Here is a 42,175-nt window from a genome sequence, read left to right on the forward strand (position 1 = left end):
GACGAGCGGGCGCTCAGACGATTGCGCGGAATGCCCCCAGGAGGATGACAGTGAGCAGGAGCAGCGCGATGATTGCGAAGCGACCCGTCCTCCGGGGCCGGGCCGCTCTCGGCTGAGCACCGTCGGGCACTGGTTCGCCATCCATGTACGTCACCGTCAAGTAGAGGATCTCGGCGTCTTTGACGACGATCACTTCTCCCTCGTAGGCCTCGAGTTGTCCCCCAGGCGGACGGATGCTGATGGCGCCGATCAGGGTGAGTGCCTTTGGCATGCCTTCTTCGCCGACATTGCCGTAGGTGTCCACGTAGCCCTGGACCCAGGTGCCCTCCTTCAGACGGACCCCCACGAAGTTGCGTGCCTCGGGCTTTCTGTTGAAGACATAGCCCCAGGAGTCCCGATTCGGGTCCTCCGTGCGGCGGGTGGAGATGAGTTCGTCGGCCCGCTTGCTCCCCAACCACCAGGCGCCGCAGGCGGCCACGCTCAGAAGGACGAAGCCCACGATCACGAACGCTTCGAAGCGCTCGCGGGCATACAGCGCGGGATCATCGAGGAATCGAACGACCTCCGTGTGAACCGATGGCGACAGCAGCGACGCGATCGCGACGACGAAGCCGAACGACGCCGCGATCGCGGTACTGACGAAGATGGCCGTGGCCGTCTCGCGAAAGGTGGACTGCTTGATGCGGGGGCGGTGGCGTTCGCGACTGATGGCGAACATGACACCCGGAAGGATGAGGAGCACGTAGAACGCGACGCCGACGAGGTCTGTGGGCACGCGTCATCTCCAGACTCCGAGTGATAAAATCGCGCCACAAGGTCGTTGGAGGATGCCATGGCGAACTACTCGGGTAACGCGCACTATACGACGATGCAGAGTCACGCGATCGAGCACGCCCAGCAGCCTGTGAACAATCGTGTCGAGCCGACGGTTCGTCCGGCCAACCAGTTTCCGAAGCCGCCGAGCGACTCGCCGTCACGGGCATCGCGCTGATCGCGCTTTCGTCACTTCAGAGAGCCTTGCTGCTGACGCAGCGAGGCTCTCTTGTTCGTGTGGTGAGGTGTCAGCGAATCCCTATCGACGAGCTTTAGCGTCCGGGCTATGTCGCTGCTCGCCCCACGACGCCCCCGTCCCGCCCCCTTGGGTGTCACCGTGGCCGTGCGCATCGCCGCGGCCTTGTCGTTCGTCTACGGGCTGGGGTGCATCGCCCTCGGATCGTGGTTGAGCGTCGCGCTCGCGACCGGGCGCGGGATGGGCGCCGACACCCACGAATACCTCGTGTTCCGCGGGGTGACGACGACGATCGTCTTCTCGTTCCTGGCGGGCGCGGTGTTCGTGACCGAGGCGTTCCTCGTGCTGCGTGGTGCCCGGGGTATCGGGGTCATGGTCGTCGCGGGGATCGTCGCGTTCGGCGGAGTGGTCGGGGAGGTGATCGAGGCGGTCACGGGCGGAGACCCCGGGTCCCTCGCGATCGGCGCGGGCGTCATCGGCGCGGCGGCCCTGCCCGCGGTGTTGCTCCTCCTTCCCCGTGCACCCCGGTCGGCGCCGCCCGCCGCCCCGGAACCCGCGCCCGGCGTCACACCGTCGCCGCAGCCATGAGGACGACGGATGCCGCCATGGCACCGATCTGGGCACGGTCCAGCCGTGTCGGCATCCGTCGCATCGTTTCGAGGGACAGTGCAACGTAGGCCGCCGCTACACCGACGAGCACGGGGGCCAGGGCGAGTCCGTGGGCATGGCTGGAGGGGCTCGTGTGCGAGACCATACCGAGCTGCAGCGCCCCCATGACGACCATTCCGAGAGTCGTATGGACGGTCATCAGCGCGGGCACGCGCGGCGTGCGGCGCTGCCGCGGACGCCGCCGCACCGCGAGCGCGACGGCACCGATGAGCAGCAGCACGGTCCACCACACCGTAGCGACCACGCCGAACACCGCGGCATCCAGCATCGCGAGCAGCATCAGCACGGATGCCGCGACCTCGGGCGGCCGCACCCGCGCGCGATCGGCTGCCAGACAGCAGGCGCCGACCGCGGCGGGGGCGACCGCCCAGGCGTGGAGGATCTCGCTCATCGGTTCAACAGTGGTGCGCGTCGCCGTGCCCGTCGTGACCGTGCGTGCTGTGGTCATGACCGTGCGCGCCGACCGCCTCATCCGCGTGCGGGCCGTGGCCGTGCCCGTCGGCATGCGCCGTCGGCGCGCAATGCGTGTTCGCCGGCGCGGGGACGTTCAGGACGGGATTGCGCTCGAAGAAGTTGTACGGCTTCAGTGTGAACTTCGCGTAGTCCATCGGCATGACGGGCCAGTCCTCGTTGCGCGGGAAGTGCGTGAGTCCGAATGTGTGCCAGAGCACCACGTCTTCGCCGACGAGCGGTTCGTCGCCCGCGATGAAGGCCGGGATGCCGGCACCACCCGGGTGCTGATTGACGAAGTCGCCCGCGGCGTATCGCTCATCGGGGTCGTACTTCGTCACGAACAGGTTCTTCGTGGCGAACGCCGCGCGCGCGGCGATCGAAGAGGCGTCATCGGCCAGCAGCACCGGAGTCTCGGTCGGGAACAGCATGTACGACGTCGCCTGTCCGCGCTCCGTCGTCTTCTCGGTCGAGGCGATCTGCCACACGCGGTTCACGGCGCCGTCGGCGACGCGGCCCGACACCTTCTCCGACGTGATCGGCGTCACCTTCTTCGTGAAGGCGTTCCCGGCGGGGTTCTCGGCCGAGATGGGCACGCGCACCGCGTCGATCTCGTTCACGACGTTCGCGACCCCGTCGACGGTCATGTCGAGCCGCGCCGAGAACAGGTGCTGATGGTACGGCGCCCCGAGGCCCGGCGCGACCTCCGAGGCGTACGGGTAGCCCTCGCCCGGGTAGGCGGAGGTGAACAGGATGCCGGTGAGCTTCGCCTCGCACTCGATCGTGCCGTCGAGGTACAGGTACCAGTAGAAGCCGTAGTCGTAGTTGCCGACGGTGGTGAAGAACGAGATGACCAGCCGCCGTGAGCGGCGCACCTCGCTGGCGCCGGTGAAGATGTCGGTGTGCTTCCAGAGGGTGCCGAAGTCCTCCTCGTGCATGCACACGGCGTTGCGGATGGTGCGCGGCATCCCGTTCTCGTCCGACAGCACGGCGTCGACGTAGGTGATGTCGCCGACGCAGTCGCAACCGAGCTCGAGCTCGTTCGTGTACCGGCCGAAGAGGTACTCGCCGGTGTCGAAGTAGTTCTGCCAGAACCGGTTGGGCGCGGGGTCGGCGTAGGGCACGACCATCTCGCTGATCGAGCCGCGGTACATCACGGGGCGCCCGGCGAACGAGAGCTGACGCAGGATGAGCCCCTCGCGGGTGTCGAAGCCGATGCGCAGGTCCCATTCGCCCCACGTCACGTGCTCCTCGTCGACGGTGAAGCTCGCGCCCTCGGGCTGGGTGATCACGATGGGCTTGAGCCCCTCGAGGGGCGGGCCCTGCAGCTCGGGATCGTCGAAGTTGCCGTGCGTCTCGGGCACCGTGAAGCCGGGGGTGTCGACGATCTCGATGATCCGGCGGTCGGCGACGTCGATGTAGGCGGTGAGGCCGTCGACGGGGTGCGCCCACGGGTGGTCGGCGGGGTGGTCCTGACGGAACGCGAAGGTGCGCAGCACGCGGCGCCCGACCTCGTTCTCGTAGCCGTAGTGGCCGGCTGAGAGCGGCACGAGCACGACGTCGGCGGTCGTGAGGCCGCGCGCGGCGAGGGCGGCGACCCACTCGGCGCTCTCGTTCGCGATGACTCCGACCTCCTCGAACTCGGCGTCGAGGATCGGCAGCTGCCCGTCGGAGCCGTCGAGCTCGGTCGAACGCAGCACGATGCCGGTGGCGAGCGAGACGACGAGGTCGAGTGAGTGGGCGGTGCGCAGGTTCAGCAACTGCACCCGGGCGCGGCGCTCGGGGAAGGCGGCCTCGCCGCGCTCCCACGCGAGAACCTCTCCCTTCGGCGCTTCCTCGAGGCCGACGTAGGCGAAGCGGGTCGCCTCGTCGAGCCCGTCGAGGCCCGAGACGATCGCGTGGACCGTCGTGATCTCGGCGGGGGAGAGCGATGCCAGCGGATGGGCCGGAGCCGGAGGAGCGGTGAAGGCGGTGGACGTCGGGTCGGTGAGGGTCATGGTGTCTCTCTCGGATGGGGCGGGGAGGGAAAGGAGCGGGAAGGATGCCGCGGCGCCGGGCCGCGGCATCCGGTCATCCCGCGATGGTGTCGGTGAGCTTGGCGTAGGCGGCGGGTCGGCGACGGCGGATCCAGGCGGCCTGGACGTACCCGAGGGCGGGGAAGACGAGCACGAGCGCCAGGAGGAACCAGGTGACCGCGCCGAAGACGGGGGTCCCCTCGCCGTCCACGTCGCCGACCATGATGGGGAAGTAGACGACGATGATGACGGCCGACACCGCGAGCCCGACGAAGCCGAGGGCGGGAGCGATGATCGTGTTCCACACGCGCCGGTCGGCGCGGGTCCGGGCGAAGTACACGATCACGGCGACGGAGGTCGCGGCCATCAGCACCGCGATGGCGAGGGTGGCGACCCCGGCGAACCACGTGAACACCTGCAGCAGCGGGTCGAGGTTCAGCACCGCGAAGACCGCCGTGAGCACCGCGGCCGTCGCCGTCTGCACGATCGACGACACGTGCGGCGAGAGGTGGCGCGCGTGGACGCCCCCGATGCGGTCGGGCAGAACCCCGGCTCCGGCCATGGCGTGCTGGTACCGGGTGAGGACGTTGTGGAACGACAGCACGCACGCGAACATCGAGGTCAGCAGCAGGACGTTGACGACGATCTCGCCGACGGTGCCGAGGTAGAGCGCGACGGTGCGGAGCATGAGGGTGCCGGGGTCTGCCGCCGCCTCCATGATCCCGCCGGGGCCCCAGGCCATCACCAGGCCCCAGGACGCGAGGGTGTAGAAGATACCGATACCGATCACGGCGCCGTACGTGGCGCGGGGGATCGTCCGGTCGGGATCGCGTGCTTCGTCGCGGAAGATCGCCGTCGCCTCGAACCCGATGAACGCCGCGATGGCGAACATGAGCCCGACACCGGGCGAGCCGCTGAAGACGTTCGCCGGCTCGAACGGTGCCGCGCTCAGGCCCTCGGGGCCGCCGTTGAACACCACGGCCGCGACGAGCGCGAGCACGATGGCGACCTCGGCCACGAGAAGAACGCCGAGCACCTTGCTCGACAGGTCGATGTGCCGATAGCCCAGGATGCCGACGAGCCCCACCACCGCGAGCGCGTACAGCCACCACGCGAGGTCGGGACCCCCGAGCGAGACGACGGTGATCTCGAGCAGGTAGCCGATGTAGCCGTAGACCGAGACCTGGATCGTCGTGTACGTGAGCATCGCCGTCCACGCCGCGGCCAGGCCCGAGGGGCGGCCGAGGCCGTAGCCGATGTACGTGAAGAAGGCGCCGGGCTTCGGGACATGGCGCGTCATCGCGGCCAGGCCCACGGCGAACAGCAGGAGGATGACGGCGCTGACCGCGTACAGGGTCGGGAAGCCCGCCCCGTTTCCGATCAGGATGCCGAGCGGTGCGGCGCCGCCGACGACGGTGAGCGGTGAGGCGGCGGCGACCACCATGAACACGATCGCCGTGACACCGAGGGAGCCCTGCAGCGTCCGCTTCGCCGACGCCGCCACCCCCTTCGATTCGAGCTGGGTCATATCGATTCCTCCGGGATGTCGGGTAAGGGGGAGCGTTCGTGGGTCGAGGTTCCTCCGCCGTCATTGCCTGTCCGTGTTGCTCCGGTGAAGGTGTGACACGCCTGACTGAGACGCCCGACGCCCCCGGTCTCATTCGAAGGTCACGAGCACGAAACATGCGGTTCGTCCGGGTGCAACGCCCGGCGCGTACGGTCGTCAGCACCCGACGGAGACCACGTGACTGCACTCGCCCGCGCCATCGCGCGCCCCGATCCCGTCGCCGGTTTCGGCGACCGTTCCCCGCTGCACGGACTCGACCGGCGCCGTATCGGCATCGTCGATCTCGCGGCGCAGTCGGTCGCGGCGGTCGCGCCGGCGGCGGCGGCCACGACGGTCGTGCTGCTCGTTGCGGGCTTCGCGCCGGGGGCGACGGTCACCGCGATCGTGGCCGCCGCGATCCTGAGCCTCGGGGTCGCGCGCACGGTCTCGCAGTTCGCGCGCCGCTTCGCCGCCACGGGAGCCCTCTACACGTACACCGCGCGCGGTCTCGGCACGCGCGCGGGTCTCGCCGCGGGCGCGGCGATCCTCACGGGGTACGGTGCGGTGGCCATGTTCGCATTGCTCGGCGGCGCGTACTACGCCACCTACCTGGTCGCGGGACTCTGGCCGTCGATCGATCGAGCGCTCGTGACCGCGCTCTTCGTCGTGGGGCAAGGCGTTCTCGTCGCGTTCGTGCTCGTCCGCGGCATCCGGATCTCCGCCCGCGCGGCGCTCGTCGTCGAGACGCTGTCGGTCGCGCTGATCGTGGTCCTTCTCATCGCGCTCCTGGTGAAGATCGGCCCGCTCGACCTAACGGCGATCGCGGGGATCGGCGGGGCCCAGCTCGACCCGACCGCGTTCGCGGCAGCCGCCGTGATCGCGCTGACGGCCTTCGTCGGGTTCGAGTCCGCGGCCACCTTGAGCGTCGAGTCGGTCTCGCCGCTGCGCAACGTCCCCCGCGCGATCACCGGCACCGTGGTGCTGTCGGGGCTCCTCTACGTCCTCGCCGCCGTGACCCAGGTCGCGGGTTTCGACGCGCTGGGCGCCGATCTCGCCACCAGCGCCTCACCGGTCAACGAGCTCGCCGAAGCGTACGGCCTCGGCGGCTGGGGTGTCGTCGCCGACCTCGGCATCGCGGCATCCTTCCTGGCGTGCGCGATCGGCACGACCACCGCGCTCGTACGCGTGCTCTTCGCTCTGAGCCGCGACGCCGTCCTCCCGGCCGCGATCGGTCGCACTCATCCGCGCTTCGGAACTCCCGCGACGGCGGTGGCCGCGGCGTTGCCGCTCATCACCGCGCTGCCGGTCGTGGTGGTCGCCGCGGGGATCGACACGCGCGATGCGATGCACGTGACGATCGGGCTCGGTGCCGCGGGCTACATCATGGCGTACATCCTCGTGTGCGTGGCGGCGCCCTTCTTCCTCCGTCGTATCGGCGAGTCGACGGTCGGTTCCACGGTGGTCGCCGGCGTCTCGGCGCTCGCGCTCGCCGCCGCCCTCGTGTCCTTCTTCGTCGACGACCTCTCGTCCGGCGGTGCGATCGTGGTGATCGTCGCGGGGCTGACGGCCGTGTGCGCGGTCGTCATCACGCTCCTCCGTCGACGACACGGGTCCGGTGCGCTCGGGGTCTACGACGAGCCTGTCGCGGCGCAGGTGCTCGGGGGAGTGGTCTCGCCGCGGCATCCCGACGATGCGTGAGCAGCCGGCGCTCGCCGCGCGTCAGCCCGGTGCCGTGCACTCCGCGCTCGCCGTGCTCGAGGCCGTCGCTCAGCTCGGCGCCGGTGTCAGCGCCCAGCGCCTCTCGGCCGAACTCGGTCTGCCGCGCGCGACGACGTATCGCCTCGTGAATCTGCTGGTGGAGGACGAGTACCTCGTGCGCACCCCTGACCTCGCGGGGTTCGCGCTCGGCGCGAAGGTCGCCCAACTCGCGGCGGTCGTGGCTCCGCCCGCGCGGCTGTCGTCAGCTGCCCGAGCGGTGCTCGCCGAGGCGCGTTCGACCCTGCGCGGGGGAGTGCACGTAGCGCTCTTCGTCGACGGGCGGATCGCGGTCGTGGATGCCGACCCGGACTTCCCCCTCTCAGACGAGGCGCGCCTCGCGCGCGAACCCGCCCGCTACGCGCTCGGTCGGCTCATGCTGCTGTCGCAGGGCGACGCGGGGACTCCCGAACTCGACCGCGCCCGCGACGATCTCGCTCGCTGGGGTGCGACACGCCAGAGCGGCGAGCTGATCGCCACCGCCGGCTGCCTCGCGGTTCCGATCGTCGACGCGAGCGGACTGGCCGCGGGAGCCGTGGCTTTCTCGGGTCCGCGGCATCGCGTCGACGAGCCCGGGGACGTGCTCTCGGCGCTGCGCCCGGCGGCCGACGCCCTGGCCCCGCTGATGGTGTGACGCGGATCGGGTAAGCTGTTCACGGCTCTCCGCGTGGCGGCATCCAGGCCAACTCCCCCAGGACGGAAACGTAGCAAGGGTAACCAGGCTCTACCGGGTGCGCGGAGAGTCTTTTCTTTGCCTGGAATTGCTGTCTCGGCTCAGCGCCGCGCGAACGGCCCGTCGAGCACCGCCCACTGCAGCAGCATGATCGTCTTGGCATCCTGGATCTCACCCGTGCGGATGCGCTGGAGCGCGTCGTCGATGCCGTATTCGACGATCTCGATCTCCTCGCCCTCCTCTTCGAGGCCGCCCCGATCGCCCACGCGCGTCGAACCGTCGTACGCCGCGGCGAAGAAGTGCAGGCGCTCGGTGACCGAGCCGGGGCTCATGTAGACGTCGAAGACGTGCTCCACCTCTTCGACGCGGACACCCGTCTCCTCCTCGGCCTCGCGACGGATCGCGGTGAGCGGATCGTCGTCGTCGAGCAGACCCGCTGCGGTCTCGATGAGCATGCCGTCGGGGTGGTCGTTGACGTACACGGGGTAGCGGAACTGCCGCGTGAGCAGCACGGTCCGCCGCGTGGGGTCGTAGAGCAGGATCGTCGCGCCGTTGCCGCGGTCGTACGTCTCGCGCTTCTGCGTGAGCCACTCGCCGTCGTCGCCGCGGTACCGGAAGGTCGTCGCGCGCAGCACGTGCCATCCGGCGGCGAGGAGCTCGACGTCGGTCACCTCGACGCGGGGATTGCGGTCGAGGTCGCGGCCGGTGAGGTGCAGGCCGGTGCGACCGCGGTGGTCGGGCACGGTGGTGCCGGGGAGCGCGTCATCCATGATTCGGAATAATAGTGCAGGAACGTGCAAGAATGTGAAGCGTGATGCTCGCAGCCTCCCGAAAAGACGCCCTGCTCGAGCGGCTCCGTCGCGACGGACGCCTCGTCGTGAAAGACGTCGCCCTCGAACTCGGGCTTTCCGAAGACAGCATCCGTCGCGACCTCCGAGAACTGGATGCCGCCGGCCTCGCCGTCCGCGTCTACGGCGGGGCTCTCCCAGCCTCGCCGGCGGTCGCCGACTACGACGCGCGGGGGAGGGTGGCGCGATCGAGCAAGGCCCGCGTCGCCGCGGCCGCGGTCGAGCTCATCGAACCCGGTGCCACGGTGCTCCTCGACGGCGGAACGACCGCCCTGGCGCTCGTGGAAGCGCTGCCCCGCTCGTTCGCCGGCACCGTGATCACGCATTCGCCGACGATCGCCGCCGCCCTCCTGCACCACGACGCCGAGGTCGTCGTGATCGGCGGCCGGGTGTTCAAGCACTCGGCGGTCGCGTGCGGTTCCGCGGCGGTCGAGGCCGCCCAGAGGATCAGCGCCGACATCTTCTTCCTGGGGGTGACGGGTGTGCACCCCGCGGCGGGGTTCACGACGGGGGATGCCGATGAGGCGGCGATGAAGCGCGTGCTCGCCGAGCGGGCCGCCGAGACGTTCGTCCTCGCGAGCGAGGAGAAGCTGGGTGCGGCCTCGCGCTTCGGCATCCTTCCCCTCGACGGGGTGACGGGAATCGTCGCCGATCTCGACCCCGCCACTCCGCTGGCGGCCGACCTCGAGGCCGCGGGTGCGCACGTGCGGTATGCCTCGACGCCGAAGCAACCCCGGAGCGATGTCGGGGGCCCGCAATAGGCTGGAACACGTGACGCAGAGCATCTACATCACGTCGGCCGAGGGGCACTCGGGCAAATCCACCGTGGCTCTGGGTGTCCTCGACGCCCTCAGTCGCGTCACTCCGCGCGTGGGGGTGTTCCGCCCGATCGCGCGCTCGACCGCCGAGCGCGACTACGTGCTCGAGATGCTGCTCGATCATGACGGGGTCGAGCTCGACTACGACGACTGTGTCGGCGTGACCTACGACGACGTCCGCGACGACGCCGACGCGGCCCTCGGTCGCATCGTCGAGCGTTACAAGGCGGTCGAGGCGCAGTGCGACGCCGTGGTCGTCATCGGCAGCGACTACACCGACGTCGGCAGCCCCGCCGAGCTCGCCTACAACGCGCGGATCGCGGCGAACCTCGGCGCCCCGGTGCTCCTCGTCCTCGGCGGCCGTGCCCAGCAGGGACAGGGCGAGACGCTCGGCCTGTCGGTGGCGCGCACCCCGCACGAGGTCGGTCAGATCGCGTCGCTCGCGGTCGCCGAGCTCCTGCACGAGCGGGCCGAGGTCTTCGCCGTGATCGTGAATCGCGCCGATCCCGACCAGCTCGACGGGGTCGTGGCATCCGTTCGTCAGATCATCGACACCCTTCCCGTCACCCCGTCGGCCGAGCGTCGGCCCGTGCCGGTGTGGGCTCTCCCCGAAGACCGCTTCCTCATCGCCCCCTCGATGCGCGGTGTTCTGCGCTCGGTCGAGGGCGAGCTCATCAAGGGAGACCCGGAGCTGCTCACCCGTGAGGTGCTCGGGGTGGTCGTGGCCGGGATGTCGATGGTCAACGTCCTTCCGCGGCTCAAAGAATCGGCCGTCATCGTCATCCCCGCCGATCGCAGCGAGGTCCTGCTCGCCACACTCCTCGCGAACGCCTCGGGGACGTTCCCGTCGCTCGCCGGCATCGTCCTCAACGGCGGGTTCGAGCTGCCGGATCCGATCGTCCGTCTCATCGACGGCCTCGGTTCGCCCCTGCCGATCATCGCCACCGATCTCGGAACCTACGACACGGCCGTCCGCATCATGAACACGCGCGGACGCCTCGCCGCCGACTCGCAGCGTCGGTATGACACCGCGCTCGCGATGTTCGAGCGTCACGTCGACACCGCGCTGCTGACGCGAGAGCTCGGCGTCGCCCGACCCAGCGTCGTCACCCCGCTGATGTTCGAGTACGGCCTCGTCGACCGGGCCCGCACCGACAAGCGCCGCATCGTCCTGCCCGAGGGCACCGACGACCGTGTGCTCCGGGCGGCGGCCACGGTGCTCTCGCGCGGCATCGCCGACCTCACGATCCTCGGCGAGCCGATCGAGGTCCGCGGGCGCGCGATCGAGCTCGGCATCGACATCCGCGACGCCGAGGTGCTCAGCCCCTTCGATGCCGTGCACGTCGACAAGTTCGCGACCGAGTACGCCCGGCTCCGTGCGCACAAGGGCGTCACGTACGCCCAGGCCGCCGACACCGTCACGGACGTGTCGTACTTCGGCACCCTCATGGTTCACATGGGCCTCGCCGACGGCATGGTCTCGGGCGCCGCCCACACGACGGCCCACACCATCCGCCCCGCCTTCGAGATCATCAAGACGGCCCCGGGCGTCTCGGTCGTCTCGAGCGTGTTCCTGATGGCCCTCGCCGACCGCGTGCTCGTCTACGGAGACTGCGCGGTCATCCCCGATCCGACCAGTGAGCAGCTGGCCGACATCGCCGTGTCGTCGGCGGCGACCGCCGAGCAGTTCGGCATCGAGCCGCGCGTCGCGATGCTCTCGTACTCGACGGGGGAGTCGGGCACCGGCGCCGACGTCGAGAAGGTTCGTGCCGCGACCGCCCTCGTGCGCGAGCGTGCCCCTCAGCTGCTGGTCGAGGGTCCGATCCAGTACGACGCCGCGGCCGACGCGGCCGTGGCCCAGGCCAAGATGCCCGGCTCCGAGGTCGCGGGCCGCGCGACGGTCTTCGTCTTCCCGGATCTCAACACCGGCAACAACACGTACAAGGCCGTGCAGCGCTCGGCCGGCGCCGTCGCGATCGGGCCGGTGCTCCAGGGCCTCAACAAGCCCATCAACGACCTGTCGCGCGGCGCGCTCGTCGACGACATCGTCAACACCATCGCGATCACCGCGATCCAGGCCCAGGGGAGCAGCAAGTGAGCGTGGTGCTCGTCGTCAACAGCGGTTCGTCGTCGTTCAAGTACCAGCTGCTCGACATGCGACACGAGCGAGTGCTCGCCTCCGGCCTCGTCGAGCGCATCGGCGACCCTTCGACAGGCTCAGGGACCGGGGGAACAGCGAAACACACCGTCGAGGCGGCCGCCCTCGCACCCGGCGACGAGGCGCCCGCGGTCACGGATGCCACGTACACGATCGAGCGTGAGATCCCCGACCACACGGCCGGCTTCGCCGTCATGCTCGAGGCGTTCGCCGCCCACGGGCCCTCGCTCGACGAGCATCCGCCCGTCGCGGTCGGCCACCGGGTCGTCCACGGCGGAGCGCGGTTCTTCGAGCCCACCGTCGTGACGCCGCTCGTCGAGATCAACATCGACGAGCTCTCGGTGCTCGCGCCCCTGCACAACCCGGCGAACCTCGCCGGCATCGTCGCGGCGAAGAAGGCTTTCCCCGACGTGCCGCACGTCGCCGTCTTCGACACCGCGTTCCACCAGTCGCTCGCTCCCGAGGCCTACACCTACGCGATCGATCGCGAGATCGCCGAGGCCCACCGCATCCGCCGTTACGGCTTCCACGGCACGAGCCACAAGTTCGTCAGCGAGGCCGCGGCGGCCTTCGTCGGCCGCCCGCTCGGCGAGCTCAAGCAGATCGTCTTCCACCTCGGGAACGGCGCCTCGGTCACCGCCATCGAGGGCGGCCGTTCGGTCGACACGTCGATGGGCCTCACCCCGCTCGAGGGGCTCGTCATGGGTACGCGCTCCGGCGACCTCGACCCGGCCGTGCTGTTCCAGCTCGCGCGTCGCGCCGACATGTCGATCGCCGACCTCGACACGCTTCTGAACAAGCGCTCCGGCCTCCTGGGCCTCGCCGGTGTCAGCGACATGCGCGACATCGGTGAGCGACGGGATGCCGGAGACCCGGCGGCGCAGCTCGCCTTCGACGTCTACATCCACCGTCTCCGCGCCTACGCGGGGGCGTATCTCGCCCAGCTCGACGGCGTCGATGTGATCTCCTTCACCGCCGGGGTGGGAGAGAACTCGATCCGCGTGCGCGAGGAGGCCATGGCGACCCTCGGCTTCGCCGGCGTCGAGATCGACCCCGAACGCAACGCGACGCGCGAGCGCGGCATCCGCCGGATCTCGACCGACGCCTCGCGCGTGGAGGTGCTCGTGGTCCCCACGAACGAGGAGCTCGAGATCGCCCGTCAGACGCTGTCGGTCACCTCCGGGGTCACCTTCGGTCGCATCTGATCTCGCCCCCGTTCCCGCGGCACCCCTGGTGCGTGGGCGTCGACGGCGCGTGTGAGCATCGGCGGATGCCCTTCCTCCGTCGTTCCTCAGCCGCGCGCGCTGCGCGCATCGATCATCGGGTGACCGCTGACGGCATCGTCGCGATCGTGGATGTGACCACGACCACCCGCCTCACGGCCGACGAGGTTCATGCGATTCTCCAGGCCGACACTGTTCATCCGGTGTGGGGGAGGCGGCAGGTGCGACGCGCCCGCAGGCGCATGGGAGGGGAGGAGACCAGGCCTGCCCCGGGAGCGGAGTGTCCGATCCGCCCCCTGGTCTCGGTGATCCTGCCGGTCTACGACGGCGAGCGATACCTGGCCGAGACTCTCGACGCCGTCCTGGCCCAGACGTTCGTGGACTTCGAGCTCATCGTCGTCGACGACGCGTCGAGCGACCGATCGCTCGAGATCGCGCGGCGGGTCACGGCGGGGCTGTCGCATGTCCGGGTGGTGTCGCTGGGGCGCAACACGAGGAAGTGCGGGGCGGTGGCGATCGGTCTCGCGCTGGCGGCGGGGCGCTACGTCATGGAGATCAACGCCGACGACGTGCTGGAACCCGACGCCCTCTCCCGCCTCACCGCGCCGGTGCGCGACGGCGTCGAAGCGGACTGCATCTTCGGCGATCACACCGTCATCGACGCGCGGGGTGTCGTGCGGCCGCAGGCAGCCCAGCGGTGGTCGCGCTCGACCGGACGCGCCGACCTGACGGCGGGCGCTGTCGCGGACGCGCGGCGACGGCACCTCCGTCACGGTCTCGTCCCGGCGGCGGTGTGCGCGCTCATCCGGCGCGACGTCGTCGGCGCGTGGCCGGCCTTCACCGAGGCTCACACCGACTACTGGCTGGCGTGGCGCGGGGTGCGTCGCGAGCGGGTGTGGTTCGTCGGTCCCGAACCGCTCGCGCGCTACCGGGAGCACGAGGGCGGAATCACGCGGTCGTTCCACTCCCGACGTCGCGCGCGAACGCGTCTCGTGATGGATGCCGCGGTCCTCCGTTCGATCCGGCTCCGCGAGGCGCCCGCGCTGCTCCGACGGTTCGCGGATCACGGCTTCGACCTCGTCTTCGGCCCCGCCGCGCGCGACCGGGCGCGGATGCTGGTGCGCCGGCGGGCGTGGCAGCACGGCGAGTTCGACGAACCTTCCGCTCGCTGACTCGCTCACCCGCGGAGGTGTCGGAGGTTACCCGCCACTACGCTGGAAGCACGACGCGGCGTCGCGTCCGCACGCCCCGCCCTGCGATCTGGAGCCCGCCGTGACCGACACCCCCGCCCTGCCCGACCTCACCGCGTACGAGGGTGTGCTGTTCGATCTCGACGGCGTGCTGACGCCGACCGCCGAGGTGCACATGCGGGCCTGGAAAGAGATGTTCGACGAGCTCTTCGCGGCCTGGAACATCGAGCCGCCGTACACCGATCGCGACTACTTCGAGTACGTCGACGGCAAGAAGCGCTACGACGGCGTCGCGAGCCTGCTGCGCAGCCGCGACGTGGAGGTTCCGTGGGGCGATCCGTCCGACGACCCGTCCGAAGACACCGTGTGCGGCGTCGGCAACCGCAAGAACGCCGTGTTCTCGCGCATCCTCCGTGCCGAGGGCATCGCGCCCTACCCGGGTTCCGTCGCCCTGCTCGACGTGCTGCAGGCCGCGGGGACGCCGATCGCCGTCGTGTCGAGTTCGAAGAACGCCGTCGAGGTGCTCGAGGCGGCGGGGCTGCGCGACCGATTCCCCGTCGTCATGGACGGGGTCATCGCCGAGCGCGACCACCTGGCCTCCAAGCCGGCTCCCGACGTGTTCGCCGAAGCGGCCCGTCTGCTGGGCGTCGATCCCGCGCGATCGGTCGCCGTCGAAGACGCGCTGAGCGGCGTGCGTTCCGCGGCCGCAGCCGGGTACGCGGTGGTCGTGGGCGTGGATCGCGGCGTCGGAGCCGGCGATCTCACGGCGGCGGGTGCCACGGTGGTCGTCGACGACCTCGCGGCGTTCGTAGACTGAGCCGTCGCCTCGCGGCATCCTGAGCCCCATCCCTCGCGCGCACACCCGAGTCCCGCGCGCGAGCCGACCCGTACCTCGCCACTGGAAGGCACGCCCGATGATCGATCGCGATCGTTTCCCCATCGACGAATGGCGCCTCATCGAGACCGAGTTCTCGGTCGACGACGTGGGTGTCACCGAAACCCTCTTCTCGGTCGGCAACGGCTACCTCGGCCTGCGCGGAAACCCCATCGAGGGGCGTTTCGCGCACGAGCAGGGCACGTTCATCAACGGCTTCCACGAGACGTTCCCGATCCGTCACGCGGAGCAGGCGTACGGCTTCGCCGAGGTCGGCCAGACGATCATCAACGCACCGGATGCCAAGGTGATGCGCGTCTACGTCGACGACGAGCCGCTCTCGCTCGACGTGGCCGACGTGCGCGAGTACGAGCGGGTGCTCGACATGCGCCAGGGCATCCTCCGCCGGAGCCTGCTGTGGGTCACGCCCGCGGGCAAGCACGTGCGGATCGAGGACGAGAGGTTCGTCTCGTTCGACGAGAAGCACCTCGCGGTGCTGCGACTCACCGTCACGGTGCTTGATTCCGATGCACCCGTCTCCGTGAGCAGCCAGCTGCTGAACCGGCAGGACGGTGAGGGGATCTACGGCGGTTCGCCGATGGCATCCAAGCAGGCCGGATTCGATCCGCGGAAGACCGAGAAGCTCAGCGACCGTGTGCTGCAGCCGCGGGAGTACTGGCAGGACGGCGACCGTTCCGCGCTGAGCTACGAGGTGACCGAGTCGGGGATGACGCTCGCCGTCGTCGCCGATCACCTCGTCGACACCGCAAACGAGTGGACCTCTCGCCAGCTCATCGAGCCCGACATCGCGAAGAACGTCTTCCGCGTCGACGCGCGGGCCGGCGTCCCGACGACCATCACCAAGCTCGTGAGCTACCACACCTCCCGGGGCGTGCCCACGGGTGAGCTTCTGGACCGGTGCCGTCGCACGCTCGACCGCGCGCGCGAGACCGGGGTCGAGGGCCTCGTCGAGCAGCAGATCGCCTGGTACGCGGCGTTCTGGGACCGCTCGGACGTGCGCATCGGCGGCCACGGCGATCTGCAGCAGGCCACTCGCTGGTGCCTGTTCCAGCTCGCGCAGGCCGCGGCCCGTGCCGACGGCCAGGGCGTTCCCGCCAAGGGCGTCACCGGCTCCGGCTACAGCGGCCACTACTTCTGGGACACCGAGGTCTACGTCCTGCCGTTCCTCGCGTACACCTCGCCGCTGTGGGCACGGAACGCGCTGCGCATGCGCTATCTCATGCTCCCGGCGGCCCGGAAGCGCGCGCACCAGCTCAACGAGGCCGGCGCGCTGTTCCCCTGGCGCACCATCAACGGCGAAGAGGCCTCGGCCTATTACGCCGCCGGTACCGCGCAGTACCACATCAACGCCGACGTCTCTTTCGCGCTGGCGAAGTACGTGCGCGCCACCGGCGACGAGGAGTTCCTCGCCCGCGAGGGCGTCGACATCGCGGTGGACACGGCGCGACTGTGGTCGACGCTCGGCTTCTGGCGCTCGAGCGACGGGAGCGAGGACCACGACTCGTTCCACATCCACGGCGTGACCGGACCCGACGAGTACACGACCGTGGTCAACGACAACCTCTTCACGAACGTCATGGCGCGCTTCAACCTGCGCTTCGCCGCCCGGACGGTCCGCGACCTCGCCGAGAACAACCCCGACGCGTACGCGCACATGGCCGATCGCATGAACCTCGACCCCTCCGAGCCCGAGCGATGGGATCGGGCGGCCGAGGCGATGCACATCCCGTTCAGCCCGGCGCTCGGCATCCATCCTCAGGACGCGGTGTTCCTCGAGCGCGAGATCTGGGACCTCGAGAACACCCCGCCCGACCAGCGCCCGCTGCTGCTCCACTTCCACCCGCTCGTGATCTACCGGTACCAGGTGCTCAAGCAGGCGGATGTCGTGCTGGCGCTGTTCCTGCAGGGGAATCACTTCACGGATGCCGAGAAGCTCGCCGATTTCGAGTACTACGACCCGCTGACCACGGGCGACTCGACGCTGTCCGCGGTCGTGCAGTCGATCCTCGCGGCCGAGGTGGGGTACCAGGACCTCGCGTTGGAGTACTTCCGGCAGGCCGCGTTCGTCGACCTCGGCGACCTGCACCACAACGCCACCGACGGGGTGCACGTGGCGTCGGCCGGCGGCGTCTGGACGGCGCTCGTCAGCGGCTTCGGCGGCATGCGCGACCACTTCGGCCGGTTGACCTTCGACCCGCGCCTGCCCGCCGACTGGCCCGAGCTGTCGTACGTGCTGCACTGGCACGGCACGCGTCTCGATGTGACCCTGACCGCGACGGCTCTGACGTTGCGCGCGAGCGGTGACGGCGATCCCGTCGAGTTCGCCGTGCGCGACGTGGACTACACCGTCGCCCCCGGCGAGTCGGTGCGCGTCGCCCTGCACGGGCAGGGACCCGTGCGGCCGGGGCGCCCCTCGATCCGACAGCTCGAGGGGTCGGTTCGGGAGGACGGCACGCTGTTGCTGGCCTCGGTGCCGATCGTCACGGCGGCCATCCCCATCGTGGGCGACGACGACGACGAGCCGGTCGCGGTCGGTCTCGACGTCTGACGTCGCTTCACGAACGCGGCGGTGCCTTTCGGGGTGCCGCCGCGTTCTGGTTTCCGTGCGGTCGGGCTACGAGGCGCGGGGACCGGTGACGAGCGGAGGGTGAGGGAGGAGGGGAGGATGCCGAGGGCCTCAGCGTCCTCCCCTCCTCCCTGATCCGCCCCTCATCACGCGCGCCGCCGCCGTGCGCAGACGCCCGCGGACGCGATGTCGGAGGGACGCCGTAGGCTGGTCGGGTGACGACAGCCCTGTACCGCCGATACCGCCCGCAGGCGTTCGGCGAGATGATCGGGCAGTCCCAGGTGACCGAGCCCCTGATGACCGCCCTGCGCAGCGATCGCGTCGGCCACGCCTACCTCTTCTCGGGTCCGCGCGGCTGCGGTAAGACCACGTCGGCGCGCATCCTGGCCCGATGCCTCAACTGCGCCGCGGGCCCGACCGACACCCCTTGCGGCACGTGCGACAGCTGCGTCGAACTCGGACGCGGAGGCAGCGGATCGCTCGACGTGGTCGAGATCGACGCCGCCAGCCACAACGGCGTCGATGATGCGCGCGATCTTCGCGAGCGCGCGATCTTCGCCCCCGCCCGCGACCGCTTCAAGATCTTCATCCTCGACGAGGCGCACATGGTGACGCAGCAGGGCTTCAACGCGCTGCTGAAGCTGGTCGAAGAGCCGCCGGCGCACGTGAAGTTCATCTTCGCGACCACTGAGCCCGAGAAGGTCCTCGGCACGATCCGTTCGCGGACGCACCACTACCCGTTCCGGCTCGTTCCGCCGGCCGCCATGCTCGAGTACGTCCAAGAGCTCTGCGAGAGCGAGAACGTCGGAGTCGAAGCCGGCGTGCTGCCGCTCGTCGTGCGTGCCGGCGGGGGCTCGCCGCGTGACACGCTGTCTCTGCTCGATCAGCTCATCGCCGGCAGCGACGCGGATGCCGCGGGCCACGTGCTCGTGCGGTACGAGCGTGCCGTGGCCCTCCTGGGATACACCCACTCCGAGCTCCTCGACGAGGTGGTCGACGCTTTCGCGGCGAACGACGGCGCCGGGGCTTTCGCCGCGGTCGACCGCGTGGTGCAGACCGGGCAAGACCCGCGTCGCTTCGTCGACGATCTGCTCGAGCGCCTGCGCGACCTCATCGTGGTCGCGGCGACCGGTGCCGGCGCCTCGGCCGTCCTGCGCGGCGTTCCCGACGACGAGCTCGAGCGCATGGCCCGGCAGGCCACGGCGTTCGGGGTGGCGCGCCTGTCGCGGACCGCCGACCTCGTCGTGGCCGCCCTCGACGAGATGACGGGTGCCACCTCGCCGCGTCTGCAGCTCGAGCTGCTCGTCGCCCGCGTGCTCACCCACGCCGGGGTGTCGCAGGGGTCGTCTCCCGCGACGATCCACGACCTCGACGCCGCCCGTGCGACGGCGCCCGCGACCCCGGTCGCCACCGGGCGGCCCGCGTCTCCCGCGGCCGACATCGCACCGGGGGGCGTCAGCGCTCCGCGCGTCGCGGCTCCGTCGACGCCGCGCATCGCGGCGCCGGGGTCGGCGACCCCGGCGGGCGGTTCTGCCGCGCCGGCCGTCGCTTCACCGGGGATCGCTTCGCCTGGCATCGCGGCACCGGGAATCGCGGCACCGCGGGTTGCCGCGCCGAACGCGGCCCCGCCGGTCGCGGCCCCGACGGCTGCTCCGAACGTCGCGGCGCCCGTGGCGGCTCCGAACGACGCGACGCCGGTCGCATCGCCCCGTGTGGCGGCTCCGAACGTCCCGGCGCCGAACGTCTCGGTGCCCGCCGTCGCGCCGCCGGTCGAGGCGCAGAGCGCTGCCGCACCGAGCGCTGCCGCACCGAGCACCGCGTCTCCCACCGCGTCTCCCACCGCGCCGAGCGCCGCGCCGAGCGCCGCCGCCCCGAGCGCCGCGTCTCCCACCGCGCCGAGCGCCGCTCCGCCCGCCGACGAAGACGACGCGCCCCCGCCGTTCACCGACGATGACGCGCCGCCGCTCGACGACGAGCCCCGTCCCGTCGATGCTGCGCCCGAGCAGAGCGCACCGGCGCGAGAAGCGGCTCCGAGCGCCGCCGCCGGCTCCCACGACGAGGCGCACCCGTTCGACACCGCGCCCACCGCCGGCGGCCCCGTCGCTGACGCCGACCGTGCGAGCGCGATGCGCGCGAGTGACGCTCCCGCGCCGACGGCCGCCCCGTCCGCCGCCCCGGCCCGGCCGGCCGCCCCCGCCCCGGAAGCCGCGCCGCGCACCCCCGTGTCCGATGCCGACACCCGCGCCGAGCCCGACCCTTCTCCGCTCGAGCCGGTCGCTCCGACTCCGCCGGCGATCCCCGTCGGACCCATCGAACTCGGACACGTGCGCGACGCGTGGCCCGAGATCCTGGCTCAGCTCGAGGTGGCCAGCCGGCCGTCGTGGCTCATCGTCTCGACAGCGACGGTCGCGGCTTTCGACGACGACGTGCTGACGCTGCTTTTCCGCACGGCGAGCGACCTGACGGCGTTCAAGACGCGCTCGGCCGACGGCGGTCCGAGCGAAGACCTCCGTCAAGCGATCCTCGCCGTCCTCGGCGTGCGGGTGAAATACCTCGCGCGCCTCGACGGCGACGGCCCGGGTGGCCCCGGCCCTGGTGGCCCGCGCGGCAGCGGGTCCGGCTCGCCGGCCGCTCCGCCCCGCGGGGGAGCGACCGCGGGCGCTCCCGCGCGGTCCTCGGCACCGTACTCGGCGAGCGTGACCGATTGGGCGGTGGCACCGATCCCCGGTGCCGCTCCGACGGTCGCGTCTCCCGCCGCGGCCCTGGCCGTCGACGACGAACCCGAAGAGGCCCGTCCGACGATCGCGCCCGCGGCTGCCTCGACCGTCCGCGAGGGCGGCGTGCTCCCCGCGACCGAGGTCTCCCGGTCGGTGCCGGCACCCGACGAGGTCGACGACGACGACGTGATCCCGCCCGCCGACGAAGCGCCCGATGTGCCCGTTCCGCCGGTCGTGGTTCCGCGCATGCCCCCGCTTCGCGGCGGCGTCCAGCGATACGGTGAGGCCGTCGTCCGCCAGATGCTCGGCGCGACGTACCTGCGCGACGAGCCCTACGAGCCCCCGACGAGGTTCACCTGATGTACGACGGCATCGTCCAAGACCTGATCGACGAGTTCGGCCGGCTCCCGGGGATCGGTCCGAAGTCGGCCCAGCGCATCGCGTTCCACATCCTGCAGTCGCCGAGCTTCGACGTGTCGCGGCTGTCGACGCTGCTCGGCGAGATCCGCGACAAGGTGAAGTTCTGCGAGATCTGCGGCAACGTCTCCGAGCAGGAGCGGTGCTCGATCTGCCGTGATCCCCGACGCAACCCCGCGCTCATCTGCGTCGTCGAAGACGCGAAAGACGTCGCGGCGATCGAGCGCACACGCGAGTTCCGTGGTCTCTACCATGTGCTCGGCGGGGCGATCAGCCCGATCGCGGGCATCGGCCCCGACGACCTCCGCGTCGCCCAGCTCATGCAGCGTCTCGCCGACGGCACCGTCCAAGAAGTGATCCTCGCGACCAATCCGAACCTCGAGGGCGAGGCCACGGCCACGTACCTCAGCCGCTTGCTGCACACCCTCGAGATCCGCGTCACGCGCTTGGCATCCGGTCTCCCGGTGGGCGGCGACCTCGAGTACGCCGATGAGGTCACCCTCGGCCGCGCCTTCGAGGGTCGACGCACCCTCTGAACGTCCTCCGCGCCCGCGCGGACAGTTCACCCGGCAGGTGATTACGCGCGGCGTCGAGCGTTGCCACGTCGTAACCCGTCCGTTCACCCTCTGCTCGCGCAGCGGCTACGGCAGGACGGCACTTTCTGTTCTGCGGAACAGCTCGAGACGACCCGAAAGTCCGACGCTCAGTCCGTCAGACAGGGGCTTTCCGTGAGCGATCGACTCGACGTCGCGCGCGCCCGCACCGGGCGCGTGATCTTCGACACCTTCCGTTCTCACTACGACCCGCGCCTCGCCGCGTGGTTGTTGCTGCGTTCGTACTTCCTCCCGGAGATGGCCGCGGTGCACCTCGAAGCCCAGGTCGCGACGCCGAGCGAGAACATCGTCTCGCTGGGTGTCTTCGGCGTGTGGCGGTTACTCGCGACCAACAACCGTGAACTCGCGCGATGTGCCGCGGTCTATACCTCTCCGGCGGCGGCCGTCGCGGCCGCCCGGCGCGAGCAGAGCCGCGCCGCCGACCTGCAGTTGACGGCCGTCCGGGGTCCCGGGTCGACCAAGCACGGTTGGATCCTGCGCAGCGCGGGGGTGCCGGTCGTGACGACGGCCCGATGGTACGAGTCGGCGGGGGAGGCCATGGCAGCCGGTCGGACGGCGGTGAACGTCTTCGCCTCGGCGCAGGTGGTCGACGGAGTGAGCATCGGCACCCCCTCCGGCCGACGTTCCCGCGTGCTGGACAGGACGACGTGACACGCGGTCCCCGCGCCCCCGGGCGTCGCCGTGGGTGACGGGGAGCGGGCGGGGGTCATCGCCGGCCGCTTCCGTCTCGGTGGGCTCCTCGGCTCGGGCGGTACCGCGTCGGTGTTCTCGGCGGAGGACACGGTCACCGGACGTCGGGTCGCCGTGAAGCTCCTCCATCCGCACCTGTCCGAAAGTCCCGAGGTCCGCGCGGCCTTCCTCGACGAGGCGAAGCGCATCGCCACCCTCTCGCACCCCTGCGTCGTCACGATCGTCGACCTCGGCACCTTCCTCGACGGTGACACCCCGATCGCGTGGATCGCGCAGCAGCTCGTGGAGGGACGGACGCTCGCCGAGTACGTGCGCGTCGAGGGCGTGCTCTCGCCGGCCGAGGTCGTCGATGTGGGCTCGGACGTCCTGTCCGGACTCGCCGCCGCCCATCGTGCCGGGCTGATCCATCGCGACGTGTCGCCCGCGAACGTGCTCGTACGTCGCGTCGACGGGGGACTCCGGGCGACGCTGCTCGACTTCGGTCTCGCCGATGCCGCGGGCCGCACGGCGCACGGCGACGACGTGCTGCGCAGCTCCGTCACCACGGCCACGGCCGGGGTCGTCGGCAACGCCCATTTCGCCTCTCCGGAGCAGTTGTCCGGGAGCGCGGTCGGCCCCGCGGGCGATCTCTATCAAGTGGGCGGGCTGCTCTACTTCGCCCTGACGGGGCGAGCTCCCTTCGAGAGCGACGACCGGGCGGCCGTCGTGCGCGGACACCTCAACGCACCCCCGCCGGTCCCGTCGGTGCGGCGACGCGGAATCCCGCAGGCGCTCGACAGGGTCGTGGTCCGCGCGCTCCTGAAGGATCCCTCGCTTCGCTACACGGATGCCGACGAGATGCGCCGTGCCCTCCTCGCGGCGCTGCCTCCCGACGTCCCGCAGCCGCCACCTCCGCCGGCCGCGACGGCGAGGACCGCAGCGACGCGGGCGCTGGCACCCGCACCGGCACCCGCGCCTCCTGCCATCGAGACGCCGCCTCCCGTCGAGGAGCAGCCCCCGCGCGAGCGTCGCGCTGCCGGATGGGGCCTCGTCATCGCGATCATCGCCGTGCTCGTCGCCACCGCCACGGCCGTGCCGTTGCTCTCGGGCGCCGGACGCACGGCGCCCCCCGCCGAGGCCGTCACCCCCGACGACGCCGCGACCCCGTCCGCCACGGCCGCGATCACGCCGGGGACGGCGGCACCCTCCGCCTCGGTCGCGGCGACGGTCGTTCCGGCCCTGACCACCGTCGCCGACGCCGCCTCGATCCTCGCGGCGACCGGTCTCCGCCTGGGAGACGTGCGCACGCGCGACGACGTCGCGCCCGCGGGAACGGTCCTCGAGTCCGACCCCGCGGCGGGCACGACCGTCGTGCGGGGATCGACCGTCCGTCTCACGGTGGCATCCGGCTCGAACGCGGTTCCCGACGTCACCGGGATGGATGCGGCGGCGGCGGACGCGCACCTGCGAGCGGCCGGCTTCACGTCGACCACAGTGACCGTCGTCTCGGAGCGGCCCGCCGGGCTCGTCCTGGGGAGCGAACCCGCCGCGGGCAGTTCGGTGGCGCTCGGAAGCGCCGTCCGCGTGCTCGTCGCCGCGGCACCGCTGCCGAGCCCCACGGTCTCGCCGCCCGCCCCCACGTCGACGCCGAGTCCGTCGCCCACGGCGACGGTCCTGCCGACCTCGTCGCCCACGCCGGCGCGCTGATCCCGCGCGCGGGAGGAGTGCGCCCGGGTCGCGCGAGGCCGCGGCATCCTCCGGCGTGCCGCGCGGTGCACCGGCACCGGCGCCATCGACGTCCGTCGTTCACCTTCGCGCGTCCAGCGTTCACCCGTCGGCCAGGGCGTGTGGCGGGGTGAGGTCGGACGCGTTCACTGCCCGCTCATAGCGTCTCGCATGCCGGTTACCCGAGCCGGCTCCCGGCGGACGAGCGAGACGCATCGCCGTTCGCACAGCCGCCCGCCGCCGCCCGCGACCACCCGTCGTCGGCGGGAACGAGTGTCTGCGGCGGCCGCGATCCCTGGAGCATGAATGACCGATCTGACCACCGAGGTGCTGCCGTCGCGCCCGGCGGGACCGCCCGAGCCCCGATCTCTGCGGAGCGCCCCCGTCGTGGGCGACCGCGTCTTCCGCAGCGGAGCCTACGCGGCCGGCATCATCACCGTGGCGGTCATGCTCGCCGTCGGAGTGTTCCTGACGGCGCGGGCGGGTGACGCGCTCGTCGTCGCCGGTCCGTCGTTCCTCACCACGCAGGAGTGGTCGCCCGAGACGGGGACGTTCGGCGTCGCCGCCGTCCTGTTCGGCACCGTGACGATCGCACTCGTCGCGATGGCGATCTCCGTCCCGCTGGCACTCGGGACCGCGCTGCTCATCAGCGAGATCGTCCCGCCCCGGCTGCGGTCGTTCCTCATCACCATGGTCGATCTCATGGCGGCGGTCCCCAGCGTCGTGTTCGGGCTGTGGGGGGTGTTCTTCCTGCAGGCGAACGTCATCCCGGTCGCCGAGTGGATCTCGACCTACTTCGGCTGGATCCCGATCTTCGACGTGACGGATGCCGCGGGCACCCGACTCACGGAGGCGGGGGCGTTCACCTCGTCCGCGTTCATCGCCGGCATCGTGGTCGCGCTCATGGTGGTGCCCACCCAGACCTCGGTCATGCGCGAGGCGTTCTCGCAGGCGCCGCTGGGGGAGCGCGAGGGGGCGCTGGCGCTCGGATCGACGCGCTGGGGAATGATCCGCGCGGTCGTCCTGCCCTTCGGCCGCGGCGGGATCATCGGCGGAACCATGCTGGGCCTCGGGCGTGCGCTCGGCGAGACGATCGCGGTGGTCATGATCATCTCCCCGATCTTCACCATCAACACCCAACTGCTGAAGACGGGAACGAACTCGGTGTCGGCCCTCATCGCCCTGCGCTACGGCGAGGCGAGTCAGTTCGGTCTGTCTGCGCTCATGGCGGCGGGCCTGGTGCTGTTCATCATCACGCTCATCGTGAACTTCACGGCGTCCACGATCGTGGCTCGCAGTCGATCCGGGGCGGAGAGCACCTGATGGCGATCGTCACCCCCGAGGCGCCCACCGTCGACGAGGGCGTGCCGCGTCAGCCGATCCGCACGACGATTCCCCTCCGAGACGGTCACGTGGGAGAGCGCCGCGACCTGCGCACCGTGCCCTTCGGCGATCGGTTCGACCTGCTCGGCAGCATGGCCGCGAGCCTCGCCCTGTCGTCGCTGCTGTTCGGCTGGCTCACTCCGATGACGGGCGGCATCGGCTGGGCGGTGCTGTCGTTCATCGCGTTCCTCGGGATCTACGCGGTCATGTCGTCGCTGCGGGCCGACCGTCTCGCGGTGCGCGAGCGCATCGTGACGGCGCTGTTCTACTCGGCCGGGATCCTGCTCCTCGGAGCGCTGACGTTCGTGCTCTTCTTCACGCTGATCCGCGGATCCTCGGCGCTGTTCCACGGCAACTTCTTCGTCGAGACCATGACGACGGCGGGTCCGCTCGACCCCCTGACCGTGGGCGGTATCGCGCACGCCGTCGTGGGCACGCTCATCCAGATCGGCATCGCCCTCGTCATCACCATTCCCCTGGGGGTGATGACGGCCGTGTTCCTCAACGAGGTCGGCGGACCCTTCGCGCGCTTCGTGCGGACGGTGTCGGATGCCATGACGGCGCTGCCCTCGATCGTGGCGGGCCTGTTCGTCTATGCGGCCGTCGTCACCCTGATCACCCACGAGCGCTCGGGCTTCGCGGCATCCATCGCCATCAGCGTGATGATGCTGCCCATCATCATCCGCGCCTCCGATGTGGTGCTGCGCCTGGTTCCCCACAATCTCCGCGAGGCCTCGTACGCCCTCGGGTCGAGTCGCTGGCGCACCGTGTGGAACGTCGTCCTGCCGACGTCGCGCTCGGGACTGGTCACGGCGGTGATCCTCGGGACGGCCCGAGGGATCGGCGAGACTTCGCCCGTGCTGCTGACCTCCGGCGTCACGGCGCAGATGAACCTCAACCCCTTCTCGGGGCCGATGATCTCTCTCCCGCTGCAGGTCTTCGACTTCGTCAAGTCGCCCGAGCCGAACATGATCGCCCGCGGCTTCGGCGCGGCGGCGACCCTCGTCCTGCTCGTCCTGACGCTGTTCATCATCGCCCGCCTCATCGGCGGACGCGGTCCTGGGCAGCTCTCGGACCGCCAGCGCCGCGCCGCGATGGCCGCGTCGGCGCGAGACCTGCGTCGCATCAGCGCTGATCCCGCGCTGCACTCGCGGGCGGTGCGGCGCTTGAGCGCGGCATCCCGTGTCCCCTTCTTCGGCGGGCGCGCAGCCCCCGCCGCTCGTCCCCGATCCCCCGAGGAGAACCCGTCGTGAACCTTCGTCGCCGCCTGGGCCGCACCGCGGCCATCCTCGCGGTCGTGACGCTCGTGGCTCTGGTGCCCGTTCCCGCTCAGGCCGACGGCTACGTCCGCATCTCGGGTTCGGGGTCGACCTGGTCGCAGAACGCGCTCGATCAGTGGCGCAAGAACGTCGCGAACAACTACGGCATGACCGTGAACTACTCGGGGACCGGTTCGTCGGCGGGGCGGAACGACTTCATCAATCAGACGGTGGACTTCGCCGTCAGCGAGATCCCCTTCCAGAGCCAGCCCGAGGACAACTCCCCGCCCGAGAACCCCACGACCGGCTACGCGTACATGCCGATCGTCGCCGGCGGCACCTCGCTCATGTACAACCTCAAGATCGGCGGCAAGCGGGTTACCAACCTGCGCCTGTCGGGTGAGGTCATCACGAAGATCTTCGCGGGTCAGATCGCGAAGTGGAACGACCCGGCCATCCAGGCCGACAACCCGGCGCTGGCCATGCCCGATGTCTCGATCACGCCGGTGTACCGCTCCGACGGGTCGGGCACGAGTGCGCAGTTCACGCTGTGGATGTCGAAGCAGTTCGGGAGTATTTGGACCTACGGCATGCGGTCGCAGTTCCCGCAGGTCACCGACGCGTTCAAGGGGCAGAACGGTTCGCTGGGCGTGGCGGGCTACGTCAGCCAGAACTACGGCGAGGGAGCGATCACCTACGTCGAGTACTCGTACGCGATGAAGTCCGGCTTCCCCGTCGTCAAGATGCTCAACAACGCCGGGTACTACGTCGAGCCGACCTACCAGTCGGTCGCGGTGGCGTTGATGTCGGCCCAGATCAACACCGACCTGACGCAGAACCTCGACGGGGTCTACAACAGCAACGATCCGCGCGCGTATCCCATGTCGAGCTACTCGTACATGATCGTGCCGACCGAGACCAACAAGGTGTTCACGCCCGAGAAGGGCCGCACCCTGAGCCGCTTCGCCACCTACATGCTGTGCGAGGGGCAGCAACAGGCGTCCGCCCTGGGGTACTCGCCGCTGCCGATGAACCTCGTCCAGGCCGGATCCGACGTGCTCAAGAGGATCCCCGGCACCGAGGGCGGTGTCGACTTCAACAACTGCAACAACCCGACCTTCAAGCCCGGCGACTCCCCGCGGAACAACCAGCTGGCGCTGACCGCGCCGACACCGCCCGACTGCGACCGCAAGGGCGCGACGCAGTGCGTCGAGGGCACCGGCGGTGCGCAGGAAGAGACGCCGACCACGGGAACGGGCGGGGCGAGCGGCGGCGCGAACAGCGCGGATGCCGCGGCGGGTGCCGCGGGCACGACCGGCGGTGGAACCGACGCGGGAGCGGCCGGCACGGCACCGGGGACGACCGGCGGCACGGCGGCCGATCCGGTTTACGACGCGAACGGCAACCTCGTCTCGGCGGCAGCGGGAGGGACGTCGGCCGCCGTCTCGGCCCCCTTCTCGCTCGCCGAGAACGGGTGGGGGACGCCGCAGATCATCATGCTCGCGGCGGGACTGCTCGTGGTCGCCGCGATCCTCATCCCGCCCGTCGTCGGTCGACGGCCTCGTGGAGGAAAAAGAACCTTCTGATCGGGGAGTTTGCAACGTTCAAGCGTTGCAGTCACCGCGGCGGTGCCTCGTTGACACCGCGTTCATCCCGCCGTCACCCGCCGCCCGTCCACTTGTCTCGACGCTTCTTCGAGAAGCACTCTGCAAAGGAAACCTCGTGTCTGAACACCGTGAGCGGCGAACCGCTGCGTCCCGCTCCGCGGGACGACGCGCACGGATGGCATCCGGTGCCCGGGCCACGGACCGTGTCGTGTCGCGCGGGCGCCGGGCCCTGGCATCCGTCGTCGTCGGCACCCTCGCGGGTCTGACGATCTTCGCCCTGTCCGGCGGGACCGGCGCGCTGTCCGCGATCGCTCCGTCGGCCGTGGCGGACGACTCCTCCGCGGTGACCGTCACGGCGAAGGATCAAGACCTCGACGTCGAGAACGCCCCGTTCCCCGACCTCTCGGTGACCGTCTCGCAGACGCGGGCGTTGGAGTCGCAGGGCATCGTCGTGTCGTGGACCGGGGGAAAGCCGTCGACCGTGCCGAGCTCGCAGATCGGCGGGGCGGACTTCCTGCAGGTCTTCCAGTGCTGGGGCGACGACCCGGCGCATCCGGGCACCCCCGACCGGACGACCTGCCAGTACGGGCTCGGAGGCGTCCCCGGCTCGCACCGCGACGATCCCCGCGACACCGACGCATCGGTCGCCGCGGAGGACAAGCCGTACACGGTCTTCGGTGACGGGTTCGCCACCCCGACCTACACGTCCATTCCCTTCCGGGGAGCGAACGGCCGCACCGTCGCCAACGTCGTCGACGGTGCCTACTCGTACACCAAGGACGCCGACGGCAAAGACGTCCTGGCCGACATGAACACGAACGAGTTCTTCTCGAAGTACACGACCAACATGGTGTCGTGGGCGGGGTCCGGCGGCGACGGCTCCGGGTCGGTGAAGTTCGAGGTCCAGACCGCGCTGCAGTCGCAGGGTCTCGGCTGCGGCTCACCCGTGACGGCCGCCGACGGCAGCGTGTCCGGTTCGAGCTGCTGGCTGGTCATCCTGCCTCGCGGGCAGCAGGACGGCGGGGCGTCCTTCATCACGAAGTCGGGGCTCTTCTGGGACGCGTGGAAGCACCGCATCGCGGTCAAGCTCGACTTCAAACCCCTGGGCGTCCGGTGCCCCATCGGCGCGGCCGAGCGGCAGCTCGCGGGAAGCGAGCTGATCAGCCGGGCGGTCTCGTCGTGGCAGCCCGTGGTCTGCAACCAGTCGGGCGGCTCGGTCTACTCGGCCATCACCGGGGCGGAGTCCGACGCGGCGCGCGCGGCGAACGGCACCGCACCGGCACCGCTCGCCCTGACCTCGCGCCCCCTGGATCCGAGCCTGGGCACCGACTCGCTGCGATACGCCCCCGTGGCCATCACGGGAGCGGCGATCTCGTTCGCGATCGACCGGAACCCGCGCCCGGGAGACGACACCGTGCCCGAGGACGTCCAGAAACGCGTCGGACTACCCTTCACCTCTCTGAAGCTGACCCCGCGACTCGTGGCGAAGCTGCTCACGAACTCGTACCTCGACTCGCTGCCGACCTTCGCCGACCGGGACCATCTGAGCCACAAGGACGGCGACGAGCGCGTGTACAACCCGCGCAACCTCGTCAGCGACCCCGACTTCCTCGCGATCAACGATCCCGAGTGGAAGTACCAGGCGCTCGCCGCGGCGTCCCTCGCCGACGCGCTGGTTCCGCAGGGGCGCTCCGACGCGGTCTGGGCGATCTGGCAGTACGTGATGAGTGACGAATCGGCTCGTCAGTTCCTCGCCGGCACCCCGGACGAATGGGGGATGACGGTCAATCCGTGGAGCTCGACGGATGCCGAGAAGAACCCCACGAAGGCCGCGTTGACCCTGCCGCGCGAAGACTTCCCCAAGGCCGACCCGGTCGAGCAGGCCGAGACGCCGTCGGCGGGGCCGGTCAACCTCGTGACCTGGCGTCCCTACGTCAACGATCTCGACTCCGGCGCGTACAACACGCTGCGCGGCGACGGTCTGACGCTCGGGGCGTGGGATCCGATCGCCGTGCCACCGAAGTACGGCAAAGCCGATCGGAGTCTGCCCGGGCGTCAGGCGGTCGTGGCGGTGACCGACACGGCATCCGCGGCCCGGTACCAGATCGTCACGGCGTCGCTGAAGAATCCGGCGGGGGAGTTCGTCGGGGCGACGACGGATGCCATGGCCGCCGCGGCCGCGGCCATGACCCCGACCGCCGGGCAGGCGCAGGTCGTGGCGTTCGACCCCGGTTCCCCGAGTGCGATCGCCGCGCGCGGCGCGTACCCGCTCACCATGCCCGTGTACGCGGCCATCAACCCGAAGTCCTCCGACGCGGAGCTCCGCAAGAGCTACGCCGCCTTCATCCGCTTCGCCGCGAAGGACGGGCAGCGTCCGGGAACGGCTCCCGGGCAGCTGCCGCAGGGATTCGTTCCGCTGCCCGAGGGATGGCAGACCCTCGCCCTCACGGCCGCGGACGACATCGAGGCGGGACGGATGCCGAGCCTCGGCGGCACACCGACCCCCGCGGCGAACGGCCCCGCGGCGGGCGTGCCCTTCCCCAGCGGCGGCGTCGTCGGCAGCGCCCCGGCCGCGGCCGCCCCCGCACCCGCGGCCCCGGCGCCGGCCTCCGCCCCGGACCCCGTGGCATCCGGTTCCGCCGCCCCCGCTCGGACGGGTGGCACCACACCCGACGATCCGGACATGGGCGCCCTGCCGGCCGCGCTGCCGGCCAGTGTCGCGGGTGGGCTCGCCGCCGCCTTCGCCGTGCCCCTCCTCGGACGACTGCGCCGACGGCTCTGACGCCGCGCCGGTCTCCGTTCCCCAGACCCGTCCTCTCGCAACTGAACACCCGAATCACATCTGTGCACCACACCAATCGAAAGGCATTGAGTTGAAGCTCAAGAAGCTGGCCGCCATGGGCGCGGCTTGCGGTATCGCGATCGCCGGCCTCGGCGTCGCCTCCATGGCCTCGGCCGAGCCGGTCTCGAACAGCTACTCGCTGGTCGGTTCCGACACGCTGCAGGACGCGGCCAACGCGATCACGAACGGAACGACCCTCACGGGCTCGCTCGTCCGTGTGACCTCCACCAACAAGACGCTCGGCAGCTTCGACGCGTTCGGTTCCACGGCCATCCAGACCAAGCAGGGCGGTCCGTTCTTCGGCCGTCCCGCCGGTTCGGGCGCGGGTGTCACGGCGCTCCGCGCCTCGATCACGGGTGCGCTGTACAGCGGCAACGCCGGCGTGCCGGCCCGCCAGATCACCGGCCAGGTCGACATCGCCCGCTCCTCGAGCGGTCCCGGCAACAACGCCAACGCCAACGGTCTGCTCGCGTACGTGCCCTTCGCGCGCGACGCGGTCGGTTTCGCGTTCCGCGGTGGCGACTCGTCGTGGTCCACGCTGACGCCCGCCCAGCTGAAGTCGATCTACGAGTGCAGCACGACGTCGATCGGTGGCGTCACCGTCAAGCCGCGCCTGCCCCAGAACGGCTCGGGGACGCGCAACTTCTTCCTCGGCGCCATCGGCAGCCCGACGCTCGGCTCGTGCGTCACCGACGCCAACGGCACCACGCCCGAGAACGACGCGTCGGTGCTCGGCACGAACGACCTCATCCCGTTCAGCGCCGCCAGCTGGATCGCCCAGGCGAACGGCGCCACCGGGGTCAACACGACGACGACCTCCGGTGTGAAGTTCGGCTCGCCCGTCAACCAGGAGCCCGCCTTCACGGGCACCGCGCCCAACCTCGTCCCCAACGTCGACTTCTATAAGGACGCGACCTTCGGCCGCGACACCTACCTGGTCGTCGAATACGCCCGCATCGTCCCCGGTGGCGACAAGTACGACGCGGGCCTCGCCAACCTCGTCAACCCGTCGGTCACCAACAGCCTCACCAGCTTCGGTTCGCTGCCGATCTCGGTCGGCGCGGTGAAGAAGAAGTTCGGCTTCCTCGCTCCCTCCACCACCACCATCCAGCGCGCGTTCGCGACGCTGTGACCTCTGAGAACGGAAAAGGACTCCACCTCATGAACATCAAGAAGTTCGGGACGATCGTCGCCGCGGCGACGGCGGTCTCGCTTCTCGCGGGCGGCTTCTCGGCCACCGCGGCGAACGCGGCCACGGGTGCGCCGCAGTTCTACCTCCTCGACGGCGGTGACGGACACCTCCTCGCCGACGACACCGTCCTGAACTGGGATTCGCAGGTCGTCGCCACGCCCGGACCGACCGTCGACGACATCACGGTGCTGTTCCCCGGCACGGCCGACGCGACCGGTGTCGCGTACTTCATCGCCCCCCAGGGCAAGGAGACCACGATGTCGGCCTGGACGGCGTCCAGCGACGGCGCCCTCACCCCCGGCACGGTCGACATCATGGCCCCGAACCTGACGCTCTCGGGCTTCCTGTTCGGCAACTGGGCCCAGGTCAAGGCGAACGGCGGTGACTTCAGCCTCGGCTTCGCGTGGACCCGCAACAACGGTCTGAACATCGCGGATGCCGGCGTGAAGTACGTGGGCATCCACGTCAAGCCCGGCGGCGACTGGACGTTCGACCCGCAGAGCTCCGGCCCCTCGGCCACGGCTCCGACCATCACGACCACCGCTCTCGGCACGGCCAAGGTCGGTGCGGCGTTCTCGCAGACGCTCACCGCCGACGGCACCGCCCCGATCACGTGGTCGATCAAGGACGGCGGGGCCCTTCCCGCCGGTCTGACCCTCGACGGCGCGACCGGTGTCGTGTCGGGCACGCCCACCACCGCCGGCTCGTACAGCTTCACCGTCGTCGCCACCAACAGCGCGGGCAGCAACGAGAAGGCGTTCACCGGCACGGTGGACACGGCCGCTCCGACCGCGCCGACGAAGCCCTCGGGCTCCTCGGCGAACAAGGTCGACGTGGCCGACCCCGCCAAGGGTGCGAAGACGATCACCGTCCCCGCGGGCGCCGCCAACAAGGGCAAGACCCTCGAGGCGTGGGCCTGGTCCGACCCGACCGACCTCGGTCAGGTCACCGACGACGGCAACGGCAACTTCTCGGTGGACATCTCGAGCCTGCCGGGCGGCGAGCACACCATCGCCCTGGTTGCCCCCGGCGACGCGACCTACACCGTCCTCGCCTGGGACACCTTCACGAAGCAGTCCGCTGCCGGTGACACCACCACCGACGCCGTCGACCTGTCGGCCGCGGTCACCGCGAGCGACCTGTGGTCGCTGAACGCCGAGGCCACCAAGGTCGACTTCGGCAGCGTGGCGCGCGACAAGAGCGTCACGAAGTCGCTCGGCAAGGTCACCGTCATCGACGACCGCAACGTTCTGAAGGGTTGGGACCTCACCGCCGCGTGGACCCCCTTCAAGAACGGCGCGGGCGACGAGATCCCCGCCACCGCGCTCGCGGTGGCACCCAAGGCCTACACCGGCTACACCCCCATCACGGGTGTGACCGTCGGCACGGGTTCGAAGATCGCCTCCAGCACGGCCGTCACGACGCTCACCACCGGTGCGCTCTTCGACGCCGACCTCACCTTCACCGCTCCGAAGGACGCGCAGACGGGCGACTACACGTCGACCCTGACGGTCACCCTCACCTCCAAGTGAGCTGACCGGCGCCGGTGGCACGGGGGATCCTCGCGATCCCCCCGTGCTGCCACACCATCAGCCCTCGTTCACCTCGGCGACACGCTCGTGTCGCCCCCACCTGCGGAGATAGAGCGTGTTCTCTTCGACCCTGCGGCACCGCCTCCCGGCTCTGGGTGCCGTCTCCCTCGTCACCGCGGCGATCATCGCCGGCCTCGGGATGCCGTCCGCCGCCACGGCTGCCACCGGCACCGCCGTCCTCGCGACCGACGATGCGCCCGCCGCCGGGAGCGAGTCGGCCGTCACCGTCGGCGTCGCCACCCGCCCCGCCGGAGAGGACGGGCGCCCCGACGGGCGGTCCCGCTTCACCTTCGCCGCCGACCCGGGACAGACGGTCACCGATCGCGTGCTCGTCGGCAACACCGGCACGGCCCGCCAGGACTTCACCGTCTACGCCACCGACGCGTTCAACGACGACGCCGGCGAGCTCTCCCTGCTCCCCACGGATGCCACTCCCACCTCGGTCGGGTCGTGGATCCGCTTCGACGACGGCAGCGACCGCGTGACGTTCGGCCTCGAGCCGCAGGAAGTGCGCCTGCTGACCTTCACCGTCGCGGTACCGGCGGACGCGACCCCGGGCGATCACGTCGGCGGGGTCGTGGCATCCGTCCTCGAGGCGGGCGCGCAGGTCACCGTCGACCGCCGCGTCGCGACCTCTGTCTTCGCGCGGGTCGCCGGTGACCTCCAACCGCAGCTGTCGCTCACGAGCTACGAGGCGTCGTACCAGGGGGACTGGTGGAACCCGTTCTCCGGGCACGTGCAGCTCCACTACACCGTGAGCAACCCCGGCAACGTCGCTCTCGCCGCGAACCTCACGTCGGGCACGCGAACGTGGCTCGGCATCCCGGCGACGGGGGAGCAGGGCGGCAAGGTTCCCGTCGTGCTGCCGGGCAACAGCGCGTCGTACGAGTCGACGGTCGACGGTGTCGGCCAATGGCTGTACCTGAACCCGTTCACGACCCTCAGCCCCTTCGTGGAGTCGCCCGACGCGTCGATGCAGGTGGTGGTGACGCCGATCACGCGTGACGCGGTGGCGTTCGCGGTTCCGTGGACGGTGCTGATCCTGGGAGTGCTGGCGGCGCTCGCGGTCCTGTTCTCGCGCTGGCGCCGGCGTCGCGACGAGGTGCGTGCCCGCGAGTGGATGGACTTCGTCGCCGAGACCGCGGCCGCGGACGCCGCCGCGGACGCGGCGGCGCTCGCGGGAACTCGGGCGGACGGTTCATGACGCGTCCCCGGCGATCGGCGCCGCGCGGGGCGATGCCCCCGGTCGCGTCGCGACGCGTCGCCGCCGCGGGGATCGCGCTCGCCCTCGTCGTGCTCGCGGGTTCGGGTGCGGCGAGCGCCTCGGCTTCCCCGACGGATGACCCCGGCACCCTGTCCGTGACGATCACCGACGGATCGACGGCGACACCGTCTCCTCCCGTGTCGCCGGTGGCGACCGGGGGGTCGAGCGTTCCGGGCGGGTCGGTTCCCGCCGGCGGCACGAGGCCGGTGCCCCTGCCCGCCACGGGCTCGAGCGGCTCCGGCGGCGGGGGCGTCGCCCCCGCGAGCGAGGTCAGCGTGGCCGGCATGGTCTACGTCGGGGGACTGAACGCCTCCGCGTTCCCCGAGCCCGATCCCACCGCCGGGATCGTCGACGTGTGGTTCACGGTGCGCAACGCCGCCTCGACCCCGATCGACGCGACGGCGGACTTCTGGATGGATGCCGGGATGTTCTCGCAGCGTCTGGATGCCGTCGACGGCGTCCAGGTGACCGCTCTGCAGCCGGGCGAGAGCCGGGTCGTCTCGGCTCGCCTCCGCCACGGGGGCCAGTGGACGCTGCTGTCGACCCACGTGACGCTCACCCCGCCGGAAAGCGTCGACGGCGTCGCCCTGACGCCGGTGACCCGTGACGCCCTCACCCTGCTCTTCCCGTGGGTGATCGCGGCCGCCGTCCTCCTCGGCGGTCTCGTCGTCCTGGTCGTGCAGATCGGCCGGGTGAGCGGTCGGGGCGAAGCGACTCCCGTGGCGGCGACGACGTGACCCTCCTCAATCGTCCCGCGGGCGCCGGAGCCGGCACCGCCCCGCGCCGCCCGCCCCGCCCGCCGCGCCGTCCGCCCCGCCCTCGTCCGACCTACGCACCGCTGTCGCCGGCGCAGGTGTTCCTGCGCGGGATGCTCGTGTCGGTATCGGTGCTCGTGCTGGTCTTCCTGCTCAACCTTCTCGTGATCAGTCACGTCTCGCACTTCGCCGCGCAGCAGCAGCTGCGCGACACGTTCCGCGCGCAGCTCGCCGCGGGCACGGCACCCGTCAGCGAGGGCGACTTCGAGGATCACCTCCTTGCGGACGGGGCACCCGTGGGCATCCTGTCCGTCCCGCAGCTCGGCATCGACGAGGTCATCTCCGAGGGGACGACGTCCGGCGTGCTGATGCACGGCCCCGGTCACCGCCGCGACACCGTGCTGCCCGGTCAGGCGGGGGTGAGTGTGGTCATGGGACGCGCCGCGGCCTTCGGCGGCCCCTTCGGCCGCCTGCAGGCGCTGCAGCCGGGCGAGACCTTCACCGTGCGGACGGGGCAGGGCGAGCAGACGTTCGCGGTGCTCGGCGTGCGCTACGCCGGCGACCCGACCCCACCGGCCCCCGTGCGCGGTGAGAGCCGCCTCATCCTCATCACGGCCCGGGGCGGCCCGTACCTGCCGACCGGGATCGCCTACGTCGACGCGCGGGCGACGGGCCCCGCGGTGCCGGCGGGTGCGCGCCAGACGACGTCGATGACCCTGTCGCCCGAGGCCAAGCCGCTCGCCACCGATATGACCACCGTCTGGGCGCTCATCTTCGCGCTGCAGTTCCTCGTCGTCGCCGAGTTCGTGGCCGTCTGGGCGTATCGCCGCGTCGGCTGGCAGAAGACGTGGATCGTCTTCGCCCCCGTCCTCCTCCTGGCGAGCGTGTTCGTCGCCGACCAGCTCGTCCGCCTTCTGCCCAACCTTCTCTGAGCGGTATCGATCATGACCTCCACCCCCGAAGCCCACGATCCGGCCTCCGACGCCCCCGAGGGGGTCCGCGAGAGTCCGCGCGCCGACCTTCCGCGCCCCGACGCGCGCCCCGACCTCGAGTACACGGAGGTCGTACCGCTCGACGCGGCCTCACCCGCGTCCGATCCGTACATGACGGATGTGCTCAGCGCCGACGAGGCGCGCATCATCGCCGAGATCGAGCTCGAGAACCTCAGCGCGGGGATGGCGGGTGTGCCCGCTGCCGATGCCCCCTCCACCCGCCGTGCGGGTCGAGCGGCCCCCCGTCCCGTCGGTGTCGACAACCCCGCGCTGGTCACCACCGAGTCCCCGATCGACACGCACACGGCGGTGCTGGTCCCGCCGTCCTCCGCTCCTCTCGGTGAGGCCGTGGCATCCGTTCGACCCGCTCCGATCGATCCGCCCGTGAGCCCGCTCTCCGAACTGGATGCGCGATCGATCTCGGCGTGGTTCGGCGATCACCAGGTGCTCCTCGACGTGTCCCTCACCATGCCCGCCGGACAGGTGACCGCCCTCATCGGTCCGTCCGGCTGCGGCAAGTCCACGTTCCTGCGCATCCTCAACCGGATGCACGAGCTCGTCCCCTCAGCGGCCCTCGCCGGGGAGGTGCTGCTCGACGGCGACGACATCTACGACGCGGGGCACCGGCTCATCGATGCGCGCAAGAACATCGGCATGGTGTTCCAGAAGCCCAACCCGTTCCCGGCGATGTCGATCTACGACAACGTCATCGCGGGGCTCAAGCTCACCGGTAAACGCGCCGCGCGCGACGAGAAGGACCACCTCGTCGAGACGTCGTTGCAGAGCGCCGGGCTGTGGAAAGAGGTCAAGGACAGGCTGCGGGCCCCCGGCGGCGGCCTGTCGGGCGGTCAGCAGCAGCGCCTGTGCATCGCCCGCTCGCTCGCGATCAAGCCCAAGGTGCTGCTGATGGACGAGCCGTGCTCGGCCCTGGATCCCACGTCCACGCGCGTCATCGAGGAGACAATGGGCGAACTGCAGAAAGAGCTGACGATCGTGATCGTCACGCACAACATGCAGCAGGCGCAGCGGGTGTCGCAGCAGTGCGCCTTCTTCCTGGCATCCCAGGGGCAGCCCGGCCACATCGTCGAGCACGGCGACACGGATGCCATGTTCGACTCGCCCATCGACCCGCGCACCTACGACTACGTCAACGGTCGCTTCGGGTAGGGCTCGGCCGCGCGCTCAGCGCCGCGTGCGCGCCCGCGTCCGCACCACGCTCGACAGCGTCGCACGAACGGGCTGACCGAGGTAGATGCCGAGCGACGCCCCGACCGCGAGCGCGATCCCGATGGTCGCCGCTCCCGTGAGCGTCGTGACACCGGTCATGAGCACCGCAGGGTCGTCGCCCGACTCCACGATGCCGAGCAGCCCGCGGAACACCGCCGCTCCCGGAACCATCGGCAGGATCGCCGCCGTCGTGATCGCCACCGACGGCACGTGCAGGCGATAGGCGACGACGATGCCGGCGAAGCTGCCGATGAACGCGCCGACACCGCTGGCCGCGGCGACCTCGAAGCCGAGCGACGAGGCTGCGATGTACCCTGCCCAGGCCACCAGGCTCAGGGCCGCGCTGACGACGATGATGCGCGCGCCGGCCCCGTTGATCACGGCGACGGCGATCGCGATGACCGCGGCTCCGATGAACTGCACGCTCACCGGCCCGAGCGGCAGGGCGTTCGAGGGAGGCGACATCCCCATCCCCAGCACGCGCACGGTCTCGAGCCCCGCGAGAATCCCGAGAACCACGCCCAGAGTCTGTGTGGTCAGCTCGAGGATGCGACCCGTCGCGGTGAGCGCGAAGCCGTCGATGGCATCCTGAGCCGCTCCCACCACGGTCAGTCCCGCGAGCATGAGGACGATCCCGGATGCCACGATCACCGACGGTCGGATCGCGGCGGCCGCGTCGATCCCGGTGTACCGCAGCAGCGGAGACAGCGCCGCGACCACCGTCAGCACAAACCCGCCGGCGATCTGCGCGAAGAAGTACGGCACGCGCGCCCGGGCCAGGACGTGCTGCGTGGTCGCGGCGAGGCCCGCGGCGATGAACGACAGCACCAGCGCGAGCCAGTTGGCGCCGAACATGATCGCGACCCCCACGGCGAGGCCGGCTTGAGCGGCGATGACGATCGCCGGGCGGTAGCGGAACGGGAGCCGCCGGATCGCCCGGCATCGCGCGATGGCGTCGTCGAGCGCGAGCCCGCCGGCGATCTCGGCGACGAGGGCTTGCAGTCGCTGAAGCTTGGCGTGGTCGGGCACCGATCCCCGCACGACGCGCAGGAGCGTGGTGGGGTGTGAGGCCCCCGGGCGGCTGTGCGCGATCGTGATCGAGTTGTAGGTCACGTCGACGTGCACCGGATCCAGGCCGTAGGCGCCGCAGACGCGCACGATCGTCAGTGTCACCTCGCTCGCCGGCGCCCCGACGACGAGCATCGTCTCGCCGATGCGGATCGCGAGATCGAGGATGCGGGCGGAGAACGCCTCGTCGATGACGGGAAGCAGGTGCGTGTCGGGGGAGCCGGAGTCCTCGGTGTGCACGAGACGGCGCAACGACGACAGCAGTCGGCGCGGGGTGGGGGACAACCGAGCCTCCAGGGGCAGAGAACCGGGTGGGGAAGGCTCGATCCTATCCGCGCGGGCTGACCGGGCTCCGCGCATGACGGAGGCGGCATACCCGCGCCCCTAGGATGGACCCTCGGGTGCGGCATCCGAGCGCCCCGTCGTGGCATCCCGACGCTCGTCCCTCCCCGGGAGTTCTCCTTATGGCGCTGATCGTCCAGAAGTACGGCGGTTCGTCCGTCGCCGACGCCGAGAGCATCAAGCGCGTCGCCAAGCGCATCGTCGACACGCGTCGCGCGGGGCACGAGGTCGTCGTCGCCGTCAGCGCGATGGGCGACACGACCGACGAGCTGCTCGACCTCGCGGGTCAGGTCGCTCCGATCCCCGCTCCGCGCGAGCTCGACATGCTGCTGTCGTCGGGCGAGCGCATCTCGATGGCGCTGCTGGCCATGGCGATCCACTCGATGGGCTTCGAGGCCCGTTCCTTCACCGGCAGCCAGGCGGGGATGATCACGGATGCCACGCACGGCGCCGCCCGCATCGTCGACGTCACGCCCGTGCGTCTGCGCGAAGCGCTCGACGAGGGCGCGATCGTCATCGTCGCCGGCTTCCAGGGCTTCAACCGCGACACCCGCGACATCACCACGCTCGGTCGCGGCGGCTCCGACACCACGGCTGTCGCTCTGGCCGCCGCCCTGAACGCCGACGTGTGCGAGATCTACAGCGACGTCGACGGCATCTTCACCGCCGACCCCCGCGTCGTGCCCCTGGCCCGCAAGCTCGACCGCGTCGGCAGCGAAGAGATGCTCGAGCTCGCCGCCAACGGCGCGAAGGTCCTCTACATCCGCGCCGTCGAGTACGCGCGCCGCCACGGCGTGCTGATCCACGCGCGGTCCACGTTCAGCTCGGGCGAGGGCACCTGGGTGCTCGACGCCTCCAAGTCCTCCCCCCTCGTCCCCGAAAGTGAAGCCATGGAAGAGCCCATCGTCGCCGGCGTCGCCACCGACCTCAGCCAGGCGAAGATCACCGTCATCGGCGTCCCCGACGTCCCCGGCAAGGCCGCCGACATCTTCAAGATCGTCGCGAAGTCCGGCGCGAACGTCGACATGATCGTGCAGAACGTCTCGGCCGCCGCGACCGGTCGCACCGACATCTCGTTCACGCTGCCCAAGACCGATGCCACGACGGCGCTGAAGGCGCTCGCCGGCGAGCAGGCCGAGGTCGGGTTCGAGAGCCTCGTGCACGACGACCAGATCGGCAAGCTGTCGGTCGTGGGCGCGGGCATGCGCACGCACTCGGGCGTCTCGGCGACGCTGTTCGAGGCGCTGAGCATGGCGGGCGTCAACATCGAGATGATCTCGACCTCCGAGATCCGCATCTCGGTGGTCGTGCGCGGTGTCGACCTCGCCGAGGCCGCGCGTCTCGTGCACACCGCCTACGGTCTGGACGGCGAGGCCGAGGCCACCGTCCACGCCGGCACCGGTCGCTGATTCCGGGCACGCCCCGTCGGGCACGCCCCGTCGGGCGGCGCGAAGGCGGGCGAAACTCCTGAGTTCTCGCCCCGCCGCTTCGTCGTACCCTCGTGATTCCGCCATTCCCCGGCGTATCCCGGTCGATTTCTCAGGAGTTCGGCCCGGGGGCGTCTCGACCACCGCGCCGATCGCGCTACCCTGACCCGAACGCCGCGCGTCGCGGCATCCACTCCCGAACACCCGAGGTACTTCGCATGACCCGCATCTCCGATTCCGGAATCTCCCTCGCCGTCGTCGGCGCCACCGGTCAGGTCGGCTCCGTCATGCTCGAGATCCTCGCCGAGCGGGCGTTCCCGATTCGCGAACTGCGCCTCTTCGCCACGGCGCGCTCCGCCGGCACCTCGATCGAGTTCGGTGGCCACTCGGTCGTCGTCGAAGACGTCGCCACGGCTGATCCTGCCGGCGTCGAGGTCGCCCTGTTCTCGGCCGGTGCCACCGGTTCGCGCGCGCACGCTCCCCGCTTCGCCGAGGCCGGTGCCCTCGTCATCGACAACTCGAGCGCCTGGCGCATGGACCCCGAGGTTCCGCTCGTCGTGAGCGAGGTCAACCCGCACGCGATCGACGAGGCCGTCAAGGGCATCGTCGCGAACCCCAACTGCACGACCATGGCCGCGATGCCGGTGCTGAAGGTGCTCGACACCGAGGCGGGCCTCGAGCGCCTCATCGTCAGCACCTACCAGGCGGTCTCGGGCTCCGGCCTCGCGGGCGCCCAGGAGCTCCTCGGTCAGGTCGAGGGCGTTCTCGCGCAGGGCGACGTCGAGCGGCTCGTCCGCGACGGCTCGGCCCTCGACTTCCCGCAGCCCGAGAAGTACGTCGCCCCCATCGCGTTCGACGTCATCCCCTTCGCGGGCAACCTCGTCGACGACGGCCTCAACGAGACCGACGAAGAGAAGAAGCTCCGCAACGAGAGCCGCAAGATCCTCGAGCTGCCCGACCTCCGTGTCGCGGGCACGTGCGTGCGCGTCCCCGTCTTCACGGGCCACTCGCTCAGCATCAATGCCGAGTTCGCCCGCGACCTCTCGCCCGAGCGTGCGCGCGAGCTCCTCGCCGACGCTCCCGGCGTGAAGCTCGAAGAGGTCCCCACGCCGCTCCAGGCGGCCGGCACCGACCCGAGCTACGTCGGACGCATCCGCGCGGACCAGTCCGCTCCCGAGGGCAGGGGGCTCGTGCTGTTCGTCAGCAACGACAACCTGCGCAAGGGCGCCGCGCTCAACGCCGTGCAGATCGCCGAGATCGTCGCGCAG

At 70.8% G+C, this 42,175-nt stretch carries 31 protein-coding genes, 1 other RNA gene and 1 pseudogene; 27 read left to right on the plus strand and 6 right to left on the minus strand.

All coding sequences use genetic code 11. From position 1 onward, the window contains the following. Positions 1 to 13: 13 nt before the first annotated feature. On the minus strand, positions 14 to 775 hold the full coding sequence (locus P2P98_RS09900) for a DUF6338 family protein (RefSeq protein WP_275799503.1): 762 nt from the start codon (positions 773 to 775) through the stop codon (positions 14 to 16). Between the two features lie 57 nt (positions 776 to 832). Here P2P98_RS09900 and P2P98_RS09905 point away from each other — a divergent pair, with 57 nt between their 5' ends. Together P2P98_RS09905 and P2P98_RS09910 are read left to right on the plus strand one after the other, a co-directional pair. Next, positions 833 to 991, plus strand: a complete 159-nt coding sequence (locus tag P2P98_RS09905) for a hypothetical protein (RefSeq protein ID WP_275799504.1) — start codon at positions 833 to 835, stop codon at positions 989 to 991. 108 nt (positions 992 to 1,099) lie between these two features. Then, on the plus strand, positions 1,100 to 1,597 hold the full coding sequence (locus tag P2P98_RS09910; protein ID WP_275799505.1) for a hypothetical protein: 498 nt from the start codon (positions 1,100 to 1,102) through the stop codon (positions 1,595 to 1,597). Here the strand turns inward: P2P98_RS09910 and P2P98_RS09915 are convergent. From P2P98_RS09915 to P2P98_RS09925, 3 genes are all read right to left on the minus strand, one after another. Then, positions 1,575 to 2,069, minus strand: a complete 495-nt coding sequence (locus P2P98_RS09915) for a hypothetical protein (RefSeq protein WP_275799506.1) — start codon at positions 2,067 to 2,069, stop codon at positions 1,575 to 1,577. The two genes, P2P98_RS09910 and P2P98_RS09915, sit on opposite strands and share 23 nt — an antisense overlap. A 4-nt stretch (positions 2,070 to 2,073) precedes the next feature. Further along, positions 2,074 to 4,125 (minus strand): primary-amine oxidase, encoded by a 2,052-nt coding sequence (locus P2P98_RS09920; protein ID WP_275799507.1) that lies wholly within the window; start codon positions 4,123 to 4,125, stop codon positions 2,074 to 2,076. 73 nt (positions 4,126 to 4,198) lie between these two features. Then, on the minus strand, positions 4,199 to 5,671 hold the full coding sequence (locus tag P2P98_RS09925) for an APC family permease (RefSeq protein WP_275799508.1): 1,473 nt from the start codon (positions 5,669 to 5,671) through the stop codon (positions 4,199 to 4,201). Positions 5,672 to 5,887: 216 nt separating this feature from the next. Here P2P98_RS09925 and P2P98_RS09930 point away from each other — a divergent pair, with 216 nt between their 5' ends. The 3 genes from P2P98_RS09930 (at position 5,888) to ffs (ending at position 8,195) form a co-directional block, all read left to right on the plus strand. After that, positions 5,888 to 7,387, plus strand: a complete 1,500-nt coding sequence (locus P2P98_RS09930) for an APC family permease (protein WP_275799509.1) — start codon at positions 5,888 to 5,890, stop codon at positions 7,385 to 7,387. Beyond that, positions 7,380 to 8,078: a helix-turn-helix domain-containing protein gene (locus P2P98_RS09935; RefSeq protein ID WP_275799510.1), complete on the plus strand. Its 699-nt coding sequence runs from the start codon at positions 7,380 to 7,382 to the stop codon at positions 8,076 to 8,078. Before P2P98_RS09930 ends, P2P98_RS09935 begins: the two co-directional genes overlap by 8 nt. A 20-nt stretch (positions 8,079 to 8,098) precedes the next feature. Further along, positions 8,099 to 8,195: signal recognition particle sRNA small type (gene ffs / locus P2P98_RS09940), an RNA gene on the plus strand. A gap of 23 nt (positions 8,196 to 8,218) precedes the next feature. Here the strand turns inward: ffs and P2P98_RS09945 are convergent. Further along, on the minus strand, positions 8,219 to 8,887 hold the full coding sequence (locus tag P2P98_RS09945) for an NUDIX domain-containing protein (RefSeq protein ID WP_275799511.1): 669 nt from the start codon (positions 8,885 to 8,887) through the stop codon (positions 8,219 to 8,221). 44 nt (positions 8,888 to 8,931) lie between these two features. On the opposite strand from P2P98_RS09945, the gene P2P98_RS09950 reads away from it, so the two are divergent. The 20 genes and pseudogenes from P2P98_RS09950 (at position 8,932) to P2P98_RS10045 (ending at position 38,010) form a co-directional block, all read left to right on the plus strand. Further along, positions 8,932 to 9,726 carry a DeoR/GlpR family DNA-binding transcription regulator gene (locus P2P98_RS09950; RefSeq protein WP_275799534.1) on the plus strand — a complete coding sequence of 265 codons (795 nt, stop codon included), beginning with the start codon at positions 8,932 to 8,934 and terminating at the stop codon, positions 9,724 to 9,726. Positions 9,727 to 9,736: 10 nt separating this feature from the next. After that, positions 9,737 to 11,881 carry a phosphate acetyltransferase gene (gene pta / locus P2P98_RS09955; RefSeq protein ID WP_275799512.1) on the plus strand — a complete coding sequence of 715 codons (2,145 nt, stop codon included), beginning with the start codon at positions 9,737 to 9,739 and terminating at the stop codon, positions 11,879 to 11,881. Continuing rightward, positions 11,878 to 13,146, plus strand: coding sequence for an acetate kinase (locus P2P98_RS09960; protein WP_275799514.1), 1,269 nt, complete (start codon positions 11,878 to 11,880; stop codon positions 13,144 to 13,146). The genes pta and P2P98_RS09960 overlap by 4 nt, the downstream gene beginning before the upstream one ends. Positions 13,147 to 13,211: 65 nt before the next feature. Further along, positions 13,212 to 14,336, plus strand: a complete 1,125-nt coding sequence (locus tag P2P98_RS09965; protein ID WP_275799516.1) for a glycosyltransferase family 2 protein — start codon at positions 13,212 to 13,214, stop codon at positions 14,334 to 14,336. 100 nt (positions 14,337 to 14,436) lie between these two features. Continuing rightward, positions 14,437 to 15,171, plus strand: coding sequence for a beta-phosphoglucomutase family hydrolase (locus tag P2P98_RS09970; protein WP_275799517.1), 735 nt, complete (start codon positions 14,437 to 14,439; stop codon positions 15,169 to 15,171). 97 nt (positions 15,172 to 15,268) lie between these two features. After that, entirely contained in the window at positions 15,269 to 17,797 is a 2,529-nt protein-coding gene (locus P2P98_RS09975; protein ID WP_275799519.1) for a glycosyl hydrolase family 65 protein, read from the plus strand. A 233-nt stretch (positions 17,798 to 18,030) separates the two neighbouring features. After that, positions 18,031 to 19,815 (plus strand): annotated as a pseudogene (locus tag P2P98_RS09980) (DNA polymerase III subunit gamma and tau); the annotation flags it as partial. Between the two features lie 1,076 nt (positions 19,816 to 20,891). Further along, complete coding sequence (gene recR, locus P2P98_RS09985) at positions 20,892 to 21,485, plus strand: recombination mediator RecR (RefSeq protein WP_058232585.1); 594 nt, start codon at positions 20,892 to 20,894, stop codon at positions 21,483 to 21,485. A 192-nt stretch (positions 21,486 to 21,677) separates the two neighbouring features. Continuing rightward, positions 21,678 to 22,214 carry a hypothetical protein gene (locus tag P2P98_RS09990; RefSeq protein ID WP_058615255.1) on the plus strand — a complete coding sequence of 179 codons (537 nt, stop codon included), beginning with the start codon at positions 21,678 to 21,680 and terminating at the stop codon, positions 22,212 to 22,214. 30 nt (positions 22,215 to 22,244) lie between these two features. Continuing rightward, on the plus strand, positions 22,245 to 23,939 hold the full coding sequence (locus P2P98_RS09995; protein WP_275799520.1) for a PASTA domain-containing protein: 1,695 nt from the start codon (positions 22,245 to 22,247) through the stop codon (positions 23,937 to 23,939). A 324-nt stretch (positions 23,940 to 24,263) separates the two neighbouring features. Then, positions 24,264 to 25,280 (plus strand): phosphate ABC transporter permease subunit PstC, encoded by a 1,017-nt coding sequence (gene pstC / locus P2P98_RS10000; RefSeq protein WP_275799521.1) that lies wholly within the window; start codon positions 24,264 to 24,266, stop codon positions 25,278 to 25,280. Next, positions 25,280 to 26,593: a phosphate ABC transporter permease PstA gene (gene pstA / locus P2P98_RS10005; RefSeq protein WP_275799522.1), complete on the plus strand. Its 1,314-nt coding sequence runs from the start codon at positions 25,280 to 25,282 to the stop codon at positions 26,591 to 26,593. The genes pstC and pstA overlap by 1 nt, the downstream gene beginning before the upstream one ends. After that, positions 26,590 to 28,185 (plus strand): phosphate ABC transporter substrate-binding protein PstS, encoded by a 1,596-nt coding sequence (pstS, locus tag P2P98_RS10010; RefSeq protein WP_275799523.1) that lies wholly within the window; start codon positions 26,590 to 26,592, stop codon positions 28,183 to 28,185. The genes pstA and pstS overlap by 4 nt, the downstream gene beginning before the upstream one ends. Before the next feature lie 136 nt (positions 28,186 to 28,321). Beyond that, on the plus strand, positions 28,322 to 30,988 hold the full coding sequence (locus P2P98_RS10015) for a hypothetical protein (protein WP_275799524.1): 2,667 nt from the start codon (positions 28,322 to 28,324) through the stop codon (positions 30,986 to 30,988). 91 nt (positions 30,989 to 31,079) lie between these two features. Further along, the gene (locus tag P2P98_RS10020; RefSeq protein WP_275799525.1) at positions 31,080 to 32,180 is read left to right on the plus strand and encodes a hypothetical protein; all 1,101 of its coding nucleotides are present in this window, start codon (positions 31,080 to 31,082) and stop codon (positions 32,178 to 32,180) included. A gap of 29 nt (positions 32,181 to 32,209) precedes the next feature. Further along, positions 32,210 to 33,772: an Ig domain-containing protein gene (locus P2P98_RS10025; RefSeq protein WP_275799526.1), complete on the plus strand. Its 1,563-nt coding sequence runs from the start codon at positions 32,210 to 32,212 to the stop codon at positions 33,770 to 33,772. A 115-nt stretch (positions 33,773 to 33,887) separates the two neighbouring features. Then, positions 33,888 to 35,036 (plus strand): hypothetical protein, encoded by a 1,149-nt coding sequence (locus P2P98_RS10030; protein ID WP_275799527.1) that lies wholly within the window; start codon positions 33,888 to 33,890, stop codon positions 35,034 to 35,036. Beyond that, positions 35,033 to 35,833, plus strand: coding sequence for a hypothetical protein (locus P2P98_RS10035; RefSeq protein WP_275799528.1), 801 nt, complete (start codon positions 35,033 to 35,035; stop codon positions 35,831 to 35,833). The genes P2P98_RS10030 and P2P98_RS10035 overlap by 4 nt, the downstream gene beginning before the upstream one ends. Next, on the plus strand, positions 35,830 to 36,783 hold the full coding sequence (locus tag P2P98_RS10040; RefSeq protein ID WP_275799530.1) for a sortase: 954 nt from the start codon (positions 35,830 to 35,832) through the stop codon (positions 36,781 to 36,783). Before P2P98_RS10035 ends, P2P98_RS10040 begins: the two co-directional genes overlap by 4 nt. A 462-nt stretch (positions 36,784 to 37,245) precedes the next feature. Then, a complete protein-coding gene (locus P2P98_RS10045; RefSeq protein WP_241490578.1) occupies positions 37,246 to 38,010 on the plus strand; it encodes a phosphate ABC transporter ATP-binding protein in 765 nt (254 codons plus the stop codon). Between the two features lie 15 nt (positions 38,011 to 38,025). Here P2P98_RS10045 and P2P98_RS10050 read toward each other — a convergent pair whose 3' ends face one another. Next, complete coding sequence (locus P2P98_RS10050) at positions 38,026 to 39,423, minus strand: threonine/serine exporter family protein (RefSeq protein WP_275799531.1); 1,398 nt, start codon at positions 39,421 to 39,423, stop codon at positions 38,026 to 38,028. Between the two features lie 179 nt (positions 39,424 to 39,602). Here P2P98_RS10050 and P2P98_RS10055 point away from each other — a divergent pair, with 179 nt between their 5' ends. Together P2P98_RS10055 and P2P98_RS10060 are read left to right on the plus strand one after the other, a co-directional pair. After that, positions 39,603 to 40,889, plus strand: a complete 1,287-nt coding sequence (locus P2P98_RS10055; protein ID WP_275799532.1) for an aspartate kinase — start codon at positions 39,603 to 39,605, stop codon at positions 40,887 to 40,889. 236 nt (positions 40,890 to 41,125) lie between these two features. Beyond that, a partial coding sequence (locus P2P98_RS10060; RefSeq protein WP_275799533.1) for an aspartate-semialdehyde dehydrogenase occupies positions 41,126 to 42,175 on the plus strand: 1,050 nt, incomplete at its 3' end.

The sequence above is a fragment of the Microbacterium sp. Kw_RZR3 genome (assembly GCF_029222405.1).
Classification (GTDB): Bacteria; Actinomycetota; Actinomycetes; order Actinomycetales; family Microbacteriaceae; genus Microbacterium.

Bases quoted from the DNA above. Each gene is read 5' to 3' on its own strand.
- P2P98_RS09905 (WP_275799504.1), top strand. From the start codon at position 833: ATGGCGAACTACTCGGGTAACGCGCACTATACGACGATGCAGAGTCAC.
- P2P98_RS09910 (WP_275799505.1), top strand. From the start codon at position 1,100: ATGTCGCTGCTCGCCCCACGACGCCCCCGTCCCGCCCCCTTGGGTGTC.
- P2P98_RS09915 (WP_275799506.1), bottom strand. From the start codon at position 2,069: ATGAGCGAGATCCTCCACGCCTGGGCGGTCGCCCCCGCCGCGGTCGGC.
- P2P98_RS09920 (WP_275799507.1), bottom strand. From the start codon at position 4,125: ATGACCCTCACCGACCCGACGTCCACCGCCTTCACCGCTCCTCCGGCT.
- P2P98_RS09925 (WP_275799508.1), bottom strand. From the start codon at position 5,671: ATGACCCAGCTCGAATCGAAGGGGGTGGCGGCGTCGGCGAAGCGGACG.
- P2P98_RS09935 (WP_275799510.1), top strand. From the start codon at position 7,380: ATGCGTGAGCAGCCGGCGCTCGCCGCGCGTCAGCCCGGTGCCGTGCAC.
- P2P98_RS09945 (WP_275799511.1), bottom strand. From the start codon at position 8,887: ATGGATGACGCGCTCCCCGGCACCACCGTGCCCGACCACCGCGGTCGC.
- P2P98_RS09950 (WP_275799534.1), top strand. From the start codon at position 8,932: ATGCTCGCAGCCTCCCGAAAAGACGCCCTGCTCGAGCGGCTCCGTCGC.
- P2P98_RS09965 (WP_275799516.1), top strand. From the start codon at position 13,212: ATGCCCTTCCTCCGTCGTTCCTCAGCCGCGCGCGCTGCGCGCATCGAT.
- P2P98_RS09975 (WP_275799519.1), top strand. From the start codon at position 15,269: ATGATCGATCGCGATCGTTTCCCCATCGACGAATGGCGCCTCATCGAG.
- recR (WP_058232585.1), top strand. From the start codon at position 20,892: ATGTACGACGGCATCGTCCAAGACCTGATCGACGAGTTCGGCCGGCTC.
- pstC (WP_275799521.1), top strand. From the start codon at position 24,264: ATGACCGATCTGACCACCGAGGTGCTGCCGTCGCGCCCGGCGGGACCG.
- pstA (WP_275799522.1), top strand. From the start codon at position 25,280: ATGGCGATCGTCACCCCCGAGGCGCCCACCGTCGACGAGGGCGTGCCG.
- P2P98_RS10025 (WP_275799526.1), top strand. From the start codon at position 32,210: ATGAACATCAAGAAGTTCGGGACGATCGTCGCCGCGGCGACGGCGGTC.
- P2P98_RS10035 (WP_275799528.1), top strand. From the start codon at position 35,033: ATGACGCGTCCCCGGCGATCGGCGCCGCGCGGGGCGATGCCCCCGGTC.
- P2P98_RS10055 (WP_275799532.1), top strand. From the start codon at position 39,603: ATGGCGCTGATCGTCCAGAAGTACGGCGGTTCGTCCGTCGCCGACGCC.